Source organism: Pseudomonas putida, from assembly GCF_001941965.1.
Classification (GTDB): domain Bacteria; phylum Pseudomonadota; class Gammaproteobacteria; order Pseudomonadales; family Pseudomonadaceae; genus Aquipseudomonas; species Aquipseudomonas putida_L.
The window spans coordinates 1-54788 of sequence record NZ_MKZO01000023.1 but is presented as its reverse complement, the minus strand read 5'-3'; the positions used below and the strand labels follow the sequence as shown (position 1 = coordinate 54788).

Below are 54788 nucleotides of genomic sequence, written 5' to 3'. Positions count from 1 at the left end.
CCATCGCGTCCGCCATCTCCAGCAGCCGCACGCGCCGCATCTCGGGCAGCGTCGGGTCCTGGCCGCGCGTGCGCAGCGCGTTGCGCACGTCGCGCGTGAGCACCGTGCGTTTCTCGGCCACGCAGTGCTCGGCGGCATCGAGGATGCACTGGCGGATCAGCGAGCGATCGGCCCGCGTCATCCGGGCTTCTTCCTTGTCCTCGCCGCCTGTGATCATCAGCCGTGCCGTGATCTCCAGTTCACCCAGCACGTCGCGCTGCTCGTCCTCCTCCATGACCGAGGAATCGGCTGGCAATTCTTCATCCAGTGCATCGGCATCAAGCGTCTGCACGTTGCTGGGCGTTTCGATCAGCCGGCGAGCGTCGGCGAACGGCGCCAGGCTGATGCCCGAGCCAGGAGCCAGCTTGACCCGGTTCACGGTCAGACCCAGGCGCTTTGCGAAGTCGCTGAACAAGCCAAAGCTGTTGCCGGCTTCCACGATGAACAGCCGCGGCCGGTAGATGGCCGTGACCTGGTTCAAGAGGTTGTTGAGCGTTGCGCTCTTGCCCGAGCCGGTGGGGCCGAACAGGAACAGATGGGCGTTCATCTGCCTGTCCAAGCGGTTCAGTGGATCAAACGTGATCGGCCCGCCGCCGCGGTTGAAGAACGTGTTGCCCGGATGACCCGTACCCTGGCTGCGACCCCACGCCGGCGAGAGATTCGCCACATGCTGGGCGAACATCAGTTGGGTGAACCAGTTCCGTCGATCTTGCGCAGGGTTGTAGCAGCACGGTAGCCAGCGCAGGTAGCTGTTGAGCGGCGCGACTTCATCGTCCTCGCGCACAGGCTGCAACCCCGCGTTGAGCATCACGTTGGCGAGGTCCAGACCGCGCCTGTCAAGTTCGGCTTCATCGCGTCCGCGCAGATAGAAGGCCAGCGTGCCGCGGTAGAGCTTGTGCGCGCTGCCGATGAGCGAGCGTGCCTCCTGCACATCCTTGAGCGTTTGTTCCGATGCCAGTGTTTCGCCGACAGCCTTCTTCGCCAGGTGATTCAGGTGCGATTCGAGGATGTCCTGGGGCGTCGCCACCATGGTCAGACACATCGTGGTGTCTTCGGGCATCTGATCGAAAAGCGTGTTGATAGCGTCCCCCTTGCGGGTTTCGCCGGTCAGGTGCCCCGTACCGGGCGGCATGCGTAGCCGGTCGGTGACCAGTACGCGATGCGGCATACCGTCAAAGTACCAGGTGCCGTGCTCGGCATCGGAGCGAGGCTGACCGAAGAACAGCCGTTGACTGAAGTCCCGACCACTCGCCAGCTCAATCTCACCTTCCTCCACCTCGTCGGGATAGCGGGCCAGCGCATAGAAGCGCTCTCGCTCCTCAGCGCCGGGCCCGAGCATCGTGGGGCGTGGGTTGAACCAACGCAGCAGCCAGTCGTGAACATCGGCCGCGACCATGCGCCGGGCCTGGATGCCGGCGTTCGCCAAGCCGCCGCAGAGGCGATCGCAGACGATGTTCAGCATTTGCTCGGGTGTCTGGCCGCGGCGGTTCGCCTGCCCGGCGGCCCGGCGATAGACCACCATGCGCACGCGCCGCGTCTGGCCGCGCCAGCGCAACCGCGTGACCACCGTATCCTCGAACAGTCCGCCGGGCTTGGCCACCGCGCGCAGGTGGTGGCCAAAGAAGCGGAGGTAGAACTCGGTGAAGGCCGTGCTGCGGGCGCGCGGCTGCACGTAGTCGCGTAGCGTCTGCATGTACTGGTCGAAGCTGGGCTCGTCCTGTGCATAGAGCTGGAGCACCCACGGGTTCTCATCCAGCTCATCGAACGAGTCCTGGAGCGCGTTTTCGAGCGCATCGCGGGCATGAGCGAGCCAGCCCGGTTCCCGACCTTCGGTGCCTAGCGGGACCAGTTCGTAGAAGGCCGCGACCGATTGCCCGTCCTCCAGCAGCATGGACTTCGACGGCGGCAGGAACTCCACCCACGGCAGCAGCTCCGCGAATGACTGCGCAACGTCGTACATCGCCTGCTCGTCCGCCACGGTCGCCGGCCTGCGGCCCTGGACCGTCGCTCCGGGTTCGGCAATGCCGGCCTGGCGCAACGCCTCGACGTGGCGCTGCCAGCCGTCCGGCTGCTCGTCATTGCCACCATCGGATGCAGCCAGCTTCGGCCAGGGGAGTTTCCAGCGCATCAGTAGTCCTCCACGCGCTCGCCCGGCATGGCGTACTGCACACGCTGGTACAGGGGAAAGACCGTCGTGTAGCCCGGAACCGGCACGGGATCGGTGCCCGCCAGGTGCGGGTACACATACATGACAAGATCGGGGTTCGGCAGGCGGTGGAACTGGCGATAGACCTCGTTGCGCGCCGTGCGCGTGTAGCGCATCTGCTCGGTGGGCGCGGCCTCCACGTCGGCCTCGGTCAGCGTCCGGCGCAGGCTCTGGCGTGCATCGAGCAATTGCCTGCGCGCCACCTGGCCGGCGCCACCACCCCCGTCACCGGCGTTCTGCTGCCAGATGTCCATCATCGTGCTGTCGCCGTGGGGGAGCAGCTTTTCCTTGCTGGTGGCACAGCCGCCGAGCACCGCGACGGCGAGGGCCAGCGCCAGGGCCTTATTCAAGTTCGAGAGCATGGCTTTCTCCTGCGCGGTGATCGACCTTGCGGCCTTCGGGATCGAAGTCGATGGCGAGCGGCTTTTCGAGGTGGACGGCGACCTTCGCGCCGGGCTGGACATAGACAGCGGCGAACGCCTGGCCGTACAGCTTGTTCACCCAGTCGGCCATGTCGCGCACGCCACCGGCCAGGATGCGGCCCACGGCTTCATTGCCCGAGATACCGACGCTGCCGATGGAGCCGTCGGCGCCGACGTAGGACATCTGGCCGCTGTCGCTGTCGATCAGCGAGGCGACGCCGGCACCGGCGGCGGTAATCAGGGCTTGCGAGCCAAGGTACTGCTGGGCGTTGCTGCGCCGCTCCCCGCTGACGCAGGGAATGCCGTATGGGTCGCTGATCCAGCCCAGGCCTCCACTTTGAGAGTTCTGCTGCTGGTTGTTTTGCTGGTTGCCGTCGCGGTCTTCGGGGATGGTGCGGATCGTGCCGTCGTGGAAGACGAAGGTGATGCTGCGTACCTGGCCGCGCACGCACGAGAGCGTCCAGTCGCCCGATGCGGTGCCGCTGAACACGGCACCGGCCACGTCGGGAATGTCGATGCCATTGGCGGTCAGGTTGTCCGATCCGACCAACACCTTGAAGGGGTACGGATCGTTGACGGTTCCGTCGATCGGCACGCGGCCGATCAGCGCCGTCATCGCCACCGACCCCATCAGCGTCGAATTGGTCGGTACGGTATAGACCGCCTTGGCGCTCTTCACGCCTGCGGCGCGTGCGCCCGCGTTCGCCACGGTTTCCGCCGTGGTTTCCAACGTGCTCTGCGCGGGGCCGAAGCTCGTCGGGAAGCTCATGCCGCTACCCGTGCCACGACTGCTGTTGCGCCCCTCGGCTTTCCTCGCATCGTCGGGTTCGACCCAGCGCACGCCGCCTTCCATGCCGGCCTCGTCGCCGTCACGCAGCCCCAGACCCACCGGCAGGTCGGCATGGCCGCCGCCACGTCCGCCGATACTGTCCAGGCGCCGTTGCAGGTCGGCCAGCAGCCCTTCGGTCTGCTGACGCGCGCTGGCTGCCTGCTCTTGGTCGCGACGCAGGTTGGTGCGCTCGGAGTCGAGGGCCGAATTGATGCGCTGGTCAATGGAGTTCTCGCGCTGGCGCAGTCGCTGGTTTTCTTCGCGCTGGGATTTGTTGTCCGAGAGCGCGGTCTGAAGCTCGGTGCGCAACTGCTTCACTTGGGCAACGAGCGTCGCCACGGTGTCGCGCGGGGTATCGCCCTCGATGCCCAGCGCCTTCATTTCCGCTGGCGTGAGCTTGGCGCCGGCATCCGCGGTCGGTGGTGCCGAAGTGCTGCCTCCCGAGAACAGCCGGATGGCGACGAACAGCACCAGCACGGCAACCGGGATCATCAGCCACTTCAGGAGTCCATTACTGCGCATGGCGGACCTCCTTGCGGTCGGTGCCATCCTGGGAACCGGCTTCCGGTTGCGGGAGATGCACGGCCGGGTCGAAGCGGTTGACCGCTGGTAGCAGCGATTGCGCAAGGCCACGCCCGCGCGTCACCAGGTACAGAACGGTCGTGTCCTCGGGCGTCCCGCGCGGGCCAAGCGCCTCGTGTTGGAAGGTGGCGGTGAGGAAATCGCCTTGCAGCACGCGCGGGTCCAGGGTGATCCAGCCGCTGCTGCTGTTGGTCAGGCGCACGGCGGTCACCCACTGGTCTTCCAGACGCCATGACGCGAGCGCGACCGCGCGCACGGGCAGCGTCGGCATCAGCGTGCCGAGGTCGAGGTCACGGCGCAGGTTCACCCGCATGACGCTCGGCAGCGGCTCCACGGTGCGTAGCGGCGCGTAGAGGTTCTGTGCGGCAAAGCGCGTCAGGACAACCGACACCGGGGTCTCGCGTCGCGCCGCTCGCGCGCCGGCCTGGTCCTGGGCGCGCGCCGGAGCTTCGTTGTCATCGCCGGGCTGATCGCCATAGCGCGCCGGGGTGCTGTTGCCCTCGACGATGCGCACTGGTTCCAGCTCGGCTTCGCCGTCCTTGGCTGGCTCCGCCGCAATGTCCAGCAGGATCAGCGCGCCCGTGTCGGCGTCCTGCAATTGCAGCCGCGTGGGCTCGATCGGCTCGCTGGCGCGCAGGTACACCGCGCCGCCCGCGCTCTGCACCCGTAGGCGCTCGCCGACGCCCGCAGGTACGCCCACGCGGACGTTGCGGTCGATGAACACGATGCGCTCGTGGCCGACCTTCAGCGGCACCGCCAACGGCATACGTTCCCAGCGCAGGATCTCCACTGCCTGGACAGCAGGAGCGGCGGCCACGGCCAACAGCCCCAGCAGCGTGAGTACAGGATGCTTCATGGGGTTTCTCCTTGGGGCGCTTGCGGAGACAGGCCGCCAGACGCCGGGCGCGTTGGCTCCGGCGTGCTGATGCGCTGGGGCGCGCCCTCATAGCAGTCGAGCGCCAGGCCGAACGGGTTGCGGGCAGGATCGACGTCCACCCGCGTGACCTTCACTGGATAGCGCACCAGAGCGCGCTTGACTTGCTCGGCGCCGTAGTACTCGTCGGCGGTGATGTCCAGCGTCACCACCCAGTCGCGGTCGGAGACCACGCGCACGCGCGCCGTAGGGTCGTCGCCGTAGCCGCGGCCGGGGATTTCATAAATCCCGCGCACGCGCTGGCGCAGCTCGCCCGTGCTGCGGCGGTAGTCGTAGTCCGCGCGAAGGAAGGCCTGGCAGGACGGGGTGAGATACGGCGAGAGCGTGTGGAGGTTGCGCGCGTAGTCCTCTTCGCCATTCGTCGGCCAGCGGTTGAGCGTCTGGAACACGTAGAACGTGAACGCATAGACCGATTCGGGCGGCACTTCCCACCACTTCCTGGTACTGCCGGAGCGCAGGTCAGGCGGAACGTGGATGGTCAGATCGCGCGGAGCGCTCCACCAGCCGCCGCCCATGACCAGGGCGACGATGACCAGGGCGCCAGCCCCCAGGCGAAGCGTCTTGATGTGCGCCTGCAGGTGGGTGATCTCGTTCTTGAAGCGGCTCATCGCGCGCTCCTTCGGGTGGTCCAGAAGCCGGAACGCGAGATCAGCACATGGCCGCCCACCCAACCCGCCATCAGTGGATGACGTGTCGCAATGCGCCATTGCAGTTGCCGATACAGCCAGGTGTCGGGACGCCCGCGTTTGAGGCGGCGAAGAATGCCGCCGCCGATGAACACGCCCAAGGCCACGCCCAGGACGACGAACGTGGGAGCTAGCGCGATCGTGCGGAACACCCACGACAGCGGCGCGCCGACCAGCAGGCCGGCGGCGCCGGACAAGCCGCAGCAGATCCACAGCTCGTCGGCGGTGAGGCCGCGCACGACAACGGGGTGGCGGTTGAGCCGGTGCGGAAGGAACGTCACGGTCCCGTCCGCACGGACGTGCTGCTGCTCAGACATACCGGCCTCGCCTTACAGGATGCCGGTGGCTTCGGTGAGCAGCCAGATGCCGATCACGAGCAGGACGGCGCCGATGGCGACCGTGAGGCCGAACTGGCCCCACGTCTTGCGGCCTGTGTGGATTTCCGCGTAGGTCCCGTAAGCGTGGTAGCACACGCCGATGAACATCGACGCCACCACCAGCAGGGCTACGAGCATGATGATGTCGTAGCCGTAGTTGCGGATCGTTTCCATGATGCCGTTGCCCGTGCCGCGGGTCGGGTTCTCCAATTGCGGCAGACCCTGCGCGAACGACAGCACGGGCAGCGCAGCGGCGCCCAGGGCCACGGCGGCGCGCTGGGCAAGACGGGAATTGAGGATGCGGTTTTGCATGGTCATGCCTTTCAGGTCAGGAGAGGAGGAAGAAAGTCAGGACGAGGTACATCGCGACGAATCGGATGCAGACGCCGAGGAACTGGCGCTGGTTGAGGCGGCTCTCGGACCACCCCACGTAGGCCGTTCGCATGGCCCAGACGCCCCAGACGAGCAGGACCGCGAACACGACGCCGACCAGGACGGTCGCCATCGCTGAAGGTGCGATGCCGCTGTTGGCTTGAAATGCCGAGACCTGGGCGCCGTTCATGGCTTGCCCTCCGCGGTCGTCGGCGGTGATGGCGGGACGACCCGCTCCGTGCGGTAGTCGCCGGCCAATTCGGACGGGTCGCGCGGCTGGGCGCGCGACGGTGTGAGATGGGCCTGGATGCCGGCGCGCACGCGCGCCAGGTCAGCCAGCAGCCTCGGGTAGTCGAAGTGGTAGCGCTCGCCCGGCTGGATGGGGGCATGCGCGGCGCTGTCGGCGACCGTGCGCTCCAGCGCGTCGAGTTGGCGCAGCGCTGCGACCAGCTCCTGACGCTGCGCTGGGGACTCGGCCAAGGCCATCGAGGACTGGCCCAACACAAGGGCCGTCACGAGAAAAGTGGGCACGCCGCGATGCGCGGCGCGCAGCCAGATCGGAGCCAACATCGCGCCATTCCTGTGTGATCAGCAATGGCTAGATCGTGGAGATCAGGGCTGTTTCAGGCCGCAAACAATAGGAACCTGCGGATGACCGGATTGATCGGCTAGAGGTACTTCTTGAAGCTGCCCGCAGTCAGGCTCACGGCCAGTCCCAGCAAGGCGGCGCTCGGCAACAGGATCAGCAATGGATGCACCGAGATCGGCAGTGCCAGGTACGTGATCCACGGCAGCACGGCCAGGGGCATAAGGCTGGCTTTCGCGCGGTGGTAGATGAACCCGGATTCGCGGCCCGCGCCGAACCTGCGCACGTCACGTCGCACCAGACCGTCAATCAGACCGACGAAAGCAGCCGTGAAGATCAGTGGCAGCGTGAGCACCAGGACCAGCAGGCGCACTAGGAAGGTCAGCGTCGTGAAGGCCGCGGCGATCAGGTAGCTCTCGGCCCAGACATAGGCTTGGCTGATGTAGTAGCGGAAGTTGCGCGCCTGCTCGTGGCTGGGCGCGCGGACGCGCTCGGCGGTCTGGCTCATGCGCGCCAGCAGCCCGGAGCGAACAAACACCCATTCGTAGCCTGTATCCACCAACTCGTGCGCCGTGCGCCCCGGCTCCTGCACGACCACGCTGCGCGTGAAGTGGTTGGACAGATGCCCAAGCTCGTACTGCAACATCTGCTGGGAATGGCGCCAGCCCTGGTCCTTCCAGAACAGGTGCATGCCGACGCACTCCACCACGATCGAGAACAGCAGCGAGCCGATCAGCACTCCAAGCAAGCGAAACGGCAAGGTGATGGTGCCGACGATCAGGCCCTGGCGCTGATTCTGCTCCCGCTGCGCGGTCGAGGCGGCGTCCTTCACGGCGCGGCCTCGTCGCCACTGTGGTCGGTGTCGGTGGCCACCGCAGCAGGCTCGGCTGGAGCAGCATCATCCAGCAGGTCATCGGGCAAGGCCGCATCCTGCAAGGCCGGGGAACTGGTGAACTCCCACCACTGCGTAGCCTCGCTGTAGCTCTGGCGCATGTACCCTGCCAGTTGTTGCAGGTCCGTCGGCATCACTTCATCCGGGTCTGGTAGCGGCAGCGGCATGCGAACCTTCCAAAGCTGGCCGCCCTGCAGCAGCGCGAAGCATTGGCCTTTTGGCAGGCCGACTACGTGCGATGGCTCGATCATCGGCACGCTGGACATGCTGATGCGGTCCTGGGTGTTCGACGTGAAATCCGTCGCGCCGCGGATGTCCGAACTGTCGGTTGCCCCGGAGACGATGGTAGTGGTATAGACCTCGACCTTCGGCAACTGCCGCGTCAGCAGTTCGGCAGTGGCAGTCTCGCGCACGCGCAGCATGAACAGGTTGTTGAAGTTGCCGATCACCTGGCCAGCTTTCGCGCGATTGCCGATGCGGGCCTCGATGTCCGAGAGGGTCTGCGTGTACGCGGTGACTTGCAGCCCGGCGCCGCCGCCTTTGTTGATAAGCGGCACGAATTCGTCACCCATGAGTTCATTGAATTCATCCGCATGGACGTTGATCGGTACGCGCGCGCCAGCCGAGGCGTCTGGCAGGCCATCGTCGATTCCGTGCTTGTAGATATGGCCCGCGACCGAAACCAGGTCGGAGAACATGGAGTTGCCGACCGCTGCGGCAACCTCGGCGTCGGACAGCGCGTCCAGTCCCACATAGACGATGGCGCGCTTCCTGATGACTTGCATCCAATCGAAGATCGGGCGCGGGTCGGCCAGGTCGGAATAGTTCGGTGCCAGGAGCTGCGCGATCTTGCCGCTGGTTAGCTTTTCCAACAACGGCAGCAATGACGCGACGATCTTGTCGAAGTAGGTCTTGTCGTACCGAACTGCCGAGCGCAGTCCGTCGAGCACCGGGTCGTAGTTGCGCGCCTGGGAGAGATACTGCTCCAGCGCAACCACGCGCTTCTCTCGCCCGATCATGTTGCGCGGGATGTTCTTCTCGTTGAGCTTGGCCTCGATCTGGACGATCACCTCCCAGGCCTTGGGCTCGGTCTTGGCGAAGTAGTGCTGGGCGTACTCGATAAACAGCGCGTCGATGTTGATGACGTGCCGCTGGATCAGCATGTAGTCCGGGCGCTGTCCCAGTTCCACCAGGGCACGAGCAATGATGTTGACGAAGCGCCACGCGAACTCCCTGAAGGCCGCGCTATTGCCTTCACCGGAGAGTTGCCCTGCGATACGGGTGGCGACTTCCGAGATGCGACCGAATCGGCCCACCGCGTTGTAGCGGGCGCTGATCTCCGGCCAGCCCAAGTGGAAGATGTAAAACTCGCCTTCACGGCCGGCGCGCTTGGCCTCGACATACATGCGCTTCAAGAGGTCCGCATCCCCTTTGGGGTCGATGACGATCACGACTTCGTGCTCGCCGGCAGCGCTCTTGCGGCGGATGTCCTGGGTCACGAACAACTCGGCCAGTCGCGTCTTGCCCACGCGCGTGGTGCCCAGCACCAGCGAGTGCCCGACACGCTCGCCGAGCGGAAGGCTGACGTCCACCTCGTCCGGTTCGATGCCGTGCAGGCGTGGCAGGCCGCCCACAGGCGGCAGCGGACGCACCGGGTTGAAAGGAGCATCCCAGCCCGTGAGCGCGGACAGCCGGGATAGCGGGAACGGCGCGAACTCCAGCCGCTCCTCCAGTCGCCGTGCCAGCCGGTAGGCAGGCGTCGGCTCGACGTATCGGCGGAACTCCGGCCGGTACGTCTGCATCAGCCTATGGGTGTGTTTTTGTTCCCACAGGAACCCGCGCCCGATGAAAAGCCGCTGCTGGCTGACGGGCACGTCCTTGCTCGTCATCACGTAGCGCGACAGGCGGCGGATGTTGCGTCGGTAGCGCAGGATCACGCGGGCATCGCGATAGCGGATCGCGCCGTAAGCGCCGAAAGCCAGCGCGCTGCCGACGCCCATCGACGGGCTCAGCGCGAGCGACCATGGGGCCACCAGGCACAGAAACGCGGCGCCTGCACACGCCGCGACGGTGTATAGCTCCACCGCTGGGCGTAGCAGAACCTCGACCGGCTGTTTCCCCGACATGGCTTCATTGCTCGATGCCGGTGGCCGTGATCAGCGCCGGGTAGTGCCGCAGCCCCAGGCGATCGGCCAGGTCGTCTCCGGCTACGGGCGCGAGCGGCACGCCCGGCACCAGGGCACGCAACCGTGCCAGGCCCTGCGCGGTCTCGACATTGACCACGAGGCCGACCGCGCCGCGTTCGCGCAAAGCGACGCCGCGGCGCTGCAGCCAGGCCCGGGAGGCGTCGTCGTCGCCGATGACCACGAACGGCCGCAGGCCGGGCGCTTCGATCACGCGCCGCGCGACGGTGCCGGGCGTGAGCTTGGCGCTACGCACCGGCAGCATCGCTGCCTCGTCCGCGGGTGTGGCGGGAACCTGTGGCGTCGGAATGGGCGGCCGGCCCGGGACATCGGCGCGCGCCTGGAGGTTGAGGGCCTCGTAGTACGGCAGCGCCGACGTGCCACCGCGATCTTCGACCACGATCAGCGGATCGCCGGCACGCGATGCCAGCGGCAGACCTGCCAGCAGCACAAGCAGGCCCCGCAGGGCCAGATGGGATTTTGTCATGGGGAAGTCTCCTGGCGCGCGGCGAGCACCGCGGCGTTTGGATGTGCGCCCTGCACACGCGCGAGATGGCGCGACACGCTGCGCCGGTAGCGGGCGGCGGGCTCGCCGCCCGCAGGACGGTGGTAGCGGCCGATCGCGAGCAGCCAGTCTTCGCCGGACGTGTGCTGCTCGTTCAGGATTTCAGCGGCGATGGCGAGGTTTCGATACGGGTCCAGCAGGTCGCACGCGCTGGTGAAGCGATGCTTGTGGTAGCCGAGGTTGATCTGGACCAGGCCTGCATCGATGCGCGTGTGGGGCGTGGTACGCATTGCCTGTTGCAAGCCCGAGCAGGCGTCGGCGCGCGTGGCGAAGCGGCGCGACTGGCCGGCGACATTGAGGGACCACGGCCACGGCACGATGCGCCCGTTGCGTCGAACGCCGCTCTCCTGCAAGGCCACGGCGTAGAGCACGGTCGAGGGGATGCCCGCCTGCTGGGCGGCGAGCTGGTAGGCAGGTGGCGGAATCTCCTGGGCATGGACGGCGCAGGCGCACAGGCCGGTAGCGAGCACCAGTGCGCACAAGAGCTGCGAGAAGGAGGTGGCCGCTACGGCTGGCGCTGCCATTGGCCGTTCACCTCGCGCACAGCCGCGGGCAAGTCACCGGGCAGGCCCAGCGACAGCCAGCGGCCGCCGTCGTGGTTGAGGGTAATGCTGCCGCTGCGCACGCGCGCCGGGTCGATCTGCGCGCGCTTGGCCCAGTCGCGGATGCGTGCGTCGTCCTGGCGGCTGCCCACCATATACAGGTCGAACTCGGCACCCGAGGATTGCAGCCGCTGCACGAGCTGCCCACAGGCCGCGCAGCCGTCCTTGACGAACACCGCCATGCGACCGCTGCCGCGCGCGGTGCCGGTGCCCGGCCCGTCGTCGGGCAGGTTCACGCGCTGCATGCCGGGGTTCAGGCGCTGCCAGGCTTCGTCGTAGGCACGTTGGTAGGCGAGCAGCTTCTCGACGCGGCGAGCCTCGACTTGCACCTGCAGCTCTGCATAGCGCCGCCGTTCTTCGTCGGTGCGTGCCTCGATGCCTAGGGCAGACAGCGGGTCCAGGTTTGGCGAGTAGATGCCCAGCGGCCCATCCATCAGCTCGCGGTAACGCGCCCATTCCTGGGGTTGGAGCCCCCAGTTGCTTGCTACTCGGTCGTCCAGGACGCGGGCGGCCAGCGGGCGCTCCTGGCTCTGCGCATTGCGGGCTGGAGCTGTGGCTGGCTGTTGCGCCCACGCGGGCCACTGGACTGAAGCCAGTAGGAGTGCGGAAAGGATGATCGACGGCTTCATGTCGTGTGCTCCGATCAGGGAATCGCCACGCGACGGATCTGTTCGCCGGCTTGGAACACCGCAGCGCTGCCATCGATTGCCTGCAAGCGCCATGGACCGACCGCATCACCGGGCAACAGCACCTGAAGCTGGTCGGGCGTGAAGTCCCCGCTGCTCGGCGCGACGGACACACTGAGCTGGCCGGCGCGCAGTTCGGCGCCGACGATGCGGAACGGCAGTGGCGGCGGTTCAGGCTTGGCGGCGGGCTTGCTCGATGTGCGCGGCTGGGCGGGTGTTGCTGCACGCGCGGCGGTCTGACGCGTCTTGATCTGCTCGATCTCCGCGCGCAGCGCCTGAAGGTCGTCGGCTGCTGCGTAGCTGCTCAATGTCTTCTCAACTTGGGAAGCGCGTGCTTCCAGGATTTGGCGGGTGTCTTTGAGGTCCGCCGCCGTTGCGACCTGCGGACGCTGCTGGATGGTTCCGATGGTCTCGGCCAAGGCCACCGCCTGCGCTTCGAGGCGTTGCAAACGGGAGTCGAGCCGTTCCTCGTCGGCCTGGTCGCTCATCGCCTGGTAGCCGAGGGCCACGATGACGCTGAGACCGAGCAGCCAGAGCCAGAGCAGGCTTTGCGCCACCACGGCGGCAGCCGGGCGCCGCGAGGATTGGGGAGTGTTCATGGCTGGCCGCCTGGAATGGAGGGCATCAGTGGGAAGGTCTGCACCGCATCGGCGGCGGCCGGTTCAGGCATGGATTCGACGGCCATGCTGTCGCCGGGCCGCTCGAAGCAAATTTGTCGTGCGCGGTCATCCGCGTGCAGTTCCCAGGCCGGACCAGCTAGGGTGATCAGCGCGTCGCGCAAGGTCATGGGACCGAGATGCAGGTGCGCCGCCGGCAGCGGCAGCGCATACAACTCGATCACGGCATGTGCCGTTTGACACAGGCTGTAGCCGCTGCGCTTGAGCACGTGCCGCAGCCCATCGCCGACCGTGACGCGGGCATCCGCCGGCATCGAAACATCGATGGTCTGCAACAGCAGGTCGCGCTGCGCCGCCGTGGGGGCCAGCTCGACCAACGTGTAGCGCCCATAGCGCACAACGGGGATGTACTCGGGCGCTTCGGGTTCGGGCGCGGTCGAGACTTCCTCGAAGGCATCGGGTGCGTGCGGCGCAGTCGTTGTCGCGCAGCCGCCAGCCAGTACCGACCAAAGCAGGCCGAGAAATCCCGTCAGCAGGCGGCGTTCGGGATGGTGAAACCAGGGTGGAGAGGGGCACATAGCTCGGCGTCCTGAAACATCGAGCCCTCACCATCGCCGCTGGGGTCGTGCGCGGCAGCAAACAATGCGAATCACGCCCCGTCCGATTTTCCGACAGCCTCCCTCCAAAGAAAAAGGCCCCCGAAGGGGCCAATGAGAGCGCAGGTCGGACCCTGCCGAATCAACCCCGAGCCAGCTTCAGGCCAGGATCGACCTGTGCCAGTTGGGCATGCGCCCAGCAGCGCACGAGTTGGCCGTTCTCGCCGAGCGGCCGGTCCGCCATCGCCACCGAGTACTCGTCGGTATCGCTGGTGTCGTAGCAGACGACTTTGATCTCGCCGGTGTCGCAGCGGATGGAGTGGATCTGGCCGTCGGTCATATCGACCACGACGACCTGCGGGACAAGACCCAGTTCGCGGGCGGCCGACAGGATGGGGCCATATTCGGCAGCGTCGAAGCAGACGAACGGCCCTTCGTACCGGGCTTCTTCGGCCAGATCCTTGGCTTTGTGGTAGTGGGCACCCTGGTCGTATTCCTCCTGGGTGGTTCTGACCTTGAAGACCGGCATGTTGGGGGTGCCGGAAGCATCGACGCAGGCGACAGCGACTTGCATCTCGATCTCGCCGCCTTCAGCAGGCTCGGTCGGAGGGATGACAGCCTGACTCTCGGGTTCTTCGTCGGCCATACCCATGCGCTCGCGCATCTCGTCGGCGAATGCCTCGGGAGCCATCAGGCCGTAGCGCGCCAGGCGCACGGGGATGTCTTCAGCGTTCAGATTGCCGTCTTCGATGCGCTGCCGCATGAAGGAGGCGATCTCGGTTACCAGGGTGTCACTCTCAGCTTCCGAGGGCTGCTCGGACACATCGATCGACCACTTATCCACTTCCGCGGCGGTCTCGCCGGTCAGCAGACCCTCATCGATGGCGTATTCGCACATGCTGCGCAGCCGTGCCAGCATTTCCGATTCGGCCTCGCCGTTGAGCAGGTAAGTCACGTCCAGCGTGAGGCGAGCACTGACGACTTTGGTCGTTGCTTGGGTATTGGTGTTCATGGAAATCTCCTTGGGATCGAAAAAGCGCAGCCACGCCCACGGAGACCGTGGACGTGGCTGCAAGGTGGGAACAGCGGAAAGCCGGCGGCGTTAGGCCAGCGTTGGCGTGGGGATCAGGCGGCGACCAGTTGCCGGGCCAGTGCGACCTCGACCGAATCACCATCCTGGTTCAGGACGTCCAACCCTGATTCGGGCACGTCGCCCGAGGTGGACTGCGAGACCATGATCTTCTTGGCCATCAGTTCGAGGCAGGTCATCTGCGAGGAGCCGGCGTAGCCAAGGTAGATCACGCGCACGGGTTGCTTCTGCCCGATGCGCCAGGAGCGGCGTGCCGCCTGCTGCAGCGAGTACACGTTGTAGCCCGACTGCATGAACACGATCGTCGGAAACTCCAACAGGTCCAGTCCCGTTTTAACCAGCTCGGGGTTGGTGATGAGCACATCGATGCCACGGTCCAGTTGTTCGGCGATCCAGTCCTCGCGGCGGCTGGCATCCACGCTTGCGCGCAGCACCGCCACCTTGAAGCCTTCCTGCTCCAGCAGCACCTTCAACCGGCTGGTCGTGTCGCGCGTGCCGGTATAGACCGTGTAGGCCAGCACCTTGCGGCCCTGCGCCTTCTCCTCTTTGCAGATGTCGATCAGCTCACGCTCCTTGGGGCTGATCTCGAACTCGTTGAACTGAGCCGGGACGAACGCCAAGGTGTTGCGCGTGCGCGGATGCACCACGGTCTCCGACCGGAAGCAGCAATCTGGCCAGGCCAGTAGCACGTTGAGCACCACACCCAGCAAGGTCGTATCGCGTCGTGCAAGAGCCTGTTTCAGCTCCGCGGTCAGCCGACCCGCCAGATCGCGGTAGGCCGCGGCTTGCGCCGTGTCCATCGCGACTTCGCGGAACTCCTCGTCATACGGCGGCAGGATGTTGCCGCCGATGTCCTTGAGCTTGAGGAAGATCGTGAACGGCAGGATGCAGCGCAAGACGCCCTTGGGGCCGAAGCCCGGGGCCTTGACCGTGCGCACCGATACCTTGGTGCCCTTGGCCGTCTTGTGCGCCGTGCCGGTGCTCTCGGAGTAGATGTCCTTCAAGACCCCGTGATCGCGCATGAACGCCATCGCGGCCGAGGTCATGCTGCCGCTCGTGGTCGGGCGGTAGCCGTCTTCGATCATCCGCCCCGGAAGGGCTCGGAACAGCAGGTAGAACAGGTCGTCCCCGTAGCCGCCCATCAGCGTGCCAGTCAGCAGCAAGGTCTTGCGAGCCTTCGCTGCCAGCACGCCCATGGCCTGGCCTTGGGCACTGCCGCCGTTCTTGTACTCGTGCGCCTCATCGGCGATGAGCAGGTCGAACGTGCCTTGCGGCAGGTAGCGTTTGATGAACTCGGACGGCTGGTAGCCGCCTTCGCCAAAGCCGAACTCCATGTTGGCCATCGCACGTTCCATGCGGGTGGCCTGACGGTCGGAAAACACCAGCTCGCCGTTGCCGTCCATGAGGTTGATGAACTCATGGATGTTGTCGCCGAGCATCGAGGCCAGGAAGCCGTCTCCGAACTTCTGCATCAGCTTCTGCGCGGTGACTGCCCCGATGGTCGGGATGCGCTTCAAGGCTTTCAGCACGGCCGAGGACTGGTCGCTGCCGGACAGGCTGCGTGGGCGGATCAGCGTCCACAGGGGCGCTGCGCAATGGCTGCACTTCCTGCGGTACTCCTCGGCTTCGAGCGCGACCGGGTTGACCGGCTCGCCGTCGAGGTCGGTGATGACCGTGCCGCAGTCCGGGCAGGCCGCCACGTCGCCGTGGCGGGTGCGCCGCTGGGTGAAGACAGGCTTCCAGTGGAACCCCATCCGCATCCTGACGCGCCCCAGGACAAAGAACTCCTGGCCGGTCGGCTGCACACCCAACTGCTCGCGCAGCTTGATGAGCTTGACCAAGGTATCGGGGCCGTTGAGCACCCAGACCTTCGCGCCCGCTACTGTCTCCTGGATCTCGCGCCGCCACTTGTAAACAAGGTGCGGGGGCGAGAGAACCAAGGTCCGGCGGTAGCCTTCGGCGTTGAGCACAGCGGCCGTGGCGATGCCGACGGTCGTCTTGCCGCAGCCCATCTCGCCATTGACGATCGCGGCGCGCTCGCCACGGTCAATCAGCAGCTCCGCGGCGGCGTGGACGACTTCGGCCTGGGCCTGGAACAGCTTGCGCTTGAGGCTGGCGACGATGAGCTGGCGATGTGCTTGCGGTTGGCCGGTATAGACCGGCGGGTTGGCGCTGTTGAGGGCGTCGAGCAGTTCGTCGCCGAACTCGCCGACGAAATCCTGAAGGCTCAGGGTCAGAGGGGAAGATTCCGCGTCGAGCAGTTCGCCCTGTACGGGCGCGGCTTCAGCGGCATTGGTTTCGAGATCGAGGGACATGGTGATGCTCCAAAGAAAAAGGGGCATGCACCACCCCCAGCGGGGCAGTGGCATGCCCCGTGGTGGGAAGTAAATCGACGCGTGGCCGACGGTGGTTGAAGGTGCTGGCCTGGGTGGCCAGCGGCTGAACCGTGCTCAGTCCTCGGACGGCAGAACGATGACGGTGGCGTGGCGCTCCGCGTCGGTAACGATGCGAATGGCCAGCCCCGGATGGATCACGTAGTGCGATGCCAGCGATGCGCCTGATTGAAGCGCGGTGCTGTTGGCCTGCCATTGCTGGACGTTGACGTCGCCCCAGTCGCCACGGGTGTGGCGCCTGAAGTACGGGATCGGGTCGAGGCGACCCGAGCGGACCAGGCGGTCAATGCCTTTGCTGAAGATAAGCGCCCCGATGGGGAACGCCAGGTTCTGACAGTAGGTTTCGATGCGATGTGATGCCATGGGCTCCTCCTTGATGAGTCATTGAGCCACGACACCCCTGCCGGAGTGAAGTGGCTCCGTCAGGAGAATGAGGATGACGATGTGGGGACGTCAGATCAGGTCCCGCTCTTCGGGAAGCTGGATCACCGTGGTCTGGTGGTCCTCGCTGGTCTTGACGATTAGCGCCAGGTCCGGCGTGATCCTGAACTGCGAGATCATCAGGTTGTCCTGTTGGATCGCCACGTCGTTGGCTTGGCGTGTGGCCTCATCGATCTCGCCCCAGTCCCCGCGCACATGGCGCTGGACATAGGCTAAGGGGTCGATCAGGCCTCTTCGGGCCAGCCAATGCACCTTCTCGCTCAACTTCAACGTACTCGGTGCGAACAACGGTTGCTTGTGCGGCGCTGGCCGCTTGAACGGATTCGGGAACATGGTGTTTCTCCTTCGATGTGGTACAGCAGGACGGCAGCGCGTCCGGTGGATCAGCGGATGGTCAACACCTCGCCCCGTGTCGCGGAGCCAGGCGTCATGTCCCACGCGCGGATGACGGGCACAAACTTGTCGGTGAGGATGCGGGTCTCGGCGATGGAGCCGTCTTCGCGTTCGGTGAATTCCCGCTGGAGCGTTTTGTCCTTGTGGGTGTCACCTTTGACGACGAGCACGCGCCCCGTCTGGGAGCGCACAACGCCGGAGATCGCGCCCGCTGCCAAGGCCAGGGCGAGATGCCAGTGGGACAAGGCTCGCGCCGGTGGACGCAGCGACTGCTGCGCGGCCCCCAGGTGCGTGTCCAGCGACGGCCAGAGGCCTTGCAGCCGACCGACCTCATCGGCGAACTGCTCCGGCTCCATCGTCACGCGGAAGAAATGCTCCGGCTCGACCGGACTGGCGGGGACGATGTACGGCAGGAACGGCCATTCGCTCGGCAGTTCCTCGGCTTCGACTTCGCCAAGCCCAACCTGCAGCAGCAAGTTGCGCACGGCCTTGACGCCATCGGGGGCCTGCTCGCGCTGGCGCACCCTTCGGCCAAAGATCACCACCTGCTTGAACTGCGTTTCCACCGCTCGGTAGATCCGCAGATCGGTGTAGTGGCGTGTCAGCCAACCAACCAGCTCCGCGTCGAGCACGTAGCCGGGGACGATGAAGACCAGCATGCCGCCGTACTGCAGCAGCGACAGCGAACGCTGATAGAACAGCTTTTCGAGGCGGGCACGTCCCTGACCTTGATAGCCGATGTTGCCGTTGACGTCCTTGGACAGGTCGCCATACGGCGGGTTGAGCCAGAGCAACCCGAAGGACTGTTTGGAGACCATCGTGTCCATCAGGTCCGCGTGCAGGCAGTGATCGACCAAGCCTCGGGCATGGCGTGCCCGCTCCGCGTCGAACTCGACCGCGAATGCCTTGGCCTGGTCACGCCCGAGGGCATAGGCGGCTTCGGCGATCGCCACGCCTTCGCCGGCGCAGGGATCAAGGATGCACATCGGCCCGTCGCTGGGCATCAGTGCGTTGAGGGCTCTTTCGAGCGTGGGTTCGTCGGTCGGGTAGTACCCGTTCTTGGCGAAATTGCGGGCGAGCCGCGGGAACATGAGGGCCATGGAAGTCTCCTGGTTGGCGGGGATGAAAGACGGAAGCACGCCGAGACGTGCCTCCGAGGGGGTCAAGCCGCTACCGCTTCCGGCGTCCAAATCTTGGTCGGATAGGGATAGGCGGTGAGCGCGTCACTGCGGATCAGGGAGCCCAGCGCCAGGGTCAGCGCCGGCACGTCGATGGCGAGCCGATGGCCTTCCAGCGGCCCGAGGGCGAACGGAAGGCGGGCCAGCATCTCGCGGCTTTGCAGCAGTTCCAGCACGGTCTCGCGCCAGTGGTCGAGTAGCGGCAACGGGCAGGTGTCCCGCACCAGCATCCACAGGCGGTCAAGCCGGTGGGCGCTGTCGCGCGGCAGCAGTGCCAATGCGCTGGCGTTGGCCTTGTCGGGCTTGACGCAGCGCCGGTCGAACAGCCACACGTTGGACAGCGAACCGAACAGCGTTCGCCGGTAGGCGCGGGTCATGCGCTTTTCCAGGCGATCGACGTTGCCGATGAACACCGGGACGCTGCCGCCCTGGTCGGTGATGACGTGGAACTGGTCCAGTCCCTGCTCGTCGCGCCCGAGGGTCAGGCGAGCGAGGAATTGCTGGACGGCGGTGTCGCGTGCCCAGATGGACAGGAAGATCAGGTTGCCCTGGTCATCGCCAACGCAGGCGTCGGCCATCACGTCCGGGCATTCGTCGATGCGGTACAGCGTGGAAGAAGTGTTTGCGGGCATGGTGGTGTCCTCGGATGAGCGGGAACAGCACCGCCCGTCGGGGCAGGTACTGCCCCGGGGGGGGTGGAAGAAAACCGCTCAGTCCGGCTCGAACTGCCGGGTGTGCGGGTTGAAGTGAAGCGCCTCGTCCACCGCGGTGATCGGCGTGAAGCCGTCCAGGTAGATGTTGTTGAGGTACTGGTCGCGATAGGTCAGCGCCTGCCGTGCCTGCTCCTCGGTGAGGCCGTTGTCGATGAAGTACGCCAGCATTTCCTCGTCGGAGGAAACTTCGTCGTTGGACAAACTGCCTTCAACGAGCTTTAACAGCGAGGCGGGGAGCGCAGCCAGGATCGGGTCCATGTTGGTTCCTCCTGGCTCAGGCCAATAGTGCCGCGGCGGGTGCCGTGGCAACCGTGGGTGTACGACGCCGCGCGTGGTAGGCGCGAACGCCTGCACGCCAGTCGGCGGACTGCTCCGGTGCGAGGTCCAGATAGGACAGCGGGCACGAGTAGTAGTACGGGTGCATGGACTCGTCCAGCGGCTTGTAGCCCCACTGGTTGCCGCTGCGCTCCAGAAGATCGCAGCGGATGTAGCGCAGGGACTGGCCCGGCGCGAGATCACGATGCACGCCTTCGGCCCTGGCCGTCACTTCCGCGACGGACCAGAGGACGTTGCCGCGCAGCGTGTGGGCGATGACCTTCACGCTGGCGCGCTCGGTCTCCTGCGGTGCGATCAGTTCGGCGATCAGTTCAGACCGCGATTGGGGAGAGAAATACCAGCCCATGAGAGGCCTCCTGAAGAAGTAGAGCCAGAGGCCTCCCCGTGGGGAAGAACCCCCAGCGGGTGATGGAATGCCGCGTGTGCGGCGATGGAATGCAGTGCGGGCTAGGAACCGCAACCGGCCGGGCAGCAACCCAGCGTGATCCCATGCGAACAGCAGCCGTTTTCAGCGAGCCAGTCCTGGGTTTCCTGCCGTTCGGCAGGTGTTGCGTAGTCCCATTCCTGGGTCGCGATTTCCAGCGCATGAACGCGCTGGCTTTCCGGCAATCGACTGGCTTGCGCGTCGATCTCCGAGCTGAAAAGCGTGACCCAGTGATCCCAGGACAGGCCGCAACCACGTTGGGCATGCTCGGCGGCCGTCTTGCAAACGGCGCGCCACGCGGTTTCGTCCAGCGCGGAACGGGGTGTATCGCAAGTGATGGTGGACATGATGGAGACCTCCAGAAGAAAGCCGAGGCCACCCCCGCATGGGGAAGGAACCCCAGCGGGTGGATGAAGAACACCGCGGATGCGGTGTCTGCAATCACGCAGGTTGCAGTTCGGCCTGGCGGCTCCACTCCTGCGTCTTGAAGTCCAGCGCGTAGCCCAGTTCGCCCAGGCGGGCGATCTGGGCGCGCAGGGCGCGGCGGTCGATGGTCGAATCCAGCTTCACAGACTCGCCCAGCGGCCACAACAGGCCGAACAGCGCGGCGTCGCCATCCTCGGTGCTGCCGGGGGCAGCAGCCGCAGCAGGCGGCGCGTCCACGCCGAAGGGCGTGGTATCGACCAGCGGGTCCGCGGACGTCTGCACGGGTGCAGGTTTGGCGGACCTGGATGCCTTGGCGGGTTTGGCCGGCGTTGTCGCAGGCTGTGTCCCTTGATCTTCATCGAGCGGATCGACTTCCTGCGGGGCGAAGCTATGTGCTTCGGCCTTGCTCAGCTTGTCGATGCCGAAAAGTGTCATACCGTCCAGGTTGGCGCGCATCTCGAAACGCATGCTGCCGTCGCTGATCGGATAGCCTTTGAGGAAGATGTAGCGAAGGACGAACTCCCCTTGATACTTGCCCTCGGGGTATTGCTCCAACTCCGCGTCTTTAATCGTGAATTTTCCGAGTTGGCATTCGAGCTTGCCAACATTGAACTTTCCGTTGCGGCCATGAATGGTGCGCAGCGCGAGCTGGCCCGGGACGATGATGGGAGTGGCCGATTTCTCGGGTGCCGATGTGACTGCCATGATGCTTCTCCTTGAGGAATAGGAAAAAGGCAAGGCCCCGTGAGGGGCCATGCCGGATCAGAACGAAGCAGCCAATGCCGGCTCCTGCTCTTCGACTTCACCTGCGGGCTCGCGCTCGGCGGGCTCGATAGGCTGGTCGGCAGCGGTGTCGGCGGCGTCCTCGGCTTCGGGCGCGGGTGCGTCCTCGGCCTGCGACGCCTCGGCTTGCGCCTGGCTCGTCGGATAGACCTGGGTGCCGTCGATCTTGATCAGACCGATGTGGATCAGCGTCGATTCCAGGCTCGCTCCCGGCTCCCCGGCGCGCTCACCCTTGGTGCGGATGTACGGATCGATCTTCATGTCGTTCAACTTGAAGGCGATCAGCACCTTGCGGTCCCCTTCGATGGCCTGCACGCACCGGCGAACCAGGTGCTCGGCTTCAGGGGTGGCGACGATGGTGTCGAAGTACCGATAGTCCGGTTCACCGACAGGCCCGGCCAGAGCCGCGACGCAGCACGACAGGAACGGATCGCCATCCTTGGGGGTGACGTCCTTCGGACGGCTGAGGTAGCCGATGCCGCGGGTGATCAGCTCGTGCTGCTTGATGGAAGCCAGTTCGGCCCGGTCAAGCGGCTCGGCCTTGAGCAGTCGCGCCTTGAGGGACGCGGCGGCTTCACCCTTGCGCTCGCCCTTGTCGCGGATGTACGCATCGCCCCACAGGTCGCCGAGGCGGAAGCGCACCAGCGGGCGCTGCTTGGGATCGTCAACGCCGATGTAGCGCTGGACGAGGTTCTTGGCCTCGGCACCCGAGACCTTGACGTCGAAGTAGCGGTAGCTGGGGTCCCTGGCGGGGCCGACCAGCGCGGCAACGGTGCATGCCAGGAAAGGCTGCGCACGGCGGCCGCCCCGGACAGGCACTTCACGGACACGCTGGATGTAGCCGATGCCCGAGGTGTGGAGGTCGAAATACGATTTCTCGTTGGACGTGGTGTTCATGGTGAATCTCCATAGGGAAGAAGCGGAGACACACCAGCCCCACGCATGCGGGGAAAGGTGCGTAACCCCGCGGTGGGTCGATAAGGCGAAAGCATCCGCCACCAGAGACTGGTGGCCGCTCGCGGATGGATGCGGTGCGAGCTGGCTCGGTCACGCAGTGGGAACTGCGACGCAACCTTGAAGACCGATGGTTGCTTGGCATGTCGCTGACAACGTCAGCAGGCATGGGGTCAGCATGGCCGGGCCTCGCGCGCGCGACAGCAATCAATCGGCATCCGGGCGCTTCCCATTTTTTCCAGGCTGCCCAGTTCCGCCCAAAAGAAAGCCCCCGAAATGGGGGCTTCAAGGGGTATGCGGACATTTTTGGACTACGCCGATTCCACCGCCGCCAGCGACAGATACGTAGCGGTGGCGGACAGCTCCAGATCATCTGAGCTTTGCAGAATGCGAGTGAAAACGCTGTCTTTCGGGTCGAAGAACTCGCCGAAGTCGTCGCCGCCAAGCTCGGCGCGTGCCAGTTCCCACCAGTCATCGAACGGGTCGGTATCCGGGTTGCAGCCGACGGCATAGGCCAGCAGCTTCACGCGGCCATCGGGGCGGCGCTCTCCGCGCTCGGCGAGGAAGTACACGCCCTGGTCCTTGGCCAGGGCGACGCGGCATTGGTTGGCGATGGCTTCGGCAAGCACGGGGCGCAGGTCGGAGCCTCTGAATCGCAGTGACATGGTTGAAATCTCCTGTATGGATGAAGAAAAAAGCCCTCCACCGAAACGGATGGAAGGCTTGTGGGGCAGTCGCCGGTAGGCTGTGGACTGATCAGTCGTGCCGCTAGGCTTCCTGTCTGGCACGTCAGGCTGGAACCGCCTGACGTTGCCGAAAGGCTTTGGCGTCGATCACGCTCACGTCGATCAGGCGCCAGCGCCCGTCGTCGATGAGCCGCTCCAGCACTTCACCGAGCATGTCGAAATACACCTCGTCGTGCCTATCGACCAACTCACCGTCGCGGTGCAGCTCCACCACGTAGGTGTCGCCGCCACGGTCGTAGAGGATCGTCACCTGACCCTCGAACTTGGTGGTTGAGACCGTGAAGCTGATCGCCGGCGGGGTCTCGATGATCCTGGAGGGCTTGGGATCGACCCAGGCGAAGTCGCGGGCACCTGCATCGACCAGCATGTGGGTGATGCACCGGAACCCGTCGGGCGCGGGCATCTCCTCCAACTGCTCGATGAGTTGGCCCAGCTCCATGCACTGCGGCTCGGGAATGGGCAGCTTGGCGGGTGCTTTGCCAAGGATATGCCTCGTGATGGTGTAAGGCGTGCCATCCGAAGTCTTCTCGGTGACGACTTCCGGGGTGTCCGCGCGAAGCCCGTCGAAACGTCGCCGGGCGTAGGGTTGGACATGGACCTTGGCGCCCTCGCTGGGAACGGTGGTCACCAGGTTGGGATCGAGCACGGCGAACTCGGAAGGCTTGAGCTTGACGACGATGGCATCGTCGGTCGCGGAGACTACCTTGCCGTTGAAGGGCTGAGGGTCAATGGCGAAGCCCAACGTCGAGGACTGCGGCTGATCATCGAATACGCGGTATTTGAACGAACGCACGTTGCGAGGGACATGGCCCGCGACAAGCGAAGGCATCATGGATTTGATGAGGGAACGGTCCATGGGAATCTCCTTGAGGAAGAACAAGGGATTCCCCGCCCGCAAGGGAGAGGTCCCTTGTGGGTGGCGTGAACGGACGGGGTACGTCCATAGGAAGAAACGACCAGCACGGTTTCCCGCACTTGCAGCCTTGAAGGTCTCGGCTGCCAGGGCATGTGTCGGCAACGCCGACGAACATGGAGCAAGGATGGCTCTGGAATGGGCGGCCTGCCTGCAAGAAATCGCACAGCGTCGCACCCGCTTTCCTGCGCTGCGGACAAGAAAAAGCCCCTCGAAAAGGGGCTTGGTTGGGTCAGGCTTCGTACACGAAGTAGTGCTCGCGCTGACGTGGGAAGAAGACATGCTTCCATGTATCGCCGCTGGTGTTGCCACCGTCGAAGACGACCATTTCGTAGTCGTCAATGTCGGTGTCCACCAGGTCGGCGCTGGCGATATGGCGCATGTGCAGCGTGCCGCTCATGCGCTCGAATACCAGGATCTGGCCGATGGCGTCGTCCTGGCCCATGGCATTGACGCAGGCGCCGAGCTGGTGCTCGAAGTCTGGCGTGCGCGAGATGAGGTCGGGGAACATGAGGTTGCTCCTATGAAAATGGACCAGCCCGGCTCCGGGAGGGAGACGGGCCGGTATGGGGGAGAACAAAGAGGAAGGATGTTGCGTCGAGCGGCTGCTAGGATTCGGCCAACGGCAGGCCCAACAGCACGGGTGCGTCGGCGTCGAGAATCAGGATGCGCACGTCGGCCTGGCCAGCCAGTTCAATGACGTTCGCCAGGTCATCCGGCATACCCTTGCTTCGGTGCTCCTGGCGAAGCTGCTCCGCACTGATGCCCTCGGCGTGGTCCAGGTTCTTGTCCGTCCAGGGAGTGGAGATCAGCTTGATGCCGATCGCCGGGCTGTACGGAACCCGGAACGCGATGAACAGGAATGCCTCCGGCGTAGCGAGGTCTGCCAGGTTGGCGAGGTATTGGCCGGTTTCTTGGCTGATGTGTGCGCTGCTGATTTCCCAGCACCGGCTGTAGTAGCCGGTCTCGAAACTCAGGCGCTGTACGACTTCCCGCGCTGCCTCTGCCGAATAGGCGTCGCCGACGTGGATGGGGCGACCGTCGAAGTCGTCGCCATGGATGGCATAGACCACGGCACCGATTACACCTTCGCCGCTGACACCTTCTGCGGTATCGCATTCGGCCAGCACCTCGGCACTCACGGGTTCGGGACCATTCCTGACCACGGCGAAATCGCTGGTGACGATGCACGAGGATGAAATCAGTTCCTCGTCGGAAAAGTGCTTTTGACTCGCGTGGATGATTCGCCAGACATGCGGGCTTCCGTCGTCGTAGCCGATGCACAGCGTGCGGACGATTTTCAGATTCCAGTAGCCGCGGAGAAAGGGATTGGGTTTCTGGGACATGGGAACTCTCCAGATTTGAATATTGGGGCCAATCTCCGCCACCGGGAATTGGACCCGGTTGGTTGAAAGTGGAAAATGCGTCAGTCGGCGCTGATCGTTGGCGTCTGAACCAGCCGTTCGGCGATGCGATGGCGCACATTTAGGCGAAATTGCTCATCGGTGATGCCGGCAAGCAGGTTGGCGGCCTCCAGCGCGATCAACGCTGAGGCCTCTTCGATGTCGGCGGCCAGGATGGTGTTGCGCAGTTGATCGCCGAGTTGAAGCGCCTGCGAGGACGTTCTGAAGACCTGGACCTCACGGCTCAGGTAGCAGCCGTTGCCGCCGAACTCGAATAGCCTTGGCTTGCTGCAATACCAGCAGCCCTCAAACTGGATGGCGGTCAGGTTATGGCCGTCATCGAAGCGGGTAGCGATCAGAAGCAGGGCTTCCAGGTCGGCGCCGTCCTCGAATTGGTGGTGCTCGATCAGGTTCTCCAGCTCCCCGTCCTGGTCAGCACCGAAGTGCGCGGCCAGCCGTTCAAGCAGAGGCGGAATCGACAACTCTTCGTCGTCGGGCATGGGGATGCCGAGTTGTGTGGCCAGGTTTTCCAGACCGTCCAGCACATCTGTCCAGCGTGGATCATTGGTTTCGGCGATCTGGGCGATGTAGGCCTGCCCATTGCCGGGATGGTTTTCGTCGAGCGCGAAAGCACCGAACAGTGCCTTGATGACGGGAGTAACGCGGTTGAGCACGAGAACGCCCGTGCCTTCGTAGTAGTTGTTTGCCATGCTGGCTCCTTTCGAGAAGAGCGGAGCCAGCCCATGCGGACGATGGCGTCCGCAGGGAATAGCCCAAGGCCGTTGGCGTCGGGCGATGGGGAAGAAAAATTGAGGGACATGGCCTTATGGGCGCATGTCCCTCACGGGGGGATCGAGAGGACAGTGGCGTGCCGGAGACCGGCTCACCAACCGCTGTAGTTCACCAGCAGGTCGGCGATGACCTTGCGGCGTTCCAGATCGAGACCGTCGAAGTCCGACAGCCCGTGGAAGCGGCAGCGCTTGAGCATGGCACCGCCCTCGCGCGCGTTGTAGAAGCTGACCATGGCGGACAGGAACATGCGTTCGCCGCTGCTCAGGACGCCGAGGGCATCGTTGAGCCGCAGCATGTCGGGACGCAAATCCCACTTGGTCTTGGCCTGGTTCAGGCCTTCACGGGTGCCGTCGCCGAACCACTCGGGACCAGCAATCTCGACACCGCGCTTCCAGGCCTCGAAGAAGGCTTGGGGCGCGGCAGCGAAATGCTGCTCTTCCCGCATGATCTGATCGACGACTTCCCGCGGCAGTAGCTGGTTCATGACGTGATTTCTCCAGTTGGATCAGGGAATGGCGAGCTGGGACCAGCCGCCTCTTTCGAGGGCGCGTTGAGCCGCGGCATAGCTGCGGAAGTACTCGCGGGATTCCCGCGAAACGGGACCTTCGGTATCGCGCGTGCCGATGTAGTGGCCGGCGGCGCTTTGCAAGACTTCGAGCGGCAGGAACTTGCCGCAGTAGGTCAGGGCCAACTGGCCGAAAGAGGCTTGCTGGGACATGGACGGGCTCCTTGGAAAAGCGGGGCCTTGTCCCTCACGGGATGGCAGCTCCCGCACGCGGTTGATAAAAAGCATCAGCGTCACGGGGACGCTCATCCGCAGAATTGATGCGATGCGGACTGGTGGGTGACGCGGGAGAGACCCGCGGCAGCCTGGAACCCTGGCTGCTGGCATGTGCTGACGAATCAGCGAACATGCAGGCAGCTTCGTGCGAGGGCTGCGCCGCGTCAGTTGGAAAACGGCATTCGGCCCAGCCCCGATTGATGAGCACAGGAAAAGAAAAGCCCCGCATCGAGTACGGGGCTGTCAGGAGGGTGCGGTGGCGCTGGGTCAATCGGGCTTGTCGCCCAGGACATGCTGCTTCCACAGGTCGAATGCCCGCTCGGGCGGAAGCTCGGCGAGGATGACGATGGGCTGGGCCTGCCTGGTGCGCAGCGAAGCGAAGTACGCCTTGCGGTCGGCGATAGCCTTGAGCTTGATGCCTTTGATGAACAGCAGTTTGCCGTCCTTGATGAACAGCACCTTGTTGCCGATGTCGCGGTTGAAGGCGGCTCGCACCTTGCGCTCCGCGTGCATGGCATCGGCCAGTTCATCGACCAGGAAGTCGAGCGTCATGTCGATGTAATGAGGGTCTTCACCCTCCTGGCCTAGATCGAGCGGCGCAGGCGGCAAGCCCTTGGCAAAGGCTTCGGCCTGAGCCAGCAGCGTCGTCTTGCCGTTGAGCGCGCGGAGGAATGTCGAGCCGCCATGCCCGTCGTTGCGGGCCTCGGCGATGGGAGTGCCGTCGAACACGATGGTCGCGGTGAAGCACAGCGTTTCCTCGCTGGCGAAGTCGGCGACCTTGAGGTTCTTCAGCGTGATGCGGTCTTGCTTGGTGATGGTGTCCATGGGAAGTCCTGAAATCGACCGGGTGGCGACATGCCCCTGACGGGACGTGGCGACCATCCCGTGGGTTGGAGAAAGGAGGCATCGATGCCCCGGTGGGCAGCGTTCGCCGGTGAGATGCCGAAGCGAACTGGTGGGTGGCGTGGGCGGAACCCACGGCAGCCTTGACACCCTGGCTGCGGGCTGCTGCCGATACATCGGCAATGCAGGGGGAGAATGGCGCGGCCGGCAGGCTGCGTCGTCGATCAATCCGAAGCGGTCGAGTCCGTCTTGTGCAGGCACTGCACCAGCCGGTTGCCCAGCCAAGCCATGCACGGGACGGCCATGGAGTTGCCAATCGCCTTGTAGCGCGGAGCGTCTGCGGCAGGCTTGCCGCGATACGGGATCAGCGTGTAGTCGTCGGGCATGCCCTGCAGCCGCTCGCACTCCATGGGCATCAGCCGCCGCACCCGCCATTGCGACCAGTCCGCTGCACCGGATTCATTCCAGTCGTAGCGGAAATGTGCCTCGAAGTCGGGGGCCAGGACATGGGGCTTGTCTGCGCCGCCGCCGCTGGTACGCAACGCCGCCGCAACGCTTCCGCCCAGTTCGGCAGCAAGACCCTGCGTCCGTCCCCGCAGGGCAACGCAGGCCACCATCGGCACACCGTAGCCCGGCTTGCCGTTGGACAGGACGGTGCAAGACACCTGTCCATGGCCCGACTCGAAGCGCACTTCGCCGCGGTTGTTCTGCGCGAAGGCGATGGCGGGCACGACGCCTGCGTTCGCATGGCTGTTGCGATGCCCGCCGGCACGCAGCGTCGGCGTCAGGTCGATCGTGGCGTCCGCGCCGCTGCCCTGGGCGGTGAAGGCGATGATCGGCACGCCCTTTCCCGTACCGTCCTCGCTGCTGCCCTTGCCGTTGTTGGCGGTGTCGAGGGTGTGGGCGATGCTGCCGGCGATGGACTGCACCATGAACGTCTCGGTGCGGATGTCGTGCTTGGGACCCGCGGCCATCAGGCATGCCGCAACATCGACGGGGCCAATGCCGCCGCTGAATCCGAACGTCGTCGTGACCTTGCCGTAGGGCTGGTTCAGTCCAGCGAATCCTGCGTATCCGCCTGCTGCTGCAGCACCCGGTCCAGCAGCGCGGGCAGCTTCTTGCCACGGCGCGCGGCCCGCAGAAGAATCCCCGCGCAGGCCTGTGCGCTCAAAAAGTACTTCGGAGGGATCGAGGTCATCACCACCACATGCCACAAGAAACACGCGCTTGCGGCGTTGGGCGACACCGAAATATTGAGCGTCGAGCACGCGCCAGGCGATGCGGCGGCGGGGTCCAGACACACAACCAGCGTGCGCCCATTTTTCCCCTGGCGGCTGGAGCGCACGGCTTTCTCCGGCCAGTGCGCCCAGGAAATGCCCGAAGGCATTGCTGCGGTCGTTGAGGACGCCGGGGACGTTTTCCCAGACGAGCGTTGCCGGCGGGCGGCGGTCTTGGTGGCGGGTTTGGTCGATGGCATTTGCAAGCTCCACATAGGCAAGGGTCAAGGCGCCGCGCGGGTCGTTCAACCCCTGGCGCGCGCCGGCAACGCTGAACGACTGGCACGGCGTGCCGCCGACCAGGATGTCGGGCGCCGGCACGGTGCCGGCGCGCACCTGACGGGCGATCGCGGTCATGTCGCCCAGGTTGGGCACATGGGGGTAACGGTGGGCGAGCACGGCGCTCGGGAACGGCTCGATCTCGGCGAACCACGCGGCTTTGAGGCCGAGGGGTTGCCATGCGAGGCTCACGGCCTCGATGCCGCTGCACACGCTGCCGTACAGCAGTGGCGCGGCCTGGGGCGCACCGCGAAGGGTGCAAGGTTGCGGGTTCATGTCGGGTCTCCTGTTCGTGTGGCCCGGGGCGGGCCGGGACGTTGATAGGCAGGAGAAAGGCGCCGAAGGCCCTGCGGCCTTCGGCTCGGGAGGACAGAACCACCCGTGGGCTGGTGCAGGCCCGGTCGTCGCTAGAACCGTCTGCTCATCAGCAATCACACCCGGCGCATGTCGTGGTTCGCGCCGGCATCGTCTGGCGCACATCCGCGCACAAAGGGAGCCCGTTTTTGCGCCGGCGGGCACCGGCACCGAATACCGCTGACCACGAAGGGTCTCCGGGTGGCTCGCGCAGCTTGGCAAGCCACCGGGGGACCCTTCGCAGAGGCGGGAGAAATGCAGATCAGCAGAACGCGCAGGAGGCGGTTCGCGGAGAAGCTACCTTCAGGTCCCGCGGCCGGGGATGACCAAGCGGGACGCGCACACGGACAAGAAGGCGTTGCGCGCTGGGCGTCCCGCAGGGCGTGCGGAACACAGGCCGCGCCGCCGATGGCGGGCACGGTTCACGGGGAACGGGGTCGGTCAGGAGCCTTTGCGGCCGCTGCGGCGCGGGCGCGAGGCACCACGCTTGGACGTGCCGGATTCGACCGGCAGCGTGCCTTTGCAGTCGGGGTAGCGACTGCACGACCAGAATGGGCCGCTCTTGCCGGTGCGCTGGCGCGTCGGTGCGCCGCACTGTGGGCAAGGCGGTCCGTGGGGAACCTTGATGGACAGGGACGTGCTGCCGTACTGCGCGATCAACTGTGAGATCCATGCAGCCTGCTTGCCGATGAATACGTCCAGCGTGAGCTGTCCAGCTTCGATCATGTCCAGCGCCTGTTCCCAGACGGCGGTTGTCCCTGGGTCGGCAATCGCTGTGGGCACCGCGTCGATCAGGGTGAAGGCCGCATCCGAGGCACGGATGGCGCGGCCCTTCTTCACGAGGTAGCCCCGCGTCAGCAGGCCACTGATGATGTTGGCCCGCGTCGCTTCGGTGCCGATGCCGACCGTATCCTTGAGCTTCTGTTTCAGGCGCGGGTCCGAGACCAGTTTGGCGACGCCCTTCATGGACTTGACCAACTCGCCCTGCGTATAGGGCCGAGGGGGCAGCGTCTTGAGCGCCTTCAGATCGACGTCGGCCACCTGACATGCCAGGCCCTCGCGCAGCGCGGGCAGTACCTGGCTGCGCGCCGCAGGGTCGCCATCCTCCTCGGATTGCGGTTCGGCCAGCACCAGGCGCCACCCCTTGACGACGACCTGCTTGCCGGTGGCCGCCAGCGTCTGCTGGCCGCAGGAGAGGTTCGCCACATTGCGGTCGAACTCGTGGTGAGGAAGGAATTGCGCCAGGTAATGCGCCCGGATCAGCCGATACACTGCCAGTTCCTTCTCACTCATGGTCGAGAGGTTCGCCGGTTCGAGCGTCGGGATGATGCCGTGGTGAGCAGACACCTTCGCGTCGTTCCAGGCGCGTGAGCGTTGAGTGCGGTTGAGCTGGTCCATGATCGGTCGCAGCAAGGGATCGGTCTTGACCAGGCTGTCGAGGACCGTTGGCACCTCGGCGAACATGCTTTCGGGCAGGTAGCCCGAATCGGAGCGCGGGTACGTCGTGGCCTTGTGCGTCTCGTATAGGGCCTGAGCAATGTCTAAGGTCTCCTGCACATCGAGCCCAAGCTGCCTGGAACACACCTCCTGCAAGGTCCCCAGGTCGAACGGCAGCGGCGGGCCTTCCCGCACGCGCTCGGTTTCGACCGCCACCACCTGGGCGCTGTCCGCGGCGCGGATCTGCTGCGCGGCGTGCTGCGCGATGGGCTGCTGCAGGCAGCGGCCGGCGTCGTCGGTGCATGCTTTCGGGGGAACCCACTGCGCGGCGAAAGTCTGGCCACCGGCGGACAGGGACACGTCGATGGCCCAGTACGGCACGGACACGAAGGCGGTGATCTCGCGGTCGCGGTCCACGACCAGTTTGAGCGTGGGGGTCTGGACGCGGCCTACCGACAGCACGCCGTCGTAGCCGGCCTGCCGTCCCAGCACCGTGAACAAGCGGCTGAGGTTCATGCCGACGAGCCAATCCGCCCGAGAGCGCGCCAGCGCCGAGTAGTACATCGGCAGCGTCTCGGCCGATGGCCGGAGCTTGCCGAGTGCCGCGCGGATGGACGCATCGTTGAGCGCCGACAACCACAGCCGTTCGATGGGACCGCGGTAGCCGCACAGGTCGATGATCTCGCGGGCGATCAACTCGCCCTCGCGGTCGGCATCTGTGGCGATGACAAGCTGGGTCGCCTTAGCCAGAAGCGCCTTGACGACTTTGAACTGCGTGGCGGTTTTAGGTTTGACCTCGACCCGCCAGTGCTGAGGAATGATGGGCAACTGCTCCAGCGACCAGCGCTTGAGCGCCGCGTCATAGACCTCGGGGGCTGCCGCTTCGACGAGATGGCCGATGCACCAGGTGACGGTGACGCCGGAACCGTTGAGGCAGCCTTCACCGCGCTGCGTGGCACCGAGAATTCGGCCAATGTCTTTGCCCTGGGAGGGCTTCTCGCACAAGAACAGCCGCATGTCCGTCCATCCCGATTCCCGTTGTTCATGGAGTTGCTGGAATCGAGGATGCCGAGCGCCACCTGGGGTAGCAGCAAACAAGCCGCATGCGCCGGCGACCGCTTTCACGCCGATGGAATGGCTCGGGCGGGGATGGCGCGTGGCCGCAGGTGTGCGGACCAGTAGCCGCGATTTGCGGGAGCGCGTGGAAGTCGATGGACGTTGATGGAGCTATCCCCAGGGGATAGCTTGCGGGGTGCATGGAGGGCGGCGAAGCACTACGGCGGCCGCCCTCCATGCCGGTTCACTTCCTGCGCTTCGCCTCCTTCGGCGCGGTCGATTCCTGGGCAGCCTGTGGCTTCGGTTCTGCCTCCTGCGGCTTCGGACTGAGGGCCACGGACTCGATGCGGTACGGCAGGATGCCGACGCTGCGCGCGTTGATCTGCCAGGTCTCGCGCGGCTGATCTTCGTTGTCCGTCCAAGGCTCGCGCTCCATGCGGCCGATGACCAGCACGCGCATACCTTTCTGGTACAGGTCCTTCCAGTGCTCGGCGTCGCGGTGCCAGATTTCCACCGGCGCCCAGAAGCCGCCGCGGTCCTCGAAGGTGCCATCCTTCTTGGGTACGGGGTTGTCGAAATAGACGTTCAGGCGCAGCAAGCGGCTGGGTTCGTCATTGCCGTTGGGGAATTCGCGGTACTCCGGTGGCGAGCCGATGTTGCCTTCGCCAGAAAAATGCGTGCTCATGGTGTGATCTCCGTGGTGGTTGAAATACCCGTGCCTCGTCGGCGCCGGGCGCGTGCTGGGATGCCCGGCGCAATCACCGATCGCGCATTGCGGCAGGAACGGACGTGAGCCGGTGCAGGTAGGCGTCGTCCGCCTCGGCGGCCTTGCTGGCGCATTCCTGCGCCTGCCTGCCCAAGGTGTGCAGCAGGCTGATCTGCATGTTCAACGTGATGCGCTGCAGCTCGATCGCGTGCAGGTCGGCCAGCAGGTTGACGGGTGTGCTGCTGCTGGCGATCAGCTCCCGCCACAGCGCCACGCCCATGGCCGACCTGTCGTGCCTGCGCCAGCGCAAGAAGACGGTTCCTGCGCCAGTGGTCTGTTGGGCCAGTTCGATGGGCAGAAGGTGGAAGGGGTGCCCGCATGCTTGCTCCAGCACCTGTCGCTGTGCCAGGGCAATCAACTCGTCGCGCATGGCGAAGCACTGGCTGGCCCAGGCCTCGAAGTCCCCTTTACCCTTAAAAGGCTTTAAAAGGCCTTTTAGAGAGGCCGCGTGTTCCAGCCGCATGAAGGCACCCTGTTGCAGGCCCCGGAAGTAGCGGGTCGGTTGGTTCAGATCGTTCATGCGGGCTCGTCCTCGCCGGCTGACGCTTCGGGCGGCTCTGCGGTGGCGGCTTCGTCGCTGGGCGGAGGCGCTGTGGCAGGACCGTCGCCGCGCTGTTGCAGGCCACGGCGCACGACGGGTGGCGCAAACTTCGAGCGGCGTGTCCCCTCCAGCACCTCCTGCGGCAGTTCGCCGTACTTCTCCAGCGCGACTCGCGCAGCGGCGTTCTTCGCCGCGAAATCGTCGCGGGTGCAGCCCGAGTAGCGATACTGCTGGGCCAGCGAGAACAGGCTGCGCAGCGCGTGCGCGCCCTCGTTGAGCCAGCGTTCCAAGGTGCTGCGGTCGATGAGCGCGGTGTGGTGGGCGAGGATCAGCTTGCGGGCGATGTCGTCGTAGTCGGCCAGGAGATAGACCGCGGCAAAGCCGAGCTGCGCGTTGACGAAGAGCGGGAGCTTGACCGGCTGCACGTTGAGGTTTTCGCCCAGGCTGAGCGCCGGTGGCACGCTCGCCAGCGCCTGGTCCACCTGCTCGCGCAGCGATTGCAGCGTGACCTTGGTTTGGTCGAGCTTGTCCTCGATGCGCAGCATCCACCAGTCCGAGTACGGGTCGTCCTGCTCCGAGCCCCGCCGCATCTTGTTCATCTGGGCGATGTAGCCGTTCAGGCCGACGATGCCCGGTCGCCCCTCGGCGGCGGCGCGGCCGTGCCAGATGCGGGAAGCGTGATGGGTGTGCAGGGTCAGCGACATCGCGCTGCGCAGGGAGCCGAGATTCAGTTGCAGAGGTTCATTGGTTGCCATGGTGTCCGCTCGTTGTTGGAAAAGGAGCGGCCAGCTTCGGCAGGAAGCGGAAGGCAGTCAGTCAAGAATCCGAATCCCGGCGGGCCCCGGTTTAGGGCGCGGCGGTTGCATGCGGCGCGAGCTATCCCCAGGGGATAGCTCCATGGAGCGTCAACGAACGCTGCACGCCGGGATCAGGGTAGGCAACACCGATGCTGCGGCAGATGGTCGATCCCAGGCCTGCGACAACTTGGCGTTGTGCCCAGCAGCGGAACTATCCCCAGGGGATAGCTCTATTGGCGGCCATGGGCATCTACTTTCACCGACTTGCATGCCGGCTCACTTGCTGGCGAGCAGATTGCGTAGCCGCTCGATGTGCTGCTTGGCGACTTCCGGCGGCACTGGCTTACCCTGCGGCTGAGGTGGCGGTGCTGCTGGTGGCCGCTCGTTTGGCGGGACGGGTGCCGATGGCGCGTCTTTCTTGGCCCAGGCATTGAACTCGCCATGGATGGCGCGCTGGATGATGCCGAACAGATACCCCGCAGGATTGCGGATGCCATGACTGCTGCATCGTGCGGCCCAGTCGTCCAGCACGGCCTGTCTCAGCGCGGCATCGACCTGCTGCAATGCCACCCTGGCACCTGTCTGCTGCTCTGCCTTCAGTTCCGTGAAGCGCTTGGGCCATTGCAGATCGCCCAGCGCGCGCGCCTGCGCGGTAGTACGTACTTCATTAATACGACTACTACGTACTGTACGGGCCTGCTTCGGATTCCGAAGAGAGGCGTCTGGCGCGGGTTTCGCCCCTGCTTCGGATTCCGAAGACGGGTCGTCCGCATTCCGAAGAAGGCTCGATGCTCCTTCTTCGGAATCGTGGGCGGCATCCTCCTGTGGATAACTTTCGGCGGCCGTGATGCCTTGGCTGGCGAGGCGTTCGGCCAGGACCTGTAGCCGCGACGGCAGTGTGCGTCCGGAGAGCATCGGATCTTCCGCGATCTCCTTGAGGGTGTTCAGACCGACCATCTGGACAGCCTTGGCCGAATGGCCGAGGGACTGGCTGACCAGTGCCAGGTAGTCGGCGTCGAGCTGCATGGCCTCGAAGGGCGTCAGTGGTTCATCGTGCAGAACGTAGAGGTTGCCGAGGATGCGGCCGGTCTTGGGGTCACGCCGTCGCCGTACCAGGCTCAACCATCGGGTGAGGCGCAACAGCGTCAACGCTCGGGCCACGGTTTCATGCGAGGCCTGCCCGGCGCAGGGCATCGACGCCAGCCAGGGTCGAAGCTGCTCATACGTCGGGAAGGCTGTCATGCCGTCGTCGTTGAGCATCAGCCGGAACACCTGCCAGGCGTTGCGCTCCAGCGGCGTCAGGCGACGGTCGAGGAACAGCCGCCGCGGCACGGTCTCGTGCCGGTTGCCGCTGAAGAGGAAGGCATCGCCTGACGTGGCGGGCGTCGGCGTAGGCACGGGTGCTGGCGCACTGGGGCTGGGCTTGGGCGCGAGGTCTTTCAGGGCAGCATCGAACAGATCCGCGAGTGCGACGGGGCCACGGCGTGGTGCGGTGTCGTCCACGGCCATGGCTCAACCCAATCCCTGATCGACCCAGCTCTTGATCGAGGCCCAGACCACCGACAGAGGCAGCGACATGCCTTCGGCCAAGTCCATGGTAGCGTCGAGGATGGAGGTTTCGTCTTCGAGATCGACATTCCTGCTGCCGGTCACGGCCTTCCATTGCCGCCACAGCTCCGTGTCCTGTTTCTCGTCCAGCACGGGGTGGCGGCCCTTGCGCTTCGGCAGGCCGAGGATTTCGCGGCGAAGCGCCACCTCCTGGTGGGTCAGGCCATAGAACCGACTGACCATCTCGGTGCTCGCGCCCAGCCTGAGCATGCGATCGACCGTGGCGATTTCCTTCTCCACGTCCTGCGCCTGCTTGAGCAGTCGCCGGAGCACTTCGCGGTTGACCGTCACCGAGCACCAGGAGACGTTAGCGTTGGCGAGCACGCTGATCAGCGCGGGATGCTTGAGGGCGTCCAGTTCTTCCTCGCCAAACCCCATCAGTTTGCACCGGCGCAGTTGCCCATTGCGCAGGTCATAGAGGGCCTGGGCGATGACGGCCTGGTTGAGTGGGTGTGGTGCGGACATGCTGGCCTCCCTCGCTCACATTCCAACGCCTTCAGCGCCGGCTTCAAGGTCGAGCAGGCGCCGGGCCAGCCGCAGCAGCCGGAACAGCTTGACCAGCGAGGTATCGCTCAATCGCTGGGCCGCATCACCCTGGCCGTGCAGCAGCGCCGGCAGTTCGATGACGATTTGCCCGTCGTGCAGGCCGACGTCGGCGGGCCGCTGACCGGCCAGGCACGCTAACAGCGCGAGGACGGCACGGCCCAGCGGTGCCGAGCTTTGGGTGCGGGCCCGGCAGACGAAACCGATACCCTCTGCACGGTCATCAATGCACTCGTCCAGGTCTGCCTCGCCCGCGATTTCGCGGGCGAACTGTGCGATGTGGATGCGCAGGCGCTCGGCTGTGTCCACGCCGGGATCGATGTACCAGACATCGGAGATCGGATAGAGCCCGCCAGCCTGCACAGGGATGGACTGCAAGACACTCGCCGAGAAGTCGAGCGGCAGCGCATCACCCAACTGGTCGGCGACCATGCGCTGAATGGACTGGAGCCGTTCGGTCGTCGGTGCCGGCGAGACGATGTGCTCCCGAAGCAGATCGCCACCCACCGCAGGGTTGGCCGGACTTGCCTGGCTGGCATCCGTGTCGCTCTCGCGCGTCGAAGGCGTTGCCGCAGGTCGGCCTGCAGGCGGCGCTGCGGATGCAGCCCCTGCGATGGGTGGCGCAGTGTTGGCAGGTGGGCGCGCGATGGTTCCCGGCTCCGGCAACGCAGGCGGCGTCGATGGCGGCGTTGGGTCGCTGACCAAGGCGCGCTGCCGGCTCTCGGATTCGGTCATGTCCAGGGCGAGCACGTCGTAATCGACACCCAGCATCTCGGCCATCTGGCCGATCAGCTCGTCCTGTACACGCTGCGCGGAGAACTCGTCGGCCTGGACGTCGAATTGCGACAGCACTTCCTGGAAAAATTCGTCGAAGTCCTGAACCAGTGGGCGACCCTTGGCGTAGCGCTCCCACGCGAGCATGCAGGCTTTGCGCATGACCGACAGGCGTTCGACCTGATGGCGACCGAGACCGCCATAGAGCACGGTGGGGATCGCGGGCAGGAGATACTGCACCGCGTCGTTCATGCGGCTGATGTGCGACTGTTGTACCGGGAAGCCATCGGCGGCGAGGCGGCGGGCCAGCTCGGACTGGCTCAAGGTGGTGCCGCTTTCTTGCTCGTAGAACTCGCGCGCCTTCTCGACGCCGAGGGCGCGCTCGATGAACGTGAGGCCCCCGCGCAATTCGTTCTCGGCCAAGTGGCCGGTCAACATGACGACTTCGCCGCGGCTGGGCCACGGCCGGAACAGGCACGATACACGGAAAAACCGCTCGTCCTTGGTCTCTGACCATAGTTCGCGCAGGATCGCCAGCCGAGTATTTCCACCGTTGCGGATGATGTAGTGGGACTCACCTGGTCGGCGAGTGATGGCCGGCGCTGCGTCCAGACCGCGCTCGCGGATGGACGCCTTGATTTCCTCGTAGGCCGGGTTGCGTTTTTTCCTGGGATCGTGGTCGTAGGGGCGCAACTGATCTAGGGTCACGACCATGGGGGTGTCGGCGATCGGGTCGCTCAAGGTCGAGGCTGACGGGCCGCTGCGCTCGAACCCGGCCGCGAGCAGCTTGCCAGCCATCTGCTGGGAGGTGATCTCAGCCATGGCCGCCTCCCTGCGCTTGGTATCGGGCCTCGCGCTCGGCGCGGCGGATTTGCGCACGGGCATTCAGGGTCGCCCGGTGGTCGCTTGCCGTCGAGCTGGTGTAGATCGCGGCGCAGCCAGGCTTGGTGAACTTGAGGTGGCCGCCAGGCGTGCGTTTGACGTGCCAACCTTCGCCAACCGCGAACTCGATCAGGGCGCGAAGCCGCTTGTGGCCTCGGGCTAGCTCATGTGCGTTCGCCATGGGACCTCCCGGCATCAAGAGGGTGTGGCGGACGGCCGGACACCATGGCAAATCGGTGCCGCCATTGCGGAAATAGTTCGTCTGCGAGGCCGCGCATGGTGTCGAGCGCGGCGAGGGCGACTCTGCCCGGCGGCTGGCGGTATTCGACCCGATGCACTGGCAATCCGCGCGTAGCTGCACGCGGATACGCCTCGATGGCCGGCACGTCGGTGGCCAGCACGCGGATGCCGGCGTGGTCCTGGAAAAGATCGCGCAGGGCCTGCTGGATCAGCCGTGCATTGGCTGACACAGGGTGGACGCGATTGATGAGCAGATGCAGAGGTGGAGGCTCGATGCCCAGGTGCCGGTAGGGCGCAATGTCTTCGAGCAACTGCATGGTGCCGCGCCGCAGCTCGCGCGCCGCGAGAATTTCCGGGGTCACGGGCGACAGCGCGAGGTTGGAGGCGAGCACCGCCATCTCCAGCAGCACCGAGCGCGCACCTTGGGTGTCGATCAGCACCAGGTCATAGAGAGGCGCCAGGACCGGCAAGAGATGGCGCAACCGTAGGCGCCCATCCGGCGTGTGCAGCAGCAAAGTGTTCAGCTCGCCTCGGTGGTCGTTGGAGAGCACCAAGTCCAGGCCCTCGATGTTCGTGCGGGACACAAGCAGCCCGAGGTCGCGCTCGTTGAAGGCCAGCAACTCGTAGATGCCACCAGGTGCGCGGTGGCCTAGCTCGTAGTACGAGGACAAGGTGGGCTGCACGTCGAGGTCGAGCAGCAGTACACGCAGCCCCGCGTCCGCGGCAAGCCCGCCGAGGTTCGCGGCCGTGGTGGTCTTGCCGACGCCACCTTTGGTTGAAATGATGGATACGACCTGCATGGCGTTCTCCGTGTGAGGATGGGAAGTCCGCTGGAGAACGGGTCAGGCCCGGTTGTTGACGCGCTCGGCGATCCACTGATCGATCTCGATGGAGTCCCAACCGACCGCGCGCACGCCCAGGCGCAGCGCCTTCGGGAACAGGCCTTTGCGCATCAGGTTGTAGATGTGGGCGCGTTTGAAACCCGACTTGGTTTCGACTTCATCAAGCCGCAGGATGCGGCGCTCGCTTGCGGGCAGTGCAGGTGTTTGCGACATGGCGGTCACTCCTGAACGCTCAGTGGCGTTTGTTGGCGTGACCTCCATTCAATAGACATGGATGGGAAAAGACATTGCAAATGCAATCTCCGCGATTGCACATACAAGATGGAAAACCTCAGACTGTTGCGCTACGCAGCCGGCGTCTGGCCGTGGCGAACTTGCCGTTTAGCGTCCGCTCCGCGATCCCCATTGCGCCGCTGTGATGGGCGACCAACGCGCTGACCACCGCCTCCTGCGTCTTGAAGCTGGAGTACGGAACGCCGGAAGGCGACTGGCCGAGCATCAGGTCCAGCATGCTGCCGATGATGTTCAGGTAGGTGGCTTCGGCGCGATCACTGATCAGGCACTGTGCGCCAGCAGAGGGCGCCATCTGCTTGAGAAGCGCTCCGTGCTTTTCCTGCAGCTCATGCAGTTGGCGTTTGTACTGGTCCAAGGTGGACTTCAGGGCCAGGCGCTCGACTAGCATCGCCTGCCCAGTTTCCACCGAGATGAAGGGATGGGCGATGCGCTCGCTCCGGGAGAAAAGGAAGCACGGTCGTTGCTCGGGATAGTGCTGGCGCATCCAGCGCTTCAGATCGACGTGGCGCACCGTCAGATCAGGGGAGTCGATCAGCGCGGAATCGCGCGTCGTGATGCCGTTCCGTCCGAAGGGCAGTTCTCCATTGAGGATGCCGTCGAAGATGCGTTCGGTGCAAAGCCGCAGCTCGTCACAACGTGGACAGTCCAACGACTGCGGCAGGCGCCTTGGCGACGAAATCGAAGCCAGGATCACCTGCTCGTATCGCAGCAGCCCGGCCCAGCGGATGGACGCTTCGATCGGGCGATAGAACACCTTTGATGTTGGTGCATCATTCTTGTTCTCGTGCATGCTCCGTCTCCTTCCAGGAGAAGAACTACATGACCGACTCCTTTGTCGCCGACCTCATGGTCGGCCTGTCGCTTGTGTAGGAAGTGGGTCCCGAAGGCCGCTTCGTCATGTGGTTTGAATACTTCTCACCAGTTCGCGCAACTGGTAGTCGTCGTGTGTTCGATGTGCAAAAATCATCGATCAGAAGGTCGAGCATCGGGACGTAGGCTCGACAGCGACGCTCACGCTATCAGGGTCGTGAGAAGTTACGGTTTCTGCAAAACCGTCTAGGTATGACCTGATATGCCAGCGGTCTCAGGAAGCGTGAGGGGGCCGCAATCGTCCTCGAATGTCCAGTCGGACGCAGCAAACCGGCGCCTGTCATGCTTGCCCCGTCATCCTGATATATCGACAAAGAATCGTGTGCGGAAACGCGGTGGCCAGCATGCGCGTTCTTTCAAAGGAGCTTGACCAGAAGGTCGCCTGTGAGTTGTGGTGCAGGCGTTCCTAGGTGGCATCCGAGCTGTGCCATCACCAGAACCATCTGCCTGATCGTCTTCGCGGTGATGGATGCGGGGCAGACGACCGGGCGTGGATGATGAGTTCGAGGGAGTTGCCTACGACGATGTACCGATCGTGGGTCTGGTGTGCTGAGTGCAGCTCTTTGGACGTCTGTGGAACTCTTTGGACGAATTTGTTGCCGAGGACGAAAAACAAGGCTACAATTGAGGTCTTCGCTGGCCAGCCCAACGAAGAAAGTGATTGGGAAACAACGACTTACTGTCCTAGTACACGTCTCGTTTCCCGCTCCAGATATTTGTCTCAGCGCATCATGTGCTGAGGCGCTTGAAAAAAGGGCCTATTGGCCCTTTTTTCGTTTCTATGCATATCTACCGGATAACTCGAACGAATTCCCCGACCACTCGGTAGTTCGACAGCAGGTCATTCCTCAACTCGAGCGGCTCGAACGCCGCGTCCGAAGATCGCGGCAACAATAGAATTTTCTCGTGACGCCAGCCGCTTTCATCCTCCATCTTGACGCTGCGGTACTCCTTGACCGTGTAGTGCGCCCCGCCGGTCTCATCCCACAACTCCACCAGCACGATCTTGCCATTGCGACTGCCACCACGCTCTGCACGGAACAGGCATATCGAGCCATTCGGAATGACGGTATTCATCGATTCGCCCACCACTTCACAAGCGAAGCAGGTACTGTCCAGCGGCACCTCTGCGTTGACCGCGATCAAGCGTTGTTGCTCGGCCTGCTGGGCCTCACTGAAGCCACCGGCAGCGGCATGCAGGTTGTACAGCGGCACCGCATTCACATAGGCCACCAGCTTCACGGGCTCGGTAGCAGGCTGAGCCGTGTGATAACCGCAAATGTGCTGCGCCAGGTACTCGCGCAAGGCCTGGTTGCAGGCATAGACAAAAGTCCCGCGAATACCACGAAGCATGATGGTCTTGTAGATATTCAGGATGTACCGCTTCAGCTCGCCCGGCTCCCTGATCCCGTTCTTGCCGTTGCGGTCGAAGTAGCGGCTCGCATCGATGGTGATTTCGCCCCGCACCTTGTCGTAGCCAATTTCATTGCCAAGGATGATCGCTGCGAAGTTCAGGTCGTAGCCTTGGGTGGTGTGGATGCAGCCCACCTCGGTCTCGGCGTTCTTCGTATTGATCCAATCACTGCTGGTGCGGTTCCAGCGCAGTTTCACGTCGTCGATTTCAATGTCGAACGCGTCCTTGTTCTTTTTCGAGGCCCACCGCCATGAGAAGCCGGCAATCATGCGCGAAAGGCCGAACTGGCGGTTCCGTTCCAGCGTGACCTGCAGCATTTCGCTGATCGAATCGAAAAGAACCAGCTCGTAGTTGTTCGGCGAGAACCTGGGCTGGCCGTTGCGCCGGACGTTTAGCAAGTCATCCAGGAACTTCACATAGGGATTGCCAGCCCGTACCCGAAACTGCGACAGCAGTGTCTGCACTTGTGTCGTGTCCCGAGCCTTGAGCCTGACGAAGTCTTCGGCATTGGCGTCCGAGGGTTTGATCGACTGGCTGGTGTCGTAGAAGAAGATGGCCTTGCCCGCCTGGTGACATACCCAATCCACTTCACTGCAACTGTAGGGATCGAAGCCGAGCGCCCTGGACGCGTTGTCGAAGGCCTTGAAGTAGGAGCCCAGGTTGCAACGCTTGCGCAGGCGATGGGCTTCATCCACCAGGACGATGTCGTAGTGTTGCCGGGACAGTTCGGCAGGGCCGATGACCATGTCCGCAGCAAGGCCAGCGACATTGGCGAAGGCTTTCTTCAGGGTCTTCCTGAACGAGCTCATGGGCACGACAAGCGCCATTTTCGGTGTGCCATAGCGTGCCTTGATCGTCTTCAGCGCTGTGCGCAACTCGGCTTCCTCGGCATCGAACTCGTGGAAGCTCATTTCGTCGATATCCGATTGCAGCAGCTTGAACAGGTAGATCGCCAATACCGATTTCCCGGTTCCTGCACCGCCCTGCACGACCAGGGTCGTGGTGCGCTCATCCAGCAGCGCGTGGAGCATGCCCAGCAGCCCCTGGCGCTGATCGGAGGACAGGGATTTGTACGGCGAATACTTGAACAGGTCGGAGTTGTCGATCGACTCGAGGGAATGCTGCACCACGCCTTCGCCACGTAACCTGTTCCAGGTTTCCCTGAAGATGTCGGCGTAGAGTCCGCTGCGCTGGTAGTAGTTGTGATCGACCAGTCCCAGGTTGCTGTTGAGCAGGGCGAACTTGCCGTCGGCGGCGATGTACTTGATCAATGACGACTCGATATCGAGAGTCGCCGACTTGTTGAATTTCTCGCTACTGATCAGGTGCACCGAGCGCAGCAGGTTCTTGTCGCCGTTGGCCAGATGGGTGCTCATGCGCTTGAGCGTGTCGGCAGTCTCGCCGATATAGGCCTGCTTCCTGGCTTCATCGCTGAGGATATACACCAGTGGCCAGGCGTTCGCTGCGTGGAAGTTGCCATGCAGGTCTTCTTCCAGGGCGCCTTTCGTGAAGCTGTAGCGGTTTATTTCGACCAGAGGCTTGTCACTCATAGCTCCGTGTACTTCCTGGCCGTTCCCTTGGCTTTCTCTACTGGATACTTGGCTTCGTTGAGCTTGATCTTGTCCAGTACGATCTGTTGCGGATCAAGGCCATAGTTGTCGGCCAGCAACAGGGCATAGGCGAGTACATCAGCCAATTCTTCCCTGACCTTCGCGATATCGGCCTCCTCAGCGGACTTCCACAGGAACACTTCCAGCAGTTCGCTCGACTCGATGCTCAACGCCAGCGCCAGATCCTTGGGGTTGTGGAATTTCTTCCAGTCGCGCGCGTCGCGGAATGCGCGCAACTTCTTGATTGCTTCTTCCATAGTCAGTCATGCCGGCAAATTGATGTGCGCATGATTGCTTACGTAACCAAGTGAGACAAGGTTCACGTGCTCCATGTGTAGCGCCGCACTGTAGCGCCGGATGCAACACCTGTAGCGCTGTTCACCACCCTCGTGTCTGTTCCCACTCTGCACAAACCCAAGTAATCCGGCGGCTCCAGAGCTGTCTAGCTGTTCTGGCACCCCCATTGCTCCTGTCCCTCCCGCGCAGCAAAAACCTCGCGCCACTAATAAGAACAGGACAAGCCCCATGACACAGATTGGCCATGCCTCGCCCCCCGGCACACCCCTGAAATCCCTTGCCGCCGCCTTGCTGCTCTGTCTCGCCAGCGCACCCGCCCTGGCCGTCGAGATGCCGGCGAACGTCGACGCCAAGCGCCTGATCGCCGCCGACCAGGAGCCAGGCAACTGGATGAGCACCGGTCGCACCTACGACGAACAACGCTACAGCCCGCTCAAGCAGATCAGCGACCAGAACGTCGGCCAGCTCGGCCTGGCGTGGAGCTACAAGCTCGATCTCGACCGCGGTGTCGAGGCCACGCCGATCGTGGTCGACGGCGTGATGTACACCACCGGGCCGTTCTCCGTGGTCTATGCGCTGGATGCGCGCAACGGCAAGCTGATCTGGAAATACGATCCGAAATCCGACCGCAACCGCGCCGGGGAAGCCTGCTGCGATGCGGTCAACCGCGGTGTTGCCGTGTGGAAGGGCAGGGTCTACGTGGGCGTGCTCGACGGTCGCCTGGAGGCCATCGACGCCAAGACCGGCCAGCTCGCCTGGTCGGTGGATACCCGTGCCGACCACAAGCGCAGCTACACCATCACCGGCGCCCCCCGGGTGGTCAACGGCAAGGTGGTGATCGGCAATGGTGGCGCCGAATTCGGTGTGCGCGGCTACGTCACCGCCTATGACGCCGAGACCGGCAAGGAGGCCTGGCGCTTCTACACCGTGCCGGGTGATCCGAAGCTGCCGCCGGAAGGCAAGGGCATGGAGATCGCCGCCAAGACCTGGCACGGCGATGCCTTCGTTGAGCAGGGCGGTGGTGGTACAGCCTGGGATTCGTTCGCCTTCGATCCCGAGTTGAACCTGCTCTACATCGGCGTCGGCAACGGCTCGATGTGGGACCCGAAATGGCGTAGCCAGGCTAAGGGCGACAACCTGTTCCTGTCGTCCATCGTCGCGGTCAACGCCGATACCGGCGAGTACGTCTGGCACTACCAGACCACCCCGGGTGATGCCTGGGACTACACCGCCACCCAGCACATGATCCTCGCCGAGCTGCCCATCGACGGCAAACCGCGCAAGGTGCTGATGCAGGCGCCGAAGAACGGCTTCTTCTACGTGATCGACCGCGCCACCGGCGAGCTGCTGTCGGCCAAGGGCATCGTGCCGCAGAGCTGGACCAAGGGCATGGACATGAAGACCGGCCGGCCGATCTTCGATGACGAGAACGCCGCTTACTGGAAGGACGGCAAGCGCAAGCTGGTGACCCCGGCGTTCTGGGGCGCCCATGACTGGCAGCCGATGTCCTACAACCCGAACACGGGGCTGGTGTATATCCCGGCCCACATCATGTCGGCCTATTACGAGCACATTCCCGAGGCGCCCAAGCGCAACCCGTTCAAGAGCATGTACCAGCTCGGCCTGCGCACCGGGATGATGCCGGAGAACGTCGACGGCCTGCTGGAAATGGCCAAGGGCTGGTCCGGCAAGCTGATCGCCTGGGACCCGGTCAAGCAGCAGCCGGCCTGGGAAGTGCCCTATGTGACCATCTTCAACGGCGGCACCCTGAGCACCGCCGGCAACCTGGTCTTCGAAGGCAGCGCCGATGGCCGGGTGATCGCCTACGCTGCCGACAGTGGCAAGAAACTCTGGGAGCAACCGGCGGCCAGCGGGGTGATGGCGGCACCGGTCACCTACAGCGTCGATGGCGAACAGTACGTGACCTTCATGGCCGGCTGGGGCGGGGCGTTTTCCACCTTTGCTGGCGCCCTGTCGCTGCGTGCCGGGGTCCAGCCATTCTCCCAGGTGCTGACCTACAAGATCGGCGGCACGGCGAAGCTGCAGGAACCGGCACCGCGCCCGGACACCCCGAAACCGCCGCCCCTGAGCACCGACACGGCGGCCATCGAGGCCGGCGCCAAGCTCTACGACGGCTATTGCTCGCAGTGCCACGGCATCCACGCGGTCAGCGGCGGCGTGCTGCCAGACCTGCGCAAGCTGACGGCGGAAAAACACCAGATGTTCCTCGGCATTCTCTACGGCGGTCGCGTGCCCGATGGCATGCCGTCCTTCGCCGATGCCTTCACCCCCGAGCAGGTCGAGCAGATTCATCAGTACCTGATCAAGCGCTCCCACGACCTGCAAAACGAAGGCGAAGCCTGGAAGCAGTTCAGCGCCAAGCAATAAGCACCCGACATGGAGAAACGTGCAAATGACTGACACCACTTACCAGAACTACATCGGCAACGCCTTCGTGCCCAGCGACGAGTTGATCGAGGTGCATAACCCGGCCAACGGCCAGTTGCTCGGCCGTGTGCCCCAGGGCAGCGGCGCCCAGGTCGAGCAGGCCATTGCTGCCGCGCGCCAGGCCCAGAAAGCCTGGGCTGCGCGGCCGGCCATCGAGCGTGCCGGCTATCTGCGGACGATCGCCAGCAAGGTCCGTGAACACACCGAGCGCCTGGCGCGGATCATCACCGCCGAGCAGGGCAAGGTGCTGGAGCTGGCGCGGGTCGAGGTGAATTTCACCGCCGACTACCTCGACTACATGGCCGAGTGGGCGCGACGCCTGGAAGGCGAAGTGCTGAGCAGCGACCGCGCTGGCGAAAGCATCCTGCTGCTGCGCAAGCCCCTGGGCGTGGTGGCCGGGATCCTGCCGTGGAACTTCCCGTTCTTCCTGATCGCCCGCAAGATGGCGCCGGCCCTGCTGACCGGCAATACCATCGTGATCAAACCGAGCGAGGAAACCCCGATCAACTGCTTCGAGTTCGCCCGCCTGGTGGCCGAGACCGATCTGCCGGCGGGGGTCTTCAACGTGGTCTGTGGCACCGGCGCTACCGTCGGCAACGCACTGACCAGCCACCCGGGCATCGACCTGATCAGCTTTACCGGCAGCGTTGGCACCGGCTCGCGGATCATGGCCGCGGCGGCGCCGAATATCACCAAGCTCAACCTGGAACTAGGCGGCAAGGCCCCGGCCATCGTGCTGGCGGACGCTGACCTGGAGCTGGCGGTCAAGGCCATTACCGCGTCGCGGGTGATCAATACCGGGCAAGTGTGCAACTGCGCCGAGCGGGTGTATGTCGAGCGCAAGGTGGCGGATGCCTTTATCGAGCGCATCGCCGCGTCCATGGCCGCGACCCGCTACGGTGATCCGCTGGCCGAAAGCGGCCTGGACATGGGCCCGTTGATCAACCAGGCAGCATTGGACAAGGTGGCGCAGATGGTGCGTACCGCCAGCGGGCAGGGCGCGCAGGTGATCAGCGGCGGCGCGGTAGCCGACCTGGGCCAGGGCTTCCACTACCAGCCGACGGTGCTGGCGGGGTGCTCGGCGGACATGGAGATCATGCGCAAGGAAATCTTCGGGCCGGTGCTGCCGATCCAGATCGTCGATGACCTGGACGAGGCCATCGCGCTGTCCAATGACAGCGAGTACGGGCTGACTTCATCGATCTACACCCGCAGCCTGAGTGCGGCCCTGCAGGCGACCCGTTCGCTGGACTTTGGCGAGACCTACATCAACCGGGAGAACTTCGAAGCCATGCAGGGCTTCCATGCCGGGACGCGCAAGTCGGGGATCGGCGGGGCGGATGGCAAGCATGGGTTGTATGAGTACACCCATAGTCATGTGGTGTATATCCAGGGCTGACAGTCTGGTTGTTGCTGATGGCCTCATCGCTGGCAAGCCAGCTCCCACAGGGATCGCATCCACCGCAGACCCTGTGGGAGCTGGCTTGCCAGCGATGAGGCCATCAGCTTCAAAGCCGGTCATTGGGCTGTACCAACCCCTGCTTTTTCATCTGCCGATACAGCGTCGACCGCGCCACACCCAGCTCGGTCGCTGCTGCACTGATATTCCACCGATGCCGCCGCAGCACGGCCACCAGGCTCGAGCCTTCCGGGTCGCTGCCTGACGGCGCAGGACTGCCCCGCAGCAATTCCTCCGGCAGACACTCCACCTCGATACACCCATCCTCCGCCAGTGCCACTGCATAGCGCAGGGCATTGAGCAACTGCCGGACATTCCCGGGCCACGGCGCATCGAGCAGGCTCTGCCGCGCCTCGGCGGTCATCCGCACGCCCTGTGCCGCAACCAGCTCGTCCAGCAACTGCCCACGGTCACTGCGCTCGCGCAGCGGCGGCAGGCGCAGGTGCATGCCGTTGAGGCGGTAGAACAGGTCTTCGCGAAACCCTTTGTCGCGCAGCATCGCCTGCAGATCCTGGTGGGTCGCACAGACCACCTGGATATCCAGCGGCACAGGCGCCGGAGCACCGATCGGGCTGATCTCGCGTTCGGCCAGCACCCGCAGCAGGCGCGTTTGCAGGTGGGCCGGCATGTCGCCGATCTCGTCGAGAAACAGCGTGCCGCCATTGGCCAGTTCCAGCTTGCCCTTCATGCCCTTTTTCTCGGCGCCGGTAAAACTTCCGCCGCGGTAGCCGAACAGCTCGCTCTCGATCAGGCTCTCCGGGATCGCCGCGCAGTTGAGCGCGACAAAAGGCCCGGCCCGGCGTGCACTGGCCTGGTGGATGGCCCGGGCAAAGGCCTCCTTGCCGGTACCGGTCTCGCCGGTAATCAGGATGGCGATGTCCTTGTCGATGACCTTGCGCAGGCGGCGCACGGCCTGTTGCAGGGTCGGGTCGGCGCCGGCCAGCCGTTCCAGGTCCGGGTGGCGCGGTGGCTGTACTTTTGCCGGCGCAGGCGTTGGCCGGTGCTGGGCCGAGGGAATGCGCAGGCTCAGGTCCAGCAGCGCATCGTCATGCAGTGCACGCAAGCGCAGGCCGCGGGCGCCGCCGTTGGTCAGACGCAACAACTCATCGACGCCCATCGGCAGCAACTGGTCGATCAGGCTGCCCGGCAACGTGCGGCCCGCCGGCTGGTGGTGAGCGACAAAGGCTGCGCGGTTGGCGCCGATTACCCGGCCACTGTCATCCAGGGCCAGCAATTGCTCGTTGGCCAGGTCGGCGATCTCGTCGATGGGCTTGAGCGAGAGGGTGAGGCGGTCCCGATAGCTCTGGCGGAAATGCGCGTTCTCGATCAGGCGCGCGTAGAGGATCACCAGTTGCAGGGTCAGGTACTGGCTTTCCTTGGGGCCGTCGTTGTTCAGGCAGGTGGCGTTCAGGCAGCCGCGCAACAGGCCCTGGGCATCGAAGATCGGCGCCACGGAACAGCTCAGGCGGGCATTGGCATCGAGGAAGTGTTCCTGGCGATGGATGATCAGTGGCTCGGCTGCGGCCAGGGTGGTGCCAATGCCGTTGGTGCCGGCGATGGACTCGTCCCAGCGCGCGCCGACCACCAGGCCCGAGCGGCTGTAGGGGGTGTGTGCGCTGGGCAGGCGGGCGTCGAGGGTGATGCCGTGCTCATCGCTGAGCAGCACCGCGAAGCCGGCCGGCACCACGCGCCGGGCCAGGCCGCTGACGCCCTGGCTGGCAATGTCGAGGTACTCCTGGTGTTGCTGCTGGTGGCGGCGGATGTCCTCGGCGCAGAGGATGTCCAGGCGGGTAGCGGTAGCCGGGTCGAGGTGGTGTTGCACGACACTGCGATACCAGGACTGGGCGATGACCCCGTCCGGACGTATCCGGCGCTGCGGGAAATGCTCGTTGACGAAGGCCGCGAGTTCGCTTGGGTGAGGCTGCGCGCTATGCCGGGTCATGAACGGCTCCGTGTGGCGTGCTGCTGCGCGAAGGCAGGCACGGCGATCTTGTTATGGATGCAACCGGCCGTGGCCGTTACGGCACCTAAGATAGCCGCTGATGCGCAACAGTGCCATGCCGGCCCCGCCCGTGGGCGGGGCCGAAATCGTCAAACCTGTTCGAACCGTTTATTCGGACGTTTTACTGGGGGACCATGGTGAACTTCGGGTAGTGGGTTTTCACGCTCGAAAAACCGACCTTGTAGAACTCCAGGGTGACGGCGGCGTTGGCCAGTTCTGCCCAGAGCAGTTGCGCCTTTTGCAGGTCGGTGAGCCCGGCCCAGCCGGCAAACGCCGCTCGTGTCGAGACGATGACCGGTGGACGCGAGGTCAGGTCGAGGATCCTGCTCATCCGCAGGACGTCCGTCTGCGTGGTGTTGTTGCGCTCGAAGCGGATGTAGCAGTGCGCCGGCAGGTCCCGGCGGTTCTGCGCGCCAGCCGCCAGGGCCGCGCGGGTCTGGAGCACCGCCATGTCGCTCTTGTCGGAGTGGAACACCGACTCGATCAGGCTCCCGCCCAGCCTGACCAGGTTTTCCACGTCGTCACTGCTGATGGACTCGATATAAAGCTCGCCAGCCATGCTTGTCTCCTTGAGTACCGAGGGTTGAGGTTGCAGATCCGGTGCATGAGCTTGCGCGAATTCGCCACGCCTTTCCATGCGCGTGCAAAGTTTATCGGTTGGCCGAAGCGCGGCTTGAGAGACAAAAACCGGCGCAGAGCCGTTGTCACGGCCGGGGAGGGGCGCGCTCCCTTGCCGATGAAGGTCCAGTCGCCACTATTCGATATGATACTTTTTGAGGTTCTCATGGTTTAAAGTGGTGTCGCTACGCGGCTTGATCTCTTCGAAATTAGATAATATGTTAATTAAATAACAAGATCGGAGGATGCCATGTTCCTGTCATCGAGCGAGCAGATCGGCTTCGAACGCTGGTGTCAGTCCCTGCGCAGTATCTGCGGTAATTTCAGTACGCTGCCTTCCAGCCTGACCCGTCATTTCATCGGCGAGATCCACAGCCAGACCATCGGCGCCCTCGACACCGCCCACATCCGCACCAACGCCCGCCTGATCAGCCGCGAGCTGATAGGCGTCGACAGCGACGACAGCCATTGCTTCCTGATCTACCAGCGCAGCGGTCGCCAGCGCATTCGCCAGGCCGGCATGGAAGTCGAACTGGGTCCGGAAGACATCGCCCTGGTGGACTCGGCGCGGCTGTTCGAGATCGAGCCCCTGGGCCTGGTGGAAAATATCTCCGTGCACCTGTCGCGGGATATCGTCACCCGCCAGTTCAAGGGCGATAACCTGTTCGGCAAGCTGTCGCGCAACAACGTCTCGAGCCGCATGGTGCGTTCGCTGGTGCAGTCGATCGGCATGCTCGGCGATGGCGCGGCCAACGGTGATGACGGCCAGGCGATCCAGAATGCCCTGGTGTCCCTGGTGCTGCCGGCGATGTCCGGGCAGACGCAGGGCGAGGGGCATTTGCTGGAGAGCAACAGCCTGTTCGCCACGGCGCTGCGCCTGGTGGATGAATCCCTGCAGGACATCGACCTCGGTCCTGCGTACCTGGCGGATCAGTTGCACACCTCGGTGCGCAGTCTGTACCGCTTGTTCGAAGAACACGGCGAGAGTGTCTCGCGCTACATCCTGCGCACCCGCCTCACCAAAGTGGCCCATGACCTGTGCTGCCACACTTTGCGTAGCCAGTCGATCACCCAGATCGCCTTCAAGTGGGGCTTCGTCGATGTCGCCCACTTCAGCCGGGCGTTCAAGCGGCAGTTCGAAGTCTCGCCCCGCGACTACCGGGCCCACGCCTTCCAGGTCTGAGCATTGGCAGGAAATGCCAACTGCATTGGCGGTGTCAGTCAAGCACCGCCCCGCGGCAAAACCTCTAATACCTCTACGTAGCGCAACGCCTGCTATTGCGTGACCTGCGGGGGCAGCCTGTCCCGCGGGCGCATAACAACAATAAATGTGTCGCTGGAGTCCGAAACACATGAAAACCCTCTTTCTCCTGGCGGGTCTGCCCTTGCTGCTGTCGACCCTGCATGCCGTGGCGGCCGACAGCCCGCTTCCCGCGCCCGCGCAGGTCGATGCGAAGCGCCTGACCAACGCCAACCTCGATCCCGGCAACTGGATGAGCCACGGTCGTACCTACGACGAACAGCGCTACAGCCCGCTGGATGCCGTGAACGACAAGAACGTCGGCCAGCTCGGCATGGCCTGGACCACCCGCCTGGACATCGACAGCGGTACCGAAGCCACGCCTATCGTGGTCGATGGGGTGATGTACACCACAGGCGCGTTCAGCATTGTCTATGCGATGAATGCGGCGACCGGCGAGATGCTCTGGAAATACGACCCCCATGTGCCGCCGGAGAACCTCAGCCAGGGCTGCTGCGGCCCGGTCAACCGCGGTGTCGCGGTGTGGAATGGCAAGGTCTATGTCGGCAGCTTCGACGGCCGCCTGATCGCTCTCGACGCGGCGACCGGCAAGGAAGCCTGGTCGGTGGACACCATCATCGATCGCAGCAAGAGCTACTCCATCACCGGTGCGCCGCGCATCGTCAAGGGCAAGGTACTGATCGGCAACGGTGGCGCCGAGTTCGGCGTGCGTGGCTACGTCACTGCCTACGATGCCGAGACCGGCAAGCAAGCCTGGCGTTTCTACACCGTGCCGGGCGACCCCAAGCGGCCACCGGAAAACCCCGCCATGGCCATGGCCATGAAGACCTGGACCGGCGACGGCTGGGTGAAATGGGGCGGTGGCGGTACGGCCTGGGACTCCATGGCCTACGACCCGGACCTGGACCTGCTGTACATCGGCACCGGCAACGGCTCGCCGTGGAACTACCAGTTCCGCAGCCAGGGCAAGGGCGACAACCTGTTCGTCTCGTCGATCCTCGCCCTGCGTCCGGACACCGGTGAATACGTCTGGCATTACCAGGTCACCCCGCAGGACCGTTGGGACTACACCGCGACCCAGCACATCATCCTCGCCGACATCAAGGTCGACGGGCAGGTGCGCAAGGTCCTGATGCAGGCGCCGAAGAACGGCTTCTTCTACGTGCTCGACCGCACCAACGGCAAGCTGCTGTCGGCGAAGAACTACGTGCCAGTGAACTGGGCCAGCGAGATCGACCTGAAGACCGGCCGCCCGGTGCTGACCGGTGCGGCGGACTACTCCAATGAGCCCAAGGTCGTACAGCCGAGCTTCCTCGGTGGGCATAACTGGCACCCGATGTCCTACAGCCCGAAAACCGGCTACGTCTACATCCCGGCCCAGCACACCCTGGCCGAGCTGAAGGCGGCGAAAGAGCCGATGTTCTTCCCGAACAAATCGGTGCTCAATTTCGGCCTCGACGTACCGGATCTGCCGGAAGACCCGAAGACCTTCAAGCAGATCCGCGATGCGTGGACCGGCGAACTGATCGCCTGGGACCCGGTCAGGCAGGCCCCGGCCTGGAAGCAGGAATACGCCAGCGCCGGCAACGGCGGCACCCTGAGCACTGCTGGCAACCTGGTGTTCCAGGGCACGGCGGACGGGCGGGTGGTGGCCTACAGCGCCGACAAGGGCGAGAAACTCTGGGAGCACCGGGCCAACTCCGGGGTCATGGCCGGACCGATCACCTACACCGTGGGCAAGGACCAGTACGTGGCCTTCTCCGTCGGCTGGGGCGGGATCCTGCCGTTGCTGACCGGCTCGCTGACCAACAAGGCCAAGGTCCAGTCCGAGTCGCGGATCATCGCCTTCAAGCTGGGGGCCAAGGGTGAACTGCCGCCGCCGAAAGCGGCCCCGGTATTCCCCAATGCCGAGCTGAAGCTCACGGCTACCCCGGAGCAACTGGTGCAGGCGCGCAATATGTTCAACGGCCTGTGTGCAGGTTGCCATGGCCTTAACGCGGTGGCGGGCGGGGTCGTTCCGGACCTGCGCTACCTGACGAAAGAGAAGCACGAAGCCTTCCCGGCCTTCGTCAGCGGCGCCCTGATCTACCGCGGCATGCCGAATTTCTCCGACATCCTCAAGCCGCAGGACATGGAGCTGATCCGTCAGTACCTGGTCAAGCGCACCCATGACCTTCAGGCCGATCTGAAGGCCAACGCCGCCAACTGAGTCCGGTTCATTAACCAGGCGACCCCGGAAACGGGGTCGTCCGGGGCTCTGCACGCCAACAAAAACAACAACGAGAGTTCACCATGAAGACCTTCAACGCCTCGGCCCTCACGGCCGGCCTCGCACTGTTCGGCACTTCCTTGACGGTCCTGGCAGACGTCAAACCCGATCCCGGCGACTACACCGCGCTGCCCAAGGGCACCGACGTGGTGGTGCTGTACCAGCAGAATCCGCGGGGCGACAAGGTCTACTCCGGCGGCAAGAAGGTCGCCGACGACCTCGACCTGGACATGACCGTGGGTGTGCTGCGTCTGATCCACTTCACCGACTTCTTCGGCACCGGCTACACCTGGGATCCGCAGATCGTCATTCCCTTCGGCCAGCAGGATATCGGCGCGACCCACACGAAGAATTCCGGCCTGGGCGATATCACCTTCGGCGGCACGCTGTGGACCATCGGCGACCTGGAACGCAACGAGCACCTCGGCTGGTCGGTGTTCTTCACTGCGCCGACCGGCAGCGACAAGAACGAAGGCTTTGCCCTCAGCAACAACCGCTGGGCCGTGGATTTCCAGGTCGGCTACATCAAGGGCCTGACGGACAGGATCACCTGGGATGTGATTGCCGAGGCCGAGTTCTACCAGGACCAGCGTTCGACCGATGCAAAGAAGGACACGCTGCTGCAGTTGCACAACCACCTGCGCTACAACTTCACCCAGGACACCTATGCGGCGGTGACCTACCGGCATAACTGGGGCGGGCGCGAGACGCTGGACGGGGTGACCCTGGCCACCAGTCGAGACAATGGCACCGTCGGGTTCACGGTGGCGACCATGGTCAGCAAGCAACTGCAGGTGATGGGGCAGGTGATGCACGACACCTCGGTGCGGGAGGGGGTGAAGATCGATAATTCGTTGCAGTTCAGGTTGGCGTATTTCTATTGAGATCCGTTGGGACCGCTTTGCGGTCCTTCGCGGGCAAGCCACGCTCCTACAGACGATCGCGTCGCTCTTGTAGGAGCGTGGCTTGCCCGCGAAGGGCTGCGAAGCAGCCCCAAATTCTCCCTGACACTCCTACTTTCGACCCCCAACCGAAGTACCCCAACCCCCGGCCCCAAGCCTGATAGC

At 64.5% G+C, this 54788-nt stretch carries 56 protein-coding genes (1 of these 56 running past the window's edge); 5 read left to right on the top strand and 51 right to left on the bottom strand.

All coding sequences use genetic code 11. The annotated features are described in order from the left end of the window. The 49 genes from PSEMO_RS13770 to PSEMO_RS13525 all read right to left on the bottom strand — a co-directional run. Positions 1-2167 carry the 5' portion of a conjugative transfer ATPase gene (locus tag PSEMO_RS13770; RefSeq protein WP_023103900.1) on the bottom strand. 701 nt of this gene lie to the left of the window's left edge, so only the first 2167 of its 2868 coding nucleotides appear in the window; its start codon is at positions 2165-2167; its stop codon lies off the left edge, out of view. Further along, a complete protein-coding gene (locus PSEMO_RS13765) occupies positions 2167-2607 on the bottom strand; it encodes a TIGR03751 family conjugal transfer lipoprotein (protein ID WP_023103901.1) in 441 nt (146 codons plus the stop codon). The genes PSEMO_RS13770 and PSEMO_RS13765 overlap by 1 nt, the downstream gene beginning before the upstream one ends. Continuing rightward, a complete protein-coding gene (locus PSEMO_RS13760; RefSeq protein WP_017515583.1) occupies positions 2588-4018 on the bottom strand; it encodes a TIGR03752 family integrating conjugative element protein in 1431 nt (476 codons plus the stop codon). Before PSEMO_RS13760 ends, PSEMO_RS13765 begins: the two co-directional genes overlap by 20 nt. Continuing rightward, complete coding sequence (locus tag PSEMO_RS13755; RefSeq protein WP_023103903.1) at positions 4008-4934, bottom strand: TIGR03749 family integrating conjugative element protein; 927 nt, start codon at positions 4932-4934, stop codon at positions 4008-4010. The genes PSEMO_RS13760 and PSEMO_RS13755 overlap by 11 nt, the downstream gene beginning before the upstream one ends. Then, a complete protein-coding gene (locus PSEMO_RS13750; RefSeq protein ID WP_023835765.1) occupies positions 4931-5620 on the bottom strand; it encodes a PFL_4703 family integrating conjugative element protein in 690 nt (229 codons plus the stop codon). The genes PSEMO_RS13755 and PSEMO_RS13750 overlap by 4 nt, the downstream gene beginning before the upstream one ends. Then, complete coding sequence (locus tag PSEMO_RS13745; RefSeq protein WP_023103905.1) at positions 5617-6015, bottom strand: TIGR03750 family conjugal transfer protein; 399 nt, start codon at positions 6013-6015, stop codon at positions 5617-5619. The genes PSEMO_RS13750 and PSEMO_RS13745 overlap by 4 nt, the downstream gene beginning before the upstream one ends. Positions 6016-6027: 12 nt before the next feature. Next, positions 6028-6387: a TIGR03745 family integrating conjugative element membrane protein gene (locus PSEMO_RS13740; protein WP_023103906.1), complete on the bottom strand. Its 360-nt coding sequence runs from the start codon at positions 6385-6387 to the stop codon at positions 6028-6030. A gap of 16 nt (positions 6388-6403) precedes the next feature. Beyond that, positions 6404-6637 (bottom strand): TIGR03758 family integrating conjugative element protein, encoded by a 234-nt coding sequence (locus tag PSEMO_RS13735; protein ID WP_009459672.1) that lies wholly within the window; start codon positions 6635-6637, stop codon positions 6404-6406. Further along, on the bottom strand, positions 6634-7017 hold the full coding sequence (locus PSEMO_RS13730) for an integrative conjugative element protein, RAQPRD family (protein WP_023465080.1): 384 nt from the start codon (positions 7015-7017) through the stop codon (positions 6634-6636). The genes PSEMO_RS13735 and PSEMO_RS13730 overlap by 4 nt, the downstream gene beginning before the upstream one ends. Positions 7018-7115: 98 nt before the next feature. Beyond that, positions 7116-7865, bottom strand: a complete 750-nt coding sequence (locus tag PSEMO_RS13725) for a TIGR03747 family integrating conjugative element membrane protein (protein WP_023103908.1) — start codon at positions 7863-7865, stop codon at positions 7116-7118. Next, a complete protein-coding gene (gene traD, locus PSEMO_RS13720) occupies positions 7862-10051 on the bottom strand; it encodes a type IV conjugative transfer system coupling protein TraD (RefSeq protein WP_023103909.1) in 2190 nt (729 codons plus the stop codon). Before traD ends, PSEMO_RS13725 begins: the two co-directional genes overlap by 4 nt. A 4-nt stretch (positions 10052-10055) precedes the next feature. Continuing rightward, complete coding sequence (locus tag PSEMO_RS13715; RefSeq protein ID WP_017515759.1) at positions 10056-10595, bottom strand: integrating conjugative element protein; 540 nt, start codon at positions 10593-10595, stop codon at positions 10056-10058. Then, entirely contained in the window at positions 10592-11197 is a 606-nt protein-coding gene (locus PSEMO_RS13710; protein WP_028690955.1) for a transglycosylase SLT domain-containing protein, read from the bottom strand. Before PSEMO_RS13710 ends, PSEMO_RS13715 begins: the two co-directional genes overlap by 4 nt. Then, positions 11179-11904 carry a TIGR03759 family integrating conjugative element protein gene (locus tag PSEMO_RS13705; RefSeq protein WP_023103911.1) on the bottom strand — a complete coding sequence of 242 codons (726 nt, stop codon included), beginning with the start codon at positions 11902-11904 and terminating at the stop codon, positions 11179-11181. The genes PSEMO_RS13710 and PSEMO_RS13705 overlap by 19 nt, the downstream gene beginning before the upstream one ends. Positions 11905-11918: 14 nt before the next feature. Then, positions 11919-12560: a hypothetical protein gene (locus tag PSEMO_RS13700; RefSeq protein ID WP_023103912.1), complete on the bottom strand. Its 642-nt coding sequence runs from the start codon at positions 12558-12560 to the stop codon at positions 11919-11921. Further along, positions 12557-13156 (bottom strand): PFGI-1 class ICE element type IV pilus protein PilL2, encoded by a 600-nt coding sequence (pilL2, locus tag PSEMO_RS13695; protein ID WP_028690956.1) that lies wholly within the window; start codon positions 13154-13156, stop codon positions 12557-12559. Before pilL2 ends, PSEMO_RS13700 begins: the two co-directional genes overlap by 4 nt. A 160-nt stretch (positions 13157-13316) precedes the next feature. Further along, the gene (locus tag PSEMO_RS13690) at positions 13317-14186 is read right to left on the bottom strand and encodes a hypothetical protein (RefSeq protein ID WP_028690957.1); all 870 of its coding nucleotides are present in this window, start codon (positions 14184-14186) and stop codon (positions 13317-13319) included. Between the two features lie 113 nt (positions 14187-14299). Beyond that, positions 14300-16579, bottom strand: a complete 2280-nt coding sequence (locus tag PSEMO_RS13685) for a helicase-related protein (RefSeq protein WP_028690958.1) — start codon at positions 16577-16579, stop codon at positions 14300-14302. A 135-nt stretch (positions 16580-16714) separates the two neighbouring features. After that, positions 16715-17020 carry a hypothetical protein gene (locus tag PSEMO_RS13680; RefSeq protein ID WP_023103916.1) on the bottom strand — a complete coding sequence of 102 codons (306 nt, stop codon included), beginning with the start codon at positions 17018-17020 and terminating at the stop codon, positions 16715-16717. Between the two features lie 90 nt (positions 17021-17110). Beyond that, positions 17111-17431 (bottom strand): hypothetical protein, encoded by a 321-nt coding sequence (locus tag PSEMO_RS13675; protein ID WP_023103917.1) that lies wholly within the window; start codon positions 17429-17431, stop codon positions 17111-17113. Between the two features lie 50 nt (positions 17432-17481). Next, positions 17482-18591, bottom strand: coding sequence for a DUF6094 domain-containing protein (locus PSEMO_RS13670; protein WP_028690959.1), 1110 nt, complete (start codon positions 18589-18591; stop codon positions 17482-17484). Between the two features lie 62 nt (positions 18592-18653). Next, a complete protein-coding gene (locus PSEMO_RS13665; protein ID WP_023103919.1) occupies positions 18654-19301 on the bottom strand; it encodes a hypothetical protein in 648 nt (215 codons plus the stop codon). Positions 19302-19379: 78 nt separating this feature from the next. Then, on the bottom strand, positions 19380-19640 hold the full coding sequence (locus tag PSEMO_RS13660; RefSeq protein ID WP_023103920.1) for a hypothetical protein: 261 nt from the start codon (positions 19638-19640) through the stop codon (positions 19380-19382). A 16-nt stretch (positions 19641-19656) separates the two neighbouring features. Further along, positions 19657-20064 (bottom strand): hypothetical protein, encoded by a 408-nt coding sequence (locus PSEMO_RS13655; RefSeq protein WP_023103921.1) that lies wholly within the window; start codon positions 20062-20064, stop codon positions 19657-19659. Between the two features lie 101 nt (positions 20065-20165). Further along, positions 20166-20489 (bottom strand): hypothetical protein, encoded by a 324-nt coding sequence (locus tag PSEMO_RS13650; protein WP_023103922.1) that lies wholly within the window; start codon positions 20487-20489, stop codon positions 20166-20168. Positions 20490-20583: 94 nt separating this feature from the next. Beyond that, positions 20584-21273, bottom strand: a complete 690-nt coding sequence (locus PSEMO_RS13645; RefSeq protein ID WP_023103923.1) for a DUF3275 family protein — start codon at positions 21271-21273, stop codon at positions 20584-20586. 57 nt (positions 21274-21330) lie between these two features. After that, positions 21331-22248: a DUF3577 domain-containing protein gene (locus tag PSEMO_RS13640; protein ID WP_023103924.1), complete on the bottom strand. Its 918-nt coding sequence runs from the start codon at positions 22246-22248 to the stop codon at positions 21331-21333. Between the two features lie 368 nt (positions 22249-22616). Further along, positions 22617-22970, bottom strand: coding sequence for a DUF3085 domain-containing protein (locus tag PSEMO_RS13630; protein WP_009459699.1), 354 nt, complete (start codon positions 22968-22970; stop codon positions 22617-22619). A gap of 124 nt (positions 22971-23094) precedes the next feature. Beyond that, the gene (locus tag PSEMO_RS13625; protein ID WP_023103925.1) at positions 23095-23907 is read right to left on the bottom strand and encodes a hypothetical protein; all 813 of its coding nucleotides are present in this window, start codon (positions 23905-23907) and stop codon (positions 23095-23097) included. A gap of 289 nt (positions 23908-24196) precedes the next feature. Further along, positions 24197-24475 carry a hypothetical protein gene (locus tag PSEMO_RS13620; RefSeq protein ID WP_009459701.1) on the bottom strand — a complete coding sequence of 93 codons (279 nt, stop codon included), beginning with the start codon at positions 24473-24475 and terminating at the stop codon, positions 24197-24199. Positions 24476-24572: 97 nt separating this feature from the next. After that, positions 24573-25310: a DUF5983 family protein gene (locus tag PSEMO_RS13615; RefSeq protein WP_017512403.1), complete on the bottom strand. Its 738-nt coding sequence runs from the start codon at positions 25308-25310 to the stop codon at positions 24573-24575. Between the two features lie 80 nt (positions 25311-25390). Then, entirely contained in the window at positions 25391-26077 is a 687-nt protein-coding gene (locus PSEMO_RS13610) for a hypothetical protein (protein ID WP_017512402.1), read from the bottom strand. A 173-nt stretch (positions 26078-26250) separates the two neighbouring features. Beyond that, a complete protein-coding gene (locus PSEMO_RS13605; protein ID WP_017512401.1) occupies positions 26251-26643 on the bottom strand; it encodes a hypothetical protein in 393 nt (130 codons plus the stop codon). Positions 26644-26664: 21 nt separating this feature from the next. Further along, positions 26665-26877 carry a hypothetical protein gene (locus PSEMO_RS13600; protein WP_003290186.1) on the bottom strand — a complete coding sequence of 71 codons (213 nt, stop codon included), beginning with the start codon at positions 26875-26877 and terminating at the stop codon, positions 26665-26667. A gap of 330 nt (positions 26878-27207) precedes the next feature. Then, the gene (locus tag PSEMO_RS13595; RefSeq protein ID WP_023103929.1) at positions 27208-27765 is read right to left on the bottom strand and encodes a hypothetical protein; all 558 of its coding nucleotides are present in this window, start codon (positions 27763-27765) and stop codon (positions 27208-27210) included. 242 nt (positions 27766-28007) lie between these two features. Next, the gene (locus PSEMO_RS13590; RefSeq protein ID WP_023103930.1) at positions 28008-29615 is read right to left on the bottom strand and encodes a DNA cytosine methyltransferase; all 1608 of its coding nucleotides are present in this window, start codon (positions 29613-29615) and stop codon (positions 28008-28010) included. 519 nt (positions 29616-30134) lie between these two features. Then, the gene (locus tag PSEMO_RS13585) at positions 30135-32147 is read right to left on the bottom strand and encodes a DNA topoisomerase III (protein ID WP_028690960.1); all 2013 of its coding nucleotides are present in this window, start codon (positions 32145-32147) and stop codon (positions 30135-30137) included. 283 nt (positions 32148-32430) lie between these two features. Beyond that, a complete protein-coding gene (locus PSEMO_RS13580) occupies positions 32431-32871 on the bottom strand; it encodes a single-stranded DNA-binding protein (RefSeq protein ID WP_028690961.1) in 441 nt (146 codons plus the stop codon). A gap of 73 nt (positions 32872-32944) precedes the next feature. Next, positions 32945-33472 carry a DUF3158 family protein gene (locus PSEMO_RS13575; RefSeq protein ID WP_028690962.1) on the bottom strand — a complete coding sequence of 176 codons (528 nt, stop codon included), beginning with the start codon at positions 33470-33472 and terminating at the stop codon, positions 32945-32947. After that, positions 33469-34248, bottom strand: coding sequence for a PFL_4669 family integrating conjugative element protein (locus PSEMO_RS13570; protein ID WP_028690963.1), 780 nt, complete (start codon positions 34246-34248; stop codon positions 33469-33471). The genes PSEMO_RS13575 and PSEMO_RS13570 overlap by 4 nt, the downstream gene beginning before the upstream one ends. A 318-nt stretch (positions 34249-34566) precedes the next feature. Further along, complete coding sequence (locus tag PSEMO_RS13565) at positions 34567-35799, bottom strand: STY4528 family pathogenicity island replication protein (protein ID WP_028690964.1); 1233 nt, start codon at positions 35797-35799, stop codon at positions 34567-34569. A gap of 3 nt (positions 35800-35802) precedes the next feature. Then, a complete protein-coding gene (locus tag PSEMO_RS13560; RefSeq protein WP_023093474.1) occupies positions 35803-36363 on the bottom strand; it encodes a DUF2857 domain-containing protein in 561 nt (186 codons plus the stop codon). 15 nt (positions 36364-36378) lie between these two features. Then, positions 36379-38037 (bottom strand): ParB family protein, encoded by a 1659-nt coding sequence (locus PSEMO_RS13555; protein ID WP_028690965.1) that lies wholly within the window; start codon positions 38035-38037, stop codon positions 36379-36381. Then, positions 38030-38278, bottom strand: coding sequence for a hypothetical protein (locus PSEMO_RS13550; RefSeq protein WP_019726333.1), 249 nt, complete (start codon positions 38276-38278; stop codon positions 38030-38032). Before PSEMO_RS13550 ends, PSEMO_RS13555 begins: the two co-directional genes overlap by 8 nt. Next, positions 38262-39137: a ParA family protein gene (locus PSEMO_RS13545; protein ID WP_028690966.1), complete on the bottom strand. Its 876-nt coding sequence runs from the start codon at positions 39135-39137 to the stop codon at positions 38262-38264. Before PSEMO_RS13545 ends, PSEMO_RS13550 begins: the two co-directional genes overlap by 17 nt. Before the next feature lie 42 nt (positions 39138-39179). Further along, entirely contained in the window at positions 39180-39392 is a 213-nt protein-coding gene (locus tag PSEMO_RS13540) for an AlpA family transcriptional regulator (protein WP_009459729.1), read from the bottom strand. 118 nt (positions 39393-39510) lie between these two features. Then, positions 39511-40263, bottom strand: coding sequence for a hypothetical protein (locus PSEMO_RS13535; RefSeq protein WP_028690967.1), 753 nt, complete (start codon positions 40261-40263; stop codon positions 39511-39513). Positions 40264-41132: 869 nt separating this feature from the next. Then, positions 41133-43307 carry a DNA/RNA helicase domain-containing protein gene (locus PSEMO_RS13530; RefSeq protein WP_075803579.1) on the bottom strand — a complete coding sequence of 725 codons (2175 nt, stop codon included), beginning with the start codon at positions 43305-43307 and terminating at the stop codon, positions 41133-41135. Continuing rightward, on the bottom strand, positions 43304-43624 hold the full coding sequence (locus PSEMO_RS13525; protein ID WP_075803578.1) for a nucleotide pyrophosphohydrolase: 321 nt from the start codon (positions 43622-43624) through the stop codon (positions 43304-43306). The genes PSEMO_RS13530 and PSEMO_RS13525 overlap by 4 nt, the downstream gene beginning before the upstream one ends. Before the next feature lie 268 nt (positions 43625-43892). On the opposite strand from PSEMO_RS13525, the gene PSEMO_RS13520 reads away from it, so the two are divergent. Together PSEMO_RS13520 and aldA are read left to right on the top strand one after the other, a co-directional pair. Continuing rightward, entirely contained in the window at positions 43893-46052 is a 2160-nt protein-coding gene (locus PSEMO_RS13520) for a PQQ-dependent dehydrogenase, methanol/ethanol family (RefSeq protein WP_075803577.1), read from the top strand. Between the two features lie 25 nt (positions 46053-46077). Beyond that, a complete protein-coding gene (gene aldA, locus PSEMO_RS13515) occupies positions 46078-47511 on the top strand; it encodes an aldehyde dehydrogenase (RefSeq protein ID WP_075803576.1) in 1434 nt (477 codons plus the stop codon). Between the two features lie 109 nt (positions 47512-47620). Here the strand turns inward: aldA and PSEMO_RS13510 are convergent, their stop codons facing one another. Then, complete coding sequence (locus PSEMO_RS13510) at positions 47621-49513, bottom strand: sigma-54-dependent Fis family transcriptional regulator (RefSeq protein WP_075803575.1); 1893 nt, start codon at positions 49511-49513, stop codon at positions 47621-47623. A 181-nt stretch (positions 49514-49694) separates the two neighbouring features. Next, a complete protein-coding gene (locus tag PSEMO_RS13505) occupies positions 49695-50132 on the bottom strand; it encodes a hypothetical protein (protein ID WP_075803574.1) in 438 nt (145 codons plus the stop codon). 309 nt (positions 50133-50441) lie between these two features. On the opposite strand from PSEMO_RS13505, the gene feaR reads away from it, so the two are divergent. The 3 genes from feaR to PSEMO_RS13485 all read left to right on the top strand — a co-directional run bounded on the left by feaR (position 50442) and on the right by PSEMO_RS13485 (position 54605). Then, complete coding sequence (gene feaR / locus PSEMO_RS13495) at positions 50442-51374, top strand: transcriptional regulator FeaR (RefSeq protein ID WP_075803572.1); 933 nt, start codon at positions 50442-50444, stop codon at positions 51372-51374. 169 nt (positions 51375-51543) lie between these two features. Next, a complete protein-coding gene (locus PSEMO_RS13490; RefSeq protein WP_075803571.1) occupies positions 51544-53661 on the top strand; it encodes a PQQ-dependent dehydrogenase, methanol/ethanol family in 2118 nt (705 codons plus the stop codon). A gap of 83 nt (positions 53662-53744) precedes the next feature. Further along, entirely contained in the window at positions 53745-54605 is an 861-nt protein-coding gene (locus PSEMO_RS13485; RefSeq protein ID WP_075803570.1) for a transporter, read from the top strand. The last annotated feature ends 183 nt before the right edge of the window (positions 54606-54788 follow it).

Excerpts from the sequence above, each read along its gene's own strand:
- PSEMO_RS13700 (WP_023103912.1), bottom strand. The coding sequence starts at position 12,560 with ATGAACACTCCCCAATCCTCGCGGCGCCCGGCTGCCGCCGTGGTGGCG.
- PSEMO_RS13710 (WP_028690955.1), bottom strand. The coding sequence starts at position 11,197 with ATGGCAGCGCCAGCCGTAGCGGCCACCTCCTTCTCGCAGCTCTTGTGC.
- PSEMO_RS13680 (WP_023103916.1), bottom strand. The coding sequence starts at position 17,020 with ATGGCATCACATCGCATCGAAACCTACTGTCAGAACCTGGCGTTCCCC.
- PSEMO_RS13485 (WP_075803570.1), top strand. The coding sequence starts at position 53,745 with ATGAAGACCTTCAACGCCTCGGCCCTCACGGCCGGCCTCGCACTGTTC.
- PSEMO_RS13590 (WP_023103930.1), bottom strand. The coding sequence starts at position 29,615 with ATGAACCCGCAACCTTGCACCCTTCGCGGTGCGCCCCAGGCCGCGCCA.
- PSEMO_RS13550 (WP_019726333.1), bottom strand. The coding sequence starts at position 38,278 with ATGGCGAACGCACATGAGCTAGCCCGAGGCCACAAGCGGCTTCGCGCC.
- PSEMO_RS13610 (WP_017512402.1), bottom strand. The coding sequence starts at position 26,077 with ATGGCAAACAACTACTACGAAGGCACGGGCGTTCTCGTGCTCAACCGC.
- PSEMO_RS13655 (WP_023103921.1), bottom strand. The coding sequence starts at position 20,064 with ATGGGCTGGTATTTCTCTCCCCAATCGCGGTCTGAACTGATCGCCGAA.
- PSEMO_RS13660 (WP_023103920.1), bottom strand. The coding sequence starts at position 19,640 with ATGGACCCGATCCTGGCTGCGCTCCCCGCCTCGCTGTTAAAGCTCGTT.
- PSEMO_RS13670 (WP_028690959.1), bottom strand. The coding sequence starts at position 18,591 with ATGGCCCTCATGTTCCCGCGGCTCGCCCGCAATTTCGCCAAGAACGGG.
- PSEMO_RS13620 (WP_009459701.1), bottom strand. The coding sequence starts at position 24,475 with ATGTTCCCCGACCTCATCTCGCGCACGCCAGACTTCGAGCACCAGCTC.
- PSEMO_RS13530 (WP_075803579.1), bottom strand. The coding sequence starts at position 43,307 with ATGAGTGACAAGCCTCTGGTCGAAATAAACCGCTACAGCTTCACGAAA.
- PSEMO_RS13540 (WP_009459729.1), bottom strand. The coding sequence starts at position 39,392 with ATGTCGCAAACACCTGCACTGCCCGCAAGCGAGCGCCGCATCCTGCGG.
- PSEMO_RS13490 (WP_075803571.1), top strand. The coding sequence starts at position 51,544 with ATGAAAACCCTCTTTCTCCTGGCGGGTCTGCCCTTGCTGCTGTCGACC.
- PSEMO_RS13675 (WP_023103917.1), bottom strand. The coding sequence starts at position 17,431 with ATGTTCCCGAATCCGTTCAAGCGGCCAGCGCCGCACAAGCAACCGTTG.
- PSEMO_RS13545 (WP_028690966.1), bottom strand. The coding sequence starts at position 39,137 with ATGCAGGTCGTATCCATCATTTCAACCAAAGGTGGCGTCGGCAAGACC.
- PSEMO_RS13560 (WP_023093474.1), bottom strand. The coding sequence starts at position 36,363 with ATGTCCGCACCACACCCACTCAACCAGGCCGTCATCGCCCAGGCCCTC.
- PSEMO_RS13535 (WP_028690967.1), bottom strand. The coding sequence starts at position 40,263 with ATGCACGAGAACAAGAATGATGCACCAACATCAAAGGTGTTCTATCGC.
- feaR (WP_075803572.1), top strand. The coding sequence starts at position 50,442 with ATGTTCCTGTCATCGAGCGAGCAGATCGGCTTCGAACGCTGGTGTCAG.
- PSEMO_RS13705 (WP_023103911.1), bottom strand. The coding sequence starts at position 11,904 with ATGAAGCCGTCGATCATCCTTTCCGCACTCCTACTGGCTTCAGTCCAG.
- PSEMO_RS13520 (WP_075803577.1), top strand. The coding sequence starts at position 43,893 with ATGACACAGATTGGCCATGCCTCGCCCCCCGGCACACCCCTGAAATCC.
- traD (WP_023103909.1), bottom strand. The coding sequence starts at position 10,051 with ATGTCGGGGAAACAGCCGGTCGAGGTTCTGCTACGCCCAGCGGTGGAG.
- PSEMO_RS13595 (WP_023103929.1), bottom strand. The coding sequence starts at position 27,765 with ATGGACACCATCACCAAGCAAGACCGCATCACGCTGAAGAACCTCAAG.
- PSEMO_RS13565 (WP_028690964.1), bottom strand. The coding sequence starts at position 35,799 with ATGGCCGTGGACGACACCGCACCACGCCGTGGCCCCGTCGCACTCGCG.
- PSEMO_RS13765 (WP_023103901.1), bottom strand. The coding sequence starts at position 2,607 with ATGCTCTCGAACTTGAATAAGGCCCTGGCGCTGGCCCTCGCCGTCGCG.
- PSEMO_RS13570 (WP_028690963.1), bottom strand. The coding sequence starts at position 34,248 with ATGGCAACCAATGAACCTCTGCAACTGAATCTCGGCTCCCTGCGCAGC.
- PSEMO_RS13640 (WP_023103924.1), bottom strand. The coding sequence starts at position 22,248 with ATGAACACCACGTCCAACGAGAAATCGTATTTCGACCTCCACACCTCG.
- PSEMO_RS13575 (WP_028690962.1), bottom strand. The coding sequence starts at position 33,472 with ATGAACGATCTGAACCAACCGACCCGCTACTTCCGGGGCCTGCAACAG.
- PSEMO_RS13665 (WP_023103919.1), bottom strand. The coding sequence starts at position 19,301 with ATGCCCGCAAACACTTCTTCCACGCTGTACCGCATCGACGAATGCCCG.
- PSEMO_RS13715 (WP_017515759.1), bottom strand. The coding sequence starts at position 10,595 with ATGACAAAATCCCATCTGGCCCTGCGGGGCCTGCTTGTGCTGCTGGCA.
- PSEMO_RS13525 (WP_075803578.1), bottom strand. The coding sequence starts at position 43,624 with ATGGAAGAAGCAATCAAGAAGTTGCGCGCATTCCGCGACGCGCGCGAC.
- PSEMO_RS13645 (WP_023103923.1), bottom strand. The coding sequence starts at position 21,273 with ATGGCAGTCACATCGGCACCCGAGAAATCGGCCACTCCCATCATCGTC.
- PSEMO_RS13690 (WP_028690957.1), bottom strand. The coding sequence starts at position 14,186 with ATGAACACCAATACCCAAGCAACGACCAAAGTCGTCAGTGCTCGCCTC.
- PSEMO_RS13625 (WP_023103925.1), bottom strand. The coding sequence starts at position 23,907 with ATGGACCGTTCCCTCATCAAATCCATGATGCCTTCGCTTGTCGCGGGC.
- PSEMO_RS13755 (WP_023103903.1), bottom strand. The coding sequence starts at position 4,934 with ATGAAGCATCCTGTACTCACGCTGCTGGGGCTGTTGGCCGTGGCCGCC.
- pilL2 (WP_028690956.1), bottom strand. The coding sequence starts at position 13,156 with ATGTGCCCCTCTCCACCCTGGTTTCACCATCCCGAACGCCGCCTGCTG.
- PSEMO_RS13650 (WP_023103922.1), bottom strand. The coding sequence starts at position 20,489 with ATGTCCACCATCACTTGCGATACACCCCGTTCCGCGCTGGACGAAACC.
- PSEMO_RS13685 (WP_028690958.1), bottom strand. The coding sequence starts at position 16,579 with ATGTCCCTCGATCTCGAAACCAATGCCGCTGAAGCCGCGCCCGTACAG.
- PSEMO_RS13630 (WP_009459699.1), bottom strand. The coding sequence starts at position 22,970 with ATGTCACTGCGATTCAGAGGCTCCGACCTGCGCCCCGTGCTTGCCGAA.
- PSEMO_RS13735 (WP_009459672.1), bottom strand. The coding sequence starts at position 6,637 with ATGAACGGCGCCCAGGTCTCGGCATTTCAAGCCAACAGCGGCATCGCA.
- PSEMO_RS13615 (WP_017512403.1), bottom strand. The coding sequence starts at position 25,310 with ATGTCCCAGAAACCCAATCCCTTTCTCCGCGGCTACTGGAATCTGAAA.
- PSEMO_RS13600 (WP_003290186.1), bottom strand. The coding sequence starts at position 26,877 with ATGTCCCAGCAAGCCTCTTTCGGCCAGTTGGCCCTGACCTACTGCGGC.
- PSEMO_RS13510 (WP_075803575.1), bottom strand. The coding sequence starts at position 49,513 with ATGACCCGGCATAGCGCGCAGCCTCACCCAAGCGAACTCGCGGCCTTC.
- PSEMO_RS13745 (WP_023103905.1), bottom strand. The coding sequence starts at position 6,015 with ATGTCTGAGCAGCAGCACGTCCGTGCGGACGGGACCGTGACGTTCCTT.
- PSEMO_RS13760 (WP_017515583.1), bottom strand. The coding sequence starts at position 4,018 with ATGCGCAGTAATGGACTCCTGAAGTGGCTGATGATCCCGGTTGCCGTG.
- PSEMO_RS13580 (WP_028690961.1), bottom strand. The coding sequence starts at position 32,871 with ATGAGCACGCATTTTTCTGGCGAAGGCAACATCGGCTCGCCACCGGAG.
- PSEMO_RS13750 (WP_023835765.1), bottom strand. The coding sequence starts at position 5,620 with ATGAGCCGCTTCAAGAACGAGATCACCCACCTGCAGGCGCACATCAAG.
- PSEMO_RS13505 (WP_075803574.1), bottom strand. The coding sequence starts at position 50,132 with ATGGCTGGCGAGCTTTATATCGAGTCCATCAGCAGTGACGACGTGGAA.
- aldA (WP_075803576.1), top strand. The coding sequence starts at position 46,078 with ATGACTGACACCACTTACCAGAACTACATCGGCAACGCCTTCGTGCCC.
- PSEMO_RS13555 (WP_028690965.1), bottom strand. The coding sequence starts at position 38,037 with ATGGCTGAGATCACCTCCCAGCAGATGGCTGGCAAGCTGCTCGCGGCC.
- PSEMO_RS13585 (WP_028690960.1), bottom strand. The coding sequence starts at position 32,147 with ATGCGGCTGTTCTTGTGCGAGAAGCCCTCCCAGGGCAAAGACATTGGC.
- PSEMO_RS13605 (WP_017512401.1), bottom strand. The coding sequence starts at position 26,643 with ATGAACCAGCTACTGCCGCGGGAAGTCGTCGATCAGATCATGCGGGAA.
- PSEMO_RS13730 (WP_023465080.1), bottom strand. The coding sequence starts at position 7,017 with ATGTTGGCTCCGATCTGGCTGCGCGCCGCGCATCGCGGCGTGCCCACT.
- PSEMO_RS13740 (WP_023103906.1), bottom strand. The coding sequence starts at position 6,387 with ATGCAAAACCGCATCCTCAATTCCCGTCTTGCCCAGCGCGCCGCCGTG.